This window comes from Streptomyces sp. NEAU-174, assembly GCF_052665095.1.
Window position 1 is genome coordinate 1 of record NZ_JBQTCE010000032.1, and the last position, 57,671, is coordinate 57,671.

43 protein-coding genes and 1 pseudogene (1 of these 44 running past the window's edge) are annotated in these 57,671 nt (G+C 69.6%); 31 read left to right on the forward strand and 13 right to left on the reverse strand.

The window, feature by feature from the left end:
- The 4 genes from ispG to ACT2CW_RS47905 form a co-directional block, all read left to right on the forward strand.
- Positions 1 to 1,091, forward strand: a 1,091-nt coding sequence (ispG, locus tag ACT2CW_RS47890) for a flavodoxin-dependent (E)-4-hydroxy-3-methylbut-2-enyl-diphosphate synthase (RefSeq protein WP_445521142.1), incomplete at its 5' end; no start/stop codon positions are given.
- A 257-nt stretch (positions 1,092 to 1,348) separates the two neighbouring features.
- On the forward strand, positions 1,349 to 2,194 hold the full coding sequence (locus ACT2CW_RS47895; protein WP_182467381.1) for a GNAT family N-acetyltransferase: 846 nt from the start codon (positions 1,349 to 1,351) through the stop codon (positions 2,192 to 2,194).
- Between the two features lie 25 nt (positions 2,195 to 2,219).
- Positions 2,220 to 2,789 carry a GNAT family N-acetyltransferase gene (locus ACT2CW_RS47900; protein ID WP_182467383.1) on the forward strand — a complete coding sequence of 190 codons (570 nt, stop codon included), beginning with the start codon at positions 2,220 to 2,222 and terminating at the stop codon, positions 2,787 to 2,789.
- 89 nt (positions 2,790 to 2,878) lie between these two features.
- On the forward strand, positions 2,879 to 4,603 hold the full coding sequence (locus tag ACT2CW_RS47905; RefSeq protein ID WP_182467385.1) for a proline--tRNA ligase: 1,725 nt from the start codon (positions 2,879 to 2,881) through the stop codon (positions 4,601 to 4,603).
- A 99-nt stretch (positions 4,604 to 4,702) separates the two neighbouring features.
- Here ACT2CW_RS47905 and ACT2CW_RS47910 read toward each other — a convergent pair whose 3' ends face one another.
- Genes ACT2CW_RS47910 through ACT2CW_RS47920 form a run of 3 tightly spaced genes read right to left on the reverse strand, consistent with a single transcriptional unit; the run spans position 4,703 to position 6,884 of the window.
- Positions 4,703 to 5,647: an aminoglycoside phosphotransferase family protein gene (locus tag ACT2CW_RS47910; protein ID WP_432048770.1), complete on the reverse strand. Its 945-nt coding sequence runs from the start codon at positions 5,645 to 5,647 to the stop codon at positions 4,703 to 4,705.
- A gap of 31 nt (positions 5,648 to 5,678) precedes the next feature.
- Positions 5,679 to 6,182 (reverse strand): ferritin-like domain-containing protein, encoded by a 504-nt coding sequence (locus ACT2CW_RS47915; protein WP_445521143.1) that lies wholly within the window; start codon positions 6,180 to 6,182, stop codon positions 5,679 to 5,681.
- Between the two features lie 33 nt (positions 6,183 to 6,215).
- Entirely contained in the window at positions 6,216 to 6,884 is a 669-nt protein-coding gene (locus tag ACT2CW_RS47920; protein WP_445521144.1) for a hypothetical protein, read from the reverse strand.
- Between the two features lie 137 nt (positions 6,885 to 7,021).
- Between ACT2CW_RS47920 and rimP the strand changes: the two genes are divergently transcribed.
- The 8 genes from rimP (at position 7,022) to ACT2CW_RS47960 (ending at position 15,290) form a co-directional block, all read left to right on the forward strand.
- Complete coding sequence (rimP, locus tag ACT2CW_RS47925; protein WP_445521145.1) at positions 7,022 to 7,546, forward strand: ribosome maturation factor RimP; 525 nt, start codon at positions 7,022 to 7,024, stop codon at positions 7,544 to 7,546.
- Positions 7,547 to 7,548: 2 nt separating this feature from the next.
- Positions 7,549 to 8,541: a transcription termination factor NusA gene (nusA, locus tag ACT2CW_RS47930; protein ID WP_182467388.1), complete on the forward strand. Its 993-nt coding sequence runs from the start codon at positions 7,549 to 7,551 to the stop codon at positions 8,539 to 8,541.
- 96 nt (positions 8,542 to 8,637) lie between these two features.
- Entirely contained in the window at positions 8,638 to 8,925 is a 288-nt protein-coding gene (locus ACT2CW_RS47935; RefSeq protein WP_078559543.1) for a YlxR family protein, read from the forward strand.
- 152 nt (positions 8,926 to 9,077) lie between these two features.
- The gene (gene infB / locus ACT2CW_RS47940) at positions 9,078 to 12,194 is read left to right on the forward strand and encodes a translation initiation factor IF-2 (RefSeq protein WP_445521146.1); all 3,117 of its coding nucleotides are present in this window, start codon (positions 9,078 to 9,080) and stop codon (positions 12,192 to 12,194) included.
- Between the two features lie 124 nt (positions 12,195 to 12,318).
- Positions 12,319 to 12,615: a DUF503 domain-containing protein gene (locus ACT2CW_RS47945; RefSeq protein ID WP_182467392.1), complete on the forward strand. Its 297-nt coding sequence runs from the start codon at positions 12,319 to 12,321 to the stop codon at positions 12,613 to 12,615.
- A gap of 72 nt (positions 12,616 to 12,687) precedes the next feature.
- Entirely contained in the window at positions 12,688 to 13,158 is a 471-nt protein-coding gene (gene rbfA, locus ACT2CW_RS47950; protein ID WP_138917260.1) for a 30S ribosome-binding factor RbfA, read from the forward strand.
- Positions 13,155 to 14,081: a tRNA pseudouridine(55) synthase TruB gene (gene truB, locus ACT2CW_RS47955; RefSeq protein ID WP_445521147.1), complete on the forward strand. Its 927-nt coding sequence runs from the start codon at positions 13,155 to 13,157 to the stop codon at positions 14,079 to 14,081. The genes rbfA and truB overlap by 4 nt, the downstream gene beginning before the upstream one ends.
- Before the next feature lie 255 nt (positions 14,082 to 14,336).
- Positions 14,337 to 15,290: a bifunctional riboflavin kinase/FAD synthetase gene (locus ACT2CW_RS47960; RefSeq protein ID WP_164433792.1), complete on the forward strand. Its 954-nt coding sequence runs from the start codon at positions 14,337 to 14,339 to the stop codon at positions 15,288 to 15,290.
- A 104-nt stretch (positions 15,291 to 15,394) separates the two neighbouring features.
- Here the strand turns inward: ACT2CW_RS47960 and ACT2CW_RS47965 are convergent, their stop codons facing one another.
- Positions 15,395 to 18,223, reverse strand: a complete 2,829-nt coding sequence (locus ACT2CW_RS47965) for a nucleotide-binding protein (protein ID WP_445521171.1) — start codon at positions 18,221 to 18,223, stop codon at positions 15,395 to 15,397.
- Between the two features lie 232 nt (positions 18,224 to 18,455).
- Here ACT2CW_RS47965 and ACT2CW_RS47970 point away from each other — a divergent pair, with 232 nt between their 5' ends.
- The gene (locus ACT2CW_RS47970) at positions 18,456 to 18,782 is read left to right on the forward strand and encodes a hypothetical protein (protein WP_445521172.1); all 327 of its coding nucleotides are present in this window, start codon (positions 18,456 to 18,458) and stop codon (positions 18,780 to 18,782) included.
- A gap of 20 nt (positions 18,783 to 18,802) precedes the next feature.
- Here ACT2CW_RS47970 and ACT2CW_RS47975 read toward each other — a convergent pair.
- From ACT2CW_RS47975 to eccE, 3 genes and pseudogenes are all read right to left on the reverse strand, one after another.
- Positions 18,803 to 18,880: pseudogene (locus tag ACT2CW_RS47975) on the reverse strand (SCO5717 family growth-regulating ATPase); the annotation flags it as partial.
- A 268-nt stretch (positions 18,881 to 19,148) separates the two neighbouring features.
- Complete coding sequence (locus ACT2CW_RS47980) at positions 19,149 to 19,997, reverse strand: hypothetical protein (RefSeq protein WP_445521148.1); 849 nt, start codon at positions 19,995 to 19,997, stop codon at positions 19,149 to 19,151.
- Positions 19,997 to 21,244, reverse strand: coding sequence for a type VII secretion protein EccE (gene eccE, locus ACT2CW_RS47985; RefSeq protein ID WP_445521149.1), 1,248 nt, complete (start codon positions 21,242 to 21,244; stop codon positions 19,997 to 19,999). Before eccE ends, ACT2CW_RS47980 begins: the two co-directional genes overlap by 1 nt.
- Positions 21,245 to 21,415: 171 nt before the next feature.
- Between eccE and eccB the strand changes: the two genes are divergently transcribed.
- From eccB to ACT2CW_RS48040, 11 genes are all read left to right on the forward strand, one after another.
- Positions 21,416 to 22,987 (forward strand): type VII secretion protein EccB, encoded by a 1,572-nt coding sequence (eccB, locus tag ACT2CW_RS47990; RefSeq protein WP_086885946.1) that lies wholly within the window; start codon positions 21,416 to 21,418, stop codon positions 22,985 to 22,987.
- Positions 22,988 to 23,004: 17 nt separating this feature from the next.
- Entirely contained in the window at positions 23,005 to 24,252 is a 1,248-nt protein-coding gene (mycP, locus tag ACT2CW_RS47995; protein ID WP_445521150.1) for a type VII secretion-associated serine protease mycosin, read from the forward strand.
- A 198-nt stretch (positions 24,253 to 24,450) separates the two neighbouring features.
- Positions 24,451 to 24,789 carry a WXG100 family type VII secretion target gene (locus tag ACT2CW_RS48000; protein WP_059147048.1) on the forward strand — a complete coding sequence of 113 codons (339 nt, stop codon included), beginning with the start codon at positions 24,451 to 24,453 and terminating at the stop codon, positions 24,787 to 24,789.
- A gap of 41 nt (positions 24,790 to 24,830) precedes the next feature.
- Positions 24,831 to 25,112 carry a WXG100 family type VII secretion target gene (locus tag ACT2CW_RS48005; protein ID WP_059147047.1) on the forward strand — a complete coding sequence of 94 codons (282 nt, stop codon included), beginning with the start codon at positions 24,831 to 24,833 and terminating at the stop codon, positions 25,110 to 25,112.
- Positions 25,113 to 25,228: 116 nt separating this feature from the next.
- Entirely contained in the window at positions 25,229 to 25,711 is a 483-nt protein-coding gene (locus ACT2CW_RS48010) for a hypothetical protein (RefSeq protein ID WP_330811329.1), read from the forward strand.
- 27 nt (positions 25,712 to 25,738) lie between these two features.
- Positions 25,739 to 27,289: a WXG100 family type VII secretion target gene (locus ACT2CW_RS48015; RefSeq protein WP_445521151.1), complete on the forward strand. Its 1,551-nt coding sequence runs from the start codon at positions 25,739 to 25,741 to the stop codon at positions 27,287 to 27,289.
- A 51-nt stretch (positions 27,290 to 27,340) separates the two neighbouring features.
- The gene (gene mycP / locus ACT2CW_RS48020) at positions 27,341 to 28,582 is read left to right on the forward strand and encodes a type VII secretion-associated serine protease mycosin (RefSeq protein WP_445521152.1); all 1,242 of its coding nucleotides are present in this window, start codon (positions 27,341 to 27,343) and stop codon (positions 28,580 to 28,582) included.
- A 257-nt stretch (positions 28,583 to 28,839) separates the two neighbouring features.
- Positions 28,840 to 29,595, forward strand: a complete 756-nt coding sequence (locus ACT2CW_RS48025) for a hypothetical protein (protein WP_445521153.1) — start codon at positions 28,840 to 28,842, stop codon at positions 29,593 to 29,595.
- 37 nt (positions 29,596 to 29,632) lie between these two features.
- On the forward strand, positions 29,633 to 29,932 hold the full coding sequence (locus ACT2CW_RS48030; RefSeq protein WP_164433776.1) for a hypothetical protein: 300 nt from the start codon (positions 29,633 to 29,635) through the stop codon (positions 29,930 to 29,932).
- Between the two features lie 34 nt (positions 29,933 to 29,966).
- The gene (locus tag ACT2CW_RS48035) at positions 29,967 to 30,704 is read left to right on the forward strand and encodes a hypothetical protein (protein WP_086880297.1); all 738 of its coding nucleotides are present in this window, start codon (positions 29,967 to 29,969) and stop codon (positions 30,702 to 30,704) included.
- Between the two features lie 31 nt (positions 30,705 to 30,735).
- On the forward strand, positions 30,736 to 31,092 hold the full coding sequence (locus tag ACT2CW_RS48040; protein ID WP_445521154.1) for a hypothetical protein: 357 nt from the start codon (positions 30,736 to 30,738) through the stop codon (positions 31,090 to 31,092).
- A 114-nt stretch (positions 31,093 to 31,206) separates the two neighbouring features.
- On the opposite strand, the gene eccCa (ACT2CW_RS48045) is transcribed toward ACT2CW_RS48040, so the two are convergent.
- Complete coding sequence (gene eccCa / locus ACT2CW_RS48045; RefSeq protein ID WP_445521155.1) at positions 31,207 to 35,172, reverse strand: type VII secretion protein EccCa; 3,966 nt, start codon at positions 35,170 to 35,172, stop codon at positions 31,207 to 31,209.
- Positions 35,173 to 35,391: 219 nt separating this feature from the next.
- Here eccCa (ACT2CW_RS48045) and eccD point away from each other — a divergent pair, with 219 nt between their 5' ends.
- The 3 genes from eccD to ACT2CW_RS48060 all read left to right on the forward strand — a co-directional run bounded on the left by eccD (position 35,392) and on the right by ACT2CW_RS48060 (position 40,486).
- Positions 35,392 to 36,882 (forward strand): type VII secretion integral membrane protein EccD, encoded by a 1,491-nt coding sequence (gene eccD / locus ACT2CW_RS48050; protein WP_164433768.1) that lies wholly within the window; start codon positions 35,392 to 35,394, stop codon positions 36,880 to 36,882.
- Between the two features lie 293 nt (positions 36,883 to 37,175).
- Positions 37,176 to 37,673 carry a hypothetical protein gene (locus ACT2CW_RS48055; protein ID WP_445521156.1) on the forward strand — a complete coding sequence of 166 codons (498 nt, stop codon included), beginning with the start codon at positions 37,176 to 37,178 and terminating at the stop codon, positions 37,671 to 37,673.
- 1,613 nt (positions 37,674 to 39,286) lie between these two features.
- On the forward strand, positions 39,287 to 40,486 hold the full coding sequence (locus tag ACT2CW_RS48060; RefSeq protein ID WP_445521157.1) for a S8 family serine peptidase: 1,200 nt from the start codon (positions 39,287 to 39,289) through the stop codon (positions 40,484 to 40,486).
- A gap of 85 nt (positions 40,487 to 40,571) precedes the next feature.
- Here ACT2CW_RS48060 and ACT2CW_RS48065 read toward each other — a convergent pair whose 3' ends face one another.
- The 4 genes from ACT2CW_RS48065 to eccCa (ACT2CW_RS48080) all read right to left on the reverse strand — a co-directional run bounded on the left by ACT2CW_RS48065 (position 40,572) and on the right by eccCa (ACT2CW_RS48080) (position 48,361).
- The gene (locus ACT2CW_RS48065; RefSeq protein WP_445521158.1) at positions 40,572 to 41,267 is read right to left on the reverse strand and encodes a hypothetical protein; all 696 of its coding nucleotides are present in this window, start codon (positions 41,265 to 41,267) and stop codon (positions 40,572 to 40,574) included.
- Between the two features lie 21 nt (positions 41,268 to 41,288).
- Positions 41,289 to 43,601: a hypothetical protein gene (locus tag ACT2CW_RS48070; protein ID WP_445521159.1), complete on the reverse strand. Its 2,313-nt coding sequence runs from the start codon at positions 43,599 to 43,601 to the stop codon at positions 41,289 to 41,291.
- A 59-nt stretch (positions 43,602 to 43,660) separates the two neighbouring features.
- Complete coding sequence (locus ACT2CW_RS48075) at positions 43,661 to 44,089, reverse strand: hypothetical protein (RefSeq protein WP_445521160.1); 429 nt, start codon at positions 44,087 to 44,089, stop codon at positions 43,661 to 43,663.
- A gap of 93 nt (positions 44,090 to 44,182) precedes the next feature.
- Positions 44,183 to 48,361: a type VII secretion protein EccCa gene (gene eccCa / locus ACT2CW_RS48080; protein WP_445521161.1), complete on the reverse strand. Its 4,179-nt coding sequence runs from the start codon at positions 48,359 to 48,361 to the stop codon at positions 44,183 to 44,185.
- Positions 48,362 to 48,945: 584 nt separating this feature from the next.
- Here eccCa (ACT2CW_RS48080) and ACT2CW_RS48085 point away from each other — a divergent pair.
- Complete coding sequence (locus ACT2CW_RS48085) at positions 48,946 to 50,523, forward strand: outer membrane protein assembly factor BamB family protein (RefSeq protein ID WP_445521162.1); 1,578 nt, start codon at positions 48,946 to 48,948, stop codon at positions 50,521 to 50,523.
- Between the two features lie 89 nt (positions 50,524 to 50,612).
- Here the strand turns inward: ACT2CW_RS48085 and ACT2CW_RS48090 are convergent, their stop codons facing one another.
- Entirely contained in the window at positions 50,613 to 50,843 is a 231-nt protein-coding gene (locus ACT2CW_RS48090; protein WP_069873995.1) for a DUF397 domain-containing protein, read from the reverse strand.
- Between the two features lie 409 nt (positions 50,844 to 51,252).
- Here ACT2CW_RS48090 and ACT2CW_RS48095 point away from each other — a divergent pair, with 409 nt between their 5' ends.
- The 3 genes in view from ACT2CW_RS48095 to ACT2CW_RS48105 are tightly spaced (at most 9 nt apart) and all read left to right on the forward strand, a layout consistent with a single transcriptional unit that may run on beyond the window.
- The gene (locus tag ACT2CW_RS48095) at positions 51,253 to 53,637 is read left to right on the forward strand and encodes an outer membrane protein assembly factor BamB family protein (protein WP_445521163.1); all 2,385 of its coding nucleotides are present in this window, start codon (positions 51,253 to 51,255) and stop codon (positions 53,635 to 53,637) included.
- Between the two features lie 9 nt (positions 53,638 to 53,646).
- Complete coding sequence (locus tag ACT2CW_RS48100; protein WP_445521164.1) at positions 53,647 to 55,839, forward strand: outer membrane protein assembly factor BamB family protein; 2,193 nt, start codon at positions 53,647 to 53,649, stop codon at positions 55,837 to 55,839.
- 5 nt (positions 55,840 to 55,844) lie between these two features.
- Positions 55,845 to 57,671, forward strand: partial view of a protein kinase domain-containing protein gene (locus tag ACT2CW_RS48105; RefSeq protein WP_445521165.1) — the 5' portion only. Its footprint extends 354 nt past the window's final position; the window shows 1,827 of its 2,181 coding nt (coding positions 1-1,827); it begins with the start codon at positions 55,845 to 55,847; its stop codon lies off the right edge, out of view.

A 57,671-nucleotide genomic window follows, 5' to 3' on the forward strand; every position in this document is an offset into this window, starting at 1 on the left:
TCCAGGTCGGGTCGGTGGCCGTGGGCGGGGACGCGCCGATCTCGGTGCAGTCGATGACGACGACGGTGACGGCGGACATCGGTGCGACGTTGCAGCAGATCGCGGAGTTGACGGCGTCGGGGTGCCAGATCGTGCGGGTGGCGTGTCCGTCGCAGGATGACGCGGACGCGTTGCCGGTGATCGCGAAGAAGTCGCAGATTCCGGTGATCGCCGATATTCACTTCCAGCCGAAGTATGTGTTCGCGGCGATTGATGCCGGGTGTGCGGCGGTGCGGGTGAATCCGGGGAACATCCGGCAGTTCGACGACAAGGTCAAGGAGATCGCGAAGGCGGCGTCGGACGCGGGTGTGCCGATTCGTATCGGGGTGAACGCGGGGTCGCTGGACAAGCGGTTGCTGGAGAAGTACGGCAAGGCCACGCCGGAGGCGTTGGTGGAGTCGGCGTTGTGGGAGTGCTCGCTGTTCGAGGAGCACGGGTTCCGGGACATCAAGATCTCGGTGAAGCACAACGATCCGGTGGTGATGGTCAATGCCTACCGTCAGCTGGCGGCTCAGTGTGACTATCCGCTGCACTTGGGTGTGACGGAGGCGGGTCCGGCGTTCCAGGGGACGATCAAGTCGGCGGTGGCGTTCGGTGCGCTGCTGAGCGAGGGGATCGGGGACACGATCCGGGTGTCGCTGTCGGCGCCTCCGGCGGAGGAGGTCAAGGTCGGCATCCAGATCCTGGAGTCGCTGAATCTGCGGCAGCGGCGGCTGGAGATCGTCTCGTGTCCGTCCTGCGGTCGGGCGCAGGTGGATGTCTACAAGCTCGCGGATGAGGTGACGGCCGGTCTGGACGGCATGGAGGTCCCGCTGCGGGTCGCGGTCATGGGCTGTGTCGTCAACGGCCCCGGCGAGGCGCGGGAAGCGGACCTGGGCGTCGCCTCCGGCAACGGCAAGGGGCAGATCTTCGTCAAGGGCGAGGTCATCAAGACCGTGCCGGAGTCGAAGATCGTGGAGACCCTGATCGACGAGGCCATGAAGATCGCCGAGCAGATGGAGAAGGACGGCATCGCCTCCGGCGAACCCTCGGTTTCGGTCAGCGGCGGCTGAAAGCTGCGGGTGCCGTAGGGCTCCCGGGCACTTGGGTCTTCCGGCGAGTGAGCCGAAGGGGCGCGTCGCTGTCGTAAGGGAGAGCGCGCGCAGGGAGCGAGGTACGAGCGACCGAGCACGGTCGACCGTCGACAGCGACTTTTGCGCCCCGGAGGCGAACCGAGCCCTCGAAAAAGGGCCCTCTTGGCCTGCGCGGTAGAGTCTGAGGATCGACGTCCCCGGCCCGCGGGCCCGCACCACGTGAGGCAGACCGATACGTGCTGACCACGTCCACCACCAGGGTCCTCGAGCCCCATGAGCTCGACGCGGCCCTTGCGGTGCTCGACCGCGACCCCGTCTCGAACGCCTTCGTGGCCGCCCGCGTCCAGGTCGCCGGCCTGGACCCGTGGCGGCTCGGCGGCGAGATGTGGGGCTGGTACTCCGGCGGGCGGCTGGAGTCGCTCTGCTACGCCGGGGCCAACCTCGTGCCCATCTGCGCCACCCCCGAGGCCGTACGCGGCTTCGCCGAGCGCGCCCGCCGGGCGGGCCGCCGTTGCTCCTCGATCGTCGGCCCCGCGGAGACCACCGCCGGGCTGTGGTCCCTGCTGGAGCCCAGCTGGGGGCCGGCCCGTGAGGTCCGCGCCTGGCAGCCGCTGATGGTCACCAGCTCGATGCCCGCCGACGTCCCGCCCGATCCGCTGGTGCGCCGCGTCCGCAAGGACGAGATGGACGTGATCATGCCGGCGTGCGTGGCGATGTTCACCGAGGAGGTCGGCGTCTCGCCGCTCGCGGGGGACGGCGGGCTGCTCTACCAGGCGCGGGTCGCCGAGCTCGTCACCGCCGGGCGCTCCTTCGCCCGGGTCGAGAACGGCCGGGTGGTGTTCAAGGCCGAGATCGGCGCGGCCACCCCGCACGCCTGCCAGATCCAGGGCGTATGGGTGGCCCCCGAGTACCGCGGCCGCGGCCTGTCCGAGACCGGGATGGCGGCCGTGCTGCGCCATGCGCTGAGCGAGGTCGCCCCGGTGGTGAGCCTGTACGTCAACGACTTCAACACCGCGGCCCGCGCCGCGTACCGCAGGGTCGGCTTCCGGGAAGTCGGCGCGTTCATGAGTGTGCTGTTCTGATCGACGGGCCAGTAGGGTGCCGCCCATGCTGCATCTCCCCGGGGGGCGTACCCCGGAACCCGAAGACGTCGTCGTCGGGTCGCTCGACCTCGCCGCGCGCGTGGACGAGGCGCTCGACGTCCAGGCCGTCGCCTTCGGGCTGACGGCCGAGGAGGTCGGCGTACGACGCCACATCGTGCTGCGCCACCTCAAGAGCCCCGGCGCCCGCGCGCTCGGCGCGACGACGCCCTCCGGACGGCTCGTCGGCTTCGTCTACGGCATGCCCAACAACCGCACCCACTGGTGGTCCACGGTCGTCCAGCCGTATCTGCGCGCGGCCGGGTACGAGGACTGGCTGGACGACTCGTTCGTCATCACCGAGCTGCACGTCCACCCCGAGTACCAGGGCCGCGGCATCGGCCGGCGGCTGATCACGACCATCACGGACGGCGCCGACGAGCCGCGCTCGATCCTGTCCGCGATCGACACCGAGAGCCCGGCCCGCGCGCTCTACCGCTCACTGGGCTACCGCGACCTCGCCCGCCCCGTGCTCTTCCCGAGCGCCCCGAGCCCGTACGCCGTGATGGGAGCCCCCCTACCGCTGCGCCGTCGCTAGGCGCCGCCGTCGCGGAGCTCGCGCATTTCCGGGAAACCAGCCCGTGCGGCTAACCTCCTGAGCATCCCATCGCACGCAGGAGAGACCCCATGGCCCACGCCGTCAACGTCCAGCGCATGTCCACGATGATGCTGAAGACGCTGCGCGAAGACCCGGCGGACGCCGAGACCGCCAGCCACAAGCTGCTCGTCCGCGCCGGGTACGTCCGCCGCGCCGCCGCGGGCGTCTGGACCTGGCTGCCGATCGGCAAGAAGGTCCTGGAGAACGTCTCGCGGATCGTCCGCGAGGAGATGGACGCCATCGGCGCCCAGGAGGTCCTTCTGCCCGCGCTGCTGCCGCGCGAGCCGTACGAGACGAGCGGCCGCTGGGACGAGTACGGCGATCTGCTCTTCCGGATCAAGGACCGTAAGGGCGCGGACTACCTCCTCGGCCCGACCCACGAGGAGATCTTCACCCTGACGGTCAAGGACCAGTGCACGTCCTACAAGGACCTGCCGGTCATGCTCTACCAGATCCAGACCAAGTACCGGGACGAGGCCCGCCCCCGCTCCGGTGTGCTGCGCGGGCGCGAGTTCCTGATGAAGGACTCGTACTCCTTCGACACCACCGACGAGGGGCTCGCCGAGTCCTACCGGCTGCACCGCCAGGCGTATCAGCGGATCTTCCAGCGCCTCGGCCTGGACTACCGCATCGTCTCCGCGGTCTCCGGCGCGATGGGCGGCTCGGCGTCCGAGGAGTTCCTGGCCCCGGCGGCGGCCGGCGAGGACACCTTCGTCGACTGCCCGAACTGCGACTACGCCGCGAACACCGAGGCGGTCACGGTGACTGTGCCGCCGGTCGAGGGCGCCGGGCACGGCCCCCTCGAGGAGCTGGACACCCCGGACACCCCGACCATCGAGTCCCTCGCCGAGTACCTCGGCGTCCCGGCCTCCGCCACCCTGAAGAACCTCCTGGTCAAGGTCGACGGCGAGATCACCGCGGTGGGCGTCCCCGGTGACCGCGAGGTGGACCTGGGCAAGCTGGGCGAGCACCTGGCCCCGGCCGTCGTCGAGCTCGTCACGGCCGAGGACTTCGAGGGCCGCCCCGAGCTGGTGCGCGGCTACGTCGGCCCGCAGGGCCTGGCGGGCAAGTCCTTCCGCTACATCGCCGACCCGCGTGTCGCCCCCGGCACCGCCTGGGTGACCGGCGCCAACAAGCCCGACACCCACGCGCGCAACGTGGTCTGCGGCCGTGACTTCGAGGTCGACGAGTACCTGGACGTCGTCGTGGTCGAGCCGGGCGACCCCTGCCCCCGCTGCGGCGCGGGCATCGAGCTGGACCGGGCGATCGAGATCGGCCACATCTTCCAGCTCGGCCGCAAGTACGCCGACGCCTTCCAGCTCGATGTGCTCGGCCAGAACGGCAAGCCGGCCCGGGTCACGATGGGCTCGTACGGCATCGGCGTCTCCCGCGCCGTCGCCGCCCTCGCCGAGCAGACCCACGACGAGTCCGGACTCTGCTGGCCCCGCGAGGTCGCCCCGGCCGACGTCCACATCGTCGCGGCGGGCAAGGCCCTCCAGACGGAGATGGCCCTGGACCTCGCGGAGAAGCTGGGCACGGCGGGCCTGCGCGTGATGGTCGACGACCGCGCCGGTGTCTCCCCGGGCGTGAAGTTCACCGACTCCGAGCTGATCGGGGTCCCGGCCATCCTGGTCGTGGGCCGCGGCGCCAAGGACGGCGTCGTCGAGCTGAAGGACCGCCGCACGGGCGAGCGCGAGGACCTCCCCGTCGACGAGGCCATCGCCCGCCTCACGGCCACCACCACCACCGACTGACGACCACGGCGGCGCCGGGCGGCGAAGCCCGCGCCCCCCGCCGCTCAAGCGCGCCGGAGGCGGGGGAGGGGGCACCCCCGGCCGGGCCGAGCGGCCCGGTCAGAGCCAGCCCGCGAACTCCAGCAGGAGCTCAGCGCGCCGGTGGTCGCCCGCCGCCGCGTGGCGCAGGCCCGTCTCGACGGCGCGGTAGAGGGACCAGCCGCGCAGCCGGTCGCGGTCGACGTCCAGGGAGTCCGCCAGCTTGGCGACCCGGCGGCGCGCGGCCGCGGCGGGGCCTGGCCCTGCGGCCAGGTCCTCGCAGCGGTCGAGCACCAGCCGTGCCAGGTCGTACGCGCGCTCGCCCACGACCGGCGCCGGACCCACCGCGAGCCAGGGCGCGCGCTCCCCGGCCAGCACCTTCCCCTGCCGGAAGGCGCCGTGCAGCAGCACCTCCTCGGGCGGCTCGGCGGGCAGCGCGGCCCGCAGCTCCAGCGCCTCGTCGGTGAGCGGACGGGCCTCCGCCGCCCAGCCCCCGGTGCCGAGCACCCGCAGGATCTCCCGCTCCTCCTCGGTACGTCCGGAGACCGACGCGAACGGATGCCCCTCGGGCGGCGGCACCCACAGCCGCCGCACCGTGCCCGCCGCCTCCAGCAGCGCCTTCGGCTCGGGCAGCGAACGCAGCGACACCGCGCCGTGCAGCCGCTCGAGCAGCAGCGCGCCGGTGTCCGGGTCGGCGCGCAGCAGCCGGGCCGCGCCCCAGCCGTTCCAGTGCGCGAGGGCGGCCCGCTCACGGTCCGCGTCCGGGCCGGGGACCGGGAACTTCAGCGCCGCCGGGGTGCCGTCCGCCTGCCGTACGAGCGCGACGAGCCCGTGCCGCCCCCCGGGTGTCGCGACCCGCTCCAGGGTCAGCTCCCAGGCCGCCAGCTGCCGCCCGGCCGTTCCGGGGAGGGCGTCCAGCCAGCTCCGCACGGCGCTCGCGGGGTCGTCGCTCAGCGCGTCCAGAAGCCGCTTCGGCACGGGGACGCGGTCCGTATCGCGGCCGTCGGGCCGTGGTGCCGATGCCATGCCTGACCTGTCCCCTCCACCATCAATGTCGTCACACCCCGTCCGACCCACCGCTCGGCGACGCCGACGGCGTGGCCGGTGTGGCGTGTTCGGTGAGCCCAGGGAAGGCTACGCCGCCGCCGCGCCAGCGCACCGCCCGGACCGCCGCCTCCCGCAGCGCGCCCGCCGCCTGGCGGCGCAGGGATCCGGTCGAGGCCCGTACGAGGTCGGCGTAGACGGCGGCGACCCGGTTCTCCAGCTCGGCCGCGAGCCGCCCCGCGGCGGGCGCGTCCGGCACCGCGAAGGGCAGGGCGTAGGCGGGCGCCGCGCTGGTGGGGCGGCCGCCGAGGTCGCGCACGGTGCGGGCGAGGTCGTCCCGGCGCGCGCGGTGCGCGGCGTAGCCCTCGCGCGCCTCCGCGAGCCGGTCGTCGCCGATCCGCCCACCGACGACGCCGTAGCCGTACACTGCGGCGTGCTCGGCGGCGAGCGCCGCCTGCGCGGCCCTGAGCGCCGCGGCGCGTTCGCCGACGGCCGAGCGGTCTGCTCGAGCGGCCATGTCAGTACCCCTTCCCGGTGGTCCCGAGCCTGATCACGAGTCCGTGTCGCGCTGCGTGAGGAGATACACGTGGGCGGCGCCGCAGGCCGCGACGGAGGCCAGCAGCCGGGCCAGCTCGGGCGGCGCGGTGGCGAGCGCGGCGGTGCGGGTGTCGGCGGTCCGGCGCTCGGCCTGGACCAGGGCGGAGAGGGCCTGCTTCGCGTCCTCGGGGACCTCCGGCATCCGCCGCCCGCCCGCCGAGGGCGAGCGCGACACGGTCGCGGAGGGGGACGGGGACCGGCCCTCGGCGGTGAAGACCGCGACATGCCGGGCCGTCTCCTCCCGCAGCGGGGCCAGCCGTTCCGCGAGGGCGGGGTGCGCGTCCACGGTCGCGTCGTAGCGCGCGAGGAGTGCCGTGGAGTCCCGCGCGCCCCGCGCCCGCAGCAGTGCGACGTCCGCCCCGCCGTCCGCCTCGCGCCGGGACTCGGAGCCGTCGGAGCAGCCGCTCAGCAGCGCGACGGCCCCCAGCGCCCCGCCGCCCAGCAGCAGACTCCGCCGCCGGGTCACCGGCGTGGAGGACGCTGACGACACGGCGGACGCGGCAGAGGCGGCGGAGACGGCGGACACCGCGTCGGGCGCGGCTGTGGCACGGGGTGGGGGAGTGGTGATCGACACGTTCCTCTTTCCGGGCTGCGGCCGCTCCTGGCCGCCGGTAGTGATCACAGCAGGCGAGCGTACCCGCGCCGAGGCCGTCTGCCCGGCAGCGGCCACCGAATCGTCAGCCCGCCGCCGGAACAGATAGGCTTTGACCTGACACGCGACCTTCCCACAACAGCACACGCGGCCGAGGAGTCACCCGGATGAGCACCACCCAGAGCGAGAGGCTGCGCGGACTGCTGGAACCGCTCGTCAGCGCGCGGGACCTGGATCTGGAAGAGGTCGAGGTGACACCGGCCGGGCGGCGGCGTGTGCTGAGAGTGGTCGTGGACTCCGACGACGGCGTCCAGCTGGACACGTGTGCGGAGCTGAGCCGGGACATCTCCAAGACCCTCGACGACACGGAGGCCATGGGCCAGACCGCGTACGTCCTCGAGGTCACCTCTCCCGGCGCCGAGCGCCCCCTGACCGAGCCGCGCCACTACCGCCGCGCCACCGGCCGCCTCATGAGAGCGCGCCTGGCCGGAGGCGACGAGCTGGTGGCCCGGATCGTCTCGGTGGACGACGAGGGCCTCGATCTGGAAGTTCCCGGTGTGAAGGGGCGCAAGCCCACCGCCAGGCGGCTGGCCTTCGAGGAGATCTCCAAGGCCCGGGTGGAGATCGAGTTCAACCGCAAGCCCGCGGACAAGACCGCGGGCGAGGACGACGAGAGCAAGGAGGAGGCGTAGCCGTGGACATCGACATGAGTGCCCTGCGGGGTCTGGTGCGAGAGAAGGAGATCTCCTTCGACCTGCTGGTCGAGGCGATCGAATCGGCCCTCCTCATCGCCTATCACCGCACCGAGGGAAGCCGCCGCCGGGCCCGCGTGGAGCTCAACCGCGACACCGGCCATGTGACCGTCTGGGCCCGCGAGGACGACGAGGACCTGACGGAGGGGCAGGAGCCCCAGGAGTTCGACGACACTCCCTCCGGCTTCGGCCGGATCGCCGCGATGACCGCGAAGCAGGTCATCCTCCAGCGGCTGCGGGACGCCGAGGAGGAGATCACCTTCGGCGAGTACGCGGGGCGGGAGGGCGATGTCGTCGCGGGCGTCGTCCAGCAGGGCAAGGACCCCAAGAACGTGCTGGTGGACATCGGCCGTCTCGAGGCGATCCTGCCGGTGCAGGAGCAGGTCCCGGGCGAGGACTACGCCCACGGCACCCGGCTGCGTACGTACGTCGTACGAGTCGTCAAGGGCGTGCGCGGACCGTCGGTGACCCTTTCGCGTACGCATCCCAATCTGGTCAAGAAGCTCTTCGCGCTCGAGGTGCCGGAGATCGCGGACGGCTCGGTGGAGATCGCGGCGATCGCCCGCGAGGCGGGCCACCGCACCAAGATCGCGGTCCGGTCCACCCGGGCGGGGCTGAACGCCAAGGGCGCGTGCATCGGCCCGATGGGCGGGCGGGTGCGCAGCGTGATGGCCGAGCTGCACGGCGAGAAGATCGACATCGTCGACTGGTCGGACGACCCCGCTGAGCTCGTGGCGAACGCGCTGTCACCCGCGCGGGTGAGCAAGGTCGAGGTGGTCGACCTGGCGGCCCGCTCGGCCCGGGTCACCGTGCCGGACTACCAGCTGTCGCTCGCCATCGGCAAGGAGGGGCAGAACGCCCGGCTGGCGGCGCGGCTGACCGGCTGGCGGATCGACATCAGGCCGGACACCGAGCAGTCGGGCGATCAAGGCTGATTCAGGCCGGATCCCCCGGGATCCGGGCCAAATCGAGTGACGGTTCGATCACTCCCCCCAGGGGGTGAGGTCGCTACGGGGAGGTAGACTTAAGCAGTGTCTGGCCGCACGCGAGCTGGTGCCTGCCCTGAGAGAACCTGTGTGGGATGCCGGGATCGGGCGGCCAAGAACGATCTGCTGCGCATCGTGTTGATCGAGGGTGTTTGTGTCCCCGACCGGCGCGGTACGCTCCCCGGTCGGGGTGCTTATGTTCACCCCACACGGGTCTGCCTTGACCTGGCGGTTCGCCGCCGGGCCTTTTCCCGGGCCTTCAGGGGGCCGGGAGCGCTCGACACCACGGCGCTCCGCCGGTTTGTCGAGCAGGGTGAACAGGCGACACCCTGAGTAGTTGAAAGAACGGCACGGGACACCGTGCGGTCAGGTACCTCGCGAGTCGGAAGTAGGTCGAGATTGCGATGAGCACTCGATGAGTACGCGATGAGTACGCCCATGAAGTAGCGACGGTCCGGCGACAACCCGGACCTAAAAGGAGCGAAGTGGCTAAGGTCCGGGTATACGAACTCGCCAAGGAGTTCGGAGTTGAGAGCAAGGTCGTCATGGCCAAGCTCCAGGAACTCGGTGAATTTGTACGTTCGGCGTCCTCGACGATCGAGGCGCCGGTTGTGCGCAAGTTGACTGACGCTTTCCAGGGTGGCAACGGCTCCGGCCGCGCCGCCGGTAAGCCCTCGGCGCCGCGCAAGGCGACGCCCAAGCCGCCGACGCCGGGTCCGGCGGCGGCCCGTCCGGCCGCCCCCAAGCCCCCGGCGCCCGGCCCCAAGCCGGCCGGTGCCCCCGAGGGCCAGCGCGGCACCCCCTCCGCGGCGCCCGCTCCGGGCCCGCGTCCCACGCCGGCTGCCCGTCCGACCCCCGGCCCCAAGCCGGGTCCCGCGCCGGCGGCTCCGGCGCAGCCCGAGTTCACCGCGCCGCCCACCCCCGCGCCCAAGCCCGCCGCGGCCAAGCCGGGCGCGCCCGCCAAGCCGGGTGCCACTCCCGGTCCGCGCCCCGGCGCCCGTCCGGGTGCACCGGGCCAGGGCCAGGGCCAGGGCGGCCAGCGCGAGGGTGGTCAGCGCGACGGCGGCCAGGGCGGCCGTGGCGGCCCGCGTCCGGGCCAGGAGCGTCCGCGTCCGGGTGGTCCCCGTCCGGCCGGTCCCCGTCCCGGTAACAACCCCTTCACCTCCGGCGGCTCCACCGGTATGGCGCGCCCGCAGGCGCCCCGTCCCGGCGGCGCCCCGCGTCCCGGCGGCCAGCCCGGCGGCGGTCCCCGTCCGCAGGGCGGCGGCCAGGGCGGTCCGGGCCGTGGCCAGGGCGGTCCCGGCGGTCCCCGGCCCACTCCGGGCCAGATGCCCCGTCCGCAGGGCGCCCAGGGCGGCGGCCCGCGTCCGGGTCCCGGCGGCGCACGTCCGAACCCGGGCATGATGCCCCAGCGTCCGGCCGCGGGCCCGCGTCCGGGTCCCGGTGGCGGCGGTGGCGGTCGCGGTCCCGGCGGCGGCGGTCGTCCGGGCGGCGGCGGTCGTCCCGGTGGCGGCGGCGGCTTCGCCGGCCGTCCCGGCGGTGGCGGCGGCGGTCGTCCCGGTGGCGGCGGTTTCGCCGGTCGTCCGGGGGGTCCCGGCGGCGGTGGCGGCTTCGGCGGCGGCGGTGGCCGTCCCGGCTTCGGCGGCCGTCCCGGCGGTCCCGGTGGCCGCGGTGGCACGCAGGGCGCCTTCGGCCGTCCCGGCGGTCCGGCGCGTCGTGGCCGTAAGTCGAAGCGGCAGAGGCGCCAGGAGTACGAGGCCATGCAGGCCCCGTCGGTCGGCGGTGTGATGCTGCCGCGCGGCAACGGCCAGACGGTCCGGCTGTCGCGGGGTGCCTCGCTCACCGACTTCGCGGAGAAGATCAACGCCAACCCGGCGTCGCTGGTCGCCGTCATGCTCAACCTCGGCGAGATGGTCACCGCGACGCAGTCCGTCTCCGACGAGACGCTTCAGCTTCTCGCCGACGAGATGAACTACAACGTCGAGATCGTCAGCCCGGAGGAGGAGGACCGCGAGCTTCTCGAGTCCTTCGACATCGAGTTCGGCGAGGACGAGGGCGGCGAGGAGATGCTCTCCGCGCGTCCGCCGGTGGTGACCGTCATGGGTCACGTCGACCACGGTAAGACCCGACTGCTGGACGCGATCCGCAAGACCAACGTGGTCGCGGGCGAGGCCGGCGGCATCACCCAGCACATCGGTGCCTACCAGGTCTCGACCGAGGTCAACGACGAAGAGCGCAGGATCACCTTCATCGACACCCCGGGTCACGAGGCGTTCACCGCCATGCGTGCCCGTGGTGCCAAGTCGACCGACATCGCGATCCTCGTGGTGGCGGCCAACGACGGTGTGATGCCCCAGACGATCGAGGCGCTGAACCACGCCAAGGCGGCCGATGTGCCGATCGTGGTCGCGGTCAACAAGATCGACGTCGAGGGCGCGGACCCGACCAAGGTGCGCGGTCAGCTGACCGAGTACGGCCTGGTGGCCGAGGAGTACGGCGGCGACACCATGTTCGTCGACATCTCCGCCAAGCAGGGTCTGCACATCGACAGCCTGCTGGAGGCCGTCGTCCTCACCGCCGACGCCTCGCTCGACCTGCGGGCCAACTCGGAGCAGGACGCACAGGGCATCGCGATCGAGGCCCACCTCGACCGCGGCCGCGGCGCCGTGGCCACCGTGCTGGTCCAGCGCGGCACCCTGCGGGTCGGCGACACGATGGTCGTCGGCGACGCGTACGGCCGCGTCCGGGCGATGCTCGACGACAACGGGAACAACGTGGCGGAGGCCGGCCCGGCGACCCCGGTCCTGGTGCTCGGTCTGACCAACGTGCCCGGCGCGGGTGACAACTTCCTCGTCGTGGACGAGGACCGCACCGCCCGCCAGATCGCCGAGAAGCGCGCCGCCCGCGAGCGGAACGCGGCGTTCGCCAAGCGCACCCGCCGGGTCTCCCTGGAGGACCTGGACAAGGTGCTCAAGGCCGGTCAGGTCCAGCAGCTCAACCTCATCATCAAGGGCGACGCGTCCGGTTCGGTGGAGGCTCTCGAGTCCTCGCTGCTCCAGCTCGACGTCGGCGAAGAGGTGGACCTGCGGGTGCTGCACCGCGGTGTGGGTGCGGTCACCGAGACCGACATCGACCTGGCGACGGGCTCGGACGCCATCGTCATCGGCTTCAACGTGCGCGCCGACGGGCGTGCCACGCAGATGGCCGAGCGCGAGGGCGTGGACGTCCGCTACTACTCGGTCATCTACCAGGTGATCGAGGAGATCGAGGCGGCCCTGAAGGGCATGCTCAAGCCGGAGTACGAAGAGGTCGAGCTGGGTACGGCGGAGATCCGCGAGGTCTTCCGCTCGTCCAAGCTGGGCAACATCGCGGGTGTGCTCATCCGCTCCGGCGAGGTCAAGCGGAACACCAAGGCCCGCCTCGTCCGCGACGGCAAGGTCATCGCGGAGAACCTCAACATCGAGGGTCTGCGCCGGTTCAAGGACGACGTCACCGAGATTCGGGAAGGCTTCGAGGGCGGTATCAACCTCGGCAGCTACAACGACATCAAGGTCGACGACGTCATCGCGACGTACGAGATGCGCGAGAAGCCGCGCGGCTGACGCACGGCTGTCCAGCCGGGGCCGATCGGCGGAGGAATTTCCGTCGATCGGCCCCGGCCCTTGCGTGTACGGTGCCAGAAGCCCGCAATCACAAAGGCCCCACGGGTGGCTTGACCCGGACCGCATGTATGTAGGGACGTTGTCCTTTGACCTGCTTCTCGGCGACGTACGGTCGTTGAAGGAGAAGCGCTCCGTCGTCCGCCCGATCGTCGCCGAGCTGCACCGCAAATTCGCGGTGAGCGTGGCGGAGGTCGGCGACCAGGACCTCTACCGCAGGGTCCAGATCGGCCTGGCGATGGTCTCCGGGGACGCGGGCCACCTCACCGAGGTACTCGACCGCTGCGAGCGGCTGGTGGCGGCGCGGCCGGAGGTGGAGCTGCTGGCCGTGCGACGGCGGTTCCACGGTGGCGATGATGAATGAGGGCCGGACCGGTGGTCGCAGACCGCGCCCCCGGCCATCGATGACTGACGCGAAGAAGAGAGAAGAAGACGCATGAGCGACACCGCGCGGGCACGCAAGCTGGCGGACCGCATCCGGGTCGTGGTCGCGGAGACCCTTCAGCGGCGGATCAAGGACCCGCGGCTCGGCTATGTGACCATCACCGACACCCGGATCACCGGTGATCTGCGGGAGGCGACCGTCTTCTACACGGTCTTCGGCGACGACGAGGAGCGGGCGGCCTCCGCCGCGGCCCTGGAGAGCGCCAAGGGCGTGCTGCGGTCGGAGGTCGGGCGTCAGACGGGGGTGCGCTTCACCCCGACCCTGACGTTCGTCCCGGACGCGCTGCCGGAGAACGCCCGCACCATCGACGATCTCCTCGCCAAGGCCAGGGAGGCGGACGCCCAGGTGCGCGAGGCGTCCTCGGGCGCCGCCTATGCGGGCGAGGCCGACCCGTACCGCAAGCCCGGCCAGGAGGACGACGAGGAGCCCGGCACCGAGGGCAAGGGTTCAGCGGACGCATGACGCGTAGGAGCAGGGCCGGTTCCGGGGCACCGGACGGCCTGGTGATCGTCGACAAACCGGCCGGTTTCACCTCGCACGATGTCGTCGCCAAGTTGCGCCGCTTCGCCGGCACCAGGCGGGTCGGCCACGCCGGGACGCTGGACCCGATGGCCACGGGCGTGCTCGTGGTCGGCGTGGAGAAGGCCACCCGGCTGCTGGGCCATCTGGCGCTGACCGAGAAGGAGTACCGGGCCACCATCCGGCTCGGGCAGACCACGGTCACCGATGACGCGGAGGGCGAGATCACCGCCTCGGAGGGCGCCGCCGGGGTCGACCCGGGCGCCGTCCAGGCCGGGATCGAGGAGCTGACCGGGGACATCCAGCAGGTCCCCTCGAAGGTCAGCGCCATCAAGATCGACGGCAAGCGCTCCTACGCACGGGCGCGGGAGGGCGAGGAGTTCGCGATTCCGGCACGTCCGGTGACCGTCTCCTCCTTCGTCCTCCACGACCGCCGCGAGGCCAAGGCGGAGGACGGCACCACCGTCCTCGACCTGGACGTCACGGTGGTGTGCTCCTCCGGCACCTACATCCGGGCCCTGGCGCGCGACCTGGGCGCGGGACTCGGCGTCGGCGGCCATCTCACGGCCCTGCGCCGGACCCGGGTCGGTCCGTACGGACTGGAGGCCGCCAGGACGCTGGAGCGGCTGGAGGAGTCGCTGGAGATCCTGCCCATCGCGGAGGCGGCGGCCGCCGCGTTCCCGCGCTGGGACGTGGACGAGCGCCAGGCCCGGCTGCTGGGCAACGGGGTACGGATCGACATGCCGTCGGGGGAGCCGGGGGCGCCCGGTCCGGGGCCGGTCGCGGTCTTCGGGCCGGAGGGGCGCTTCCTGGCCCTGGTGGAGGAGTCGAAGGGCAAGGCGAAGAGCCTGGCCGTCTTCGTATGACGCGATTGACGGCGTTGACGCCGTCGGAGCCCCCTGTACCGGGACGGTCGATCTGTATCGGGACGGCCCGAGCGGTGCCGATGTGTCATTGCCGACTTCGGGCCGCGTTGCACGCGCCGGGACCGGCCGCCTACCGTGGCTTTCCTGCCGGTCCGGGCGCTCGAGGCGGCCACCGATGCGAGGCGGGCGCCCGGGACATGGCAGTCTTAGACCTGCGAAGTCGACAGACAAAGGTTCGGGCGAGGAGCGGGCAAAGTGCAGCGCTGGCGTGGCTTGGAGGACATCCCCGAGGACTGGGGGCGCAGCGTCGTCACCATCGGTTCCTACGACGGGGTGCACCGAGGGCACCAGCTGATCATCGGCCGTGCCGTGGCACGGGCGCGTGAGCTGGGCGTACCGGCGGTCGTGGTCACCTTCGACCCGCATCCGAGCGAGGTCGTGCGGCCCGGAAGCCATCCACCGCTGCTCGCGACCCACCAGCGGCGCGCGGAGCTGATGGCCGGGCTGGGCGTGGACGCGGTGCTGATCCTGCCGTTCACGGCGGAGTTCTCGCGGCTCACCCCCGCCGACTTCGTGGTGAAGGTGCTGGTGGACAAGTTGCACGCCCGGGCCGTGGTGGAGGGCCCCAACTTCCGCTTCGGCCACAAGGCCGCCGGGAACGTGGCCTTCCTGCGCGAGCTCGGCACCACTTACGACTACGAAGTCGAGGTCATCGACTTGTACGAGCGCGGCGAGGCGGGCGGCGGCGAGCCGTTCTCCTCCACGCTGGTGCGCCGCCTGGTCGCGGAGGGCGATGTCACGGGCGCGATGGAGGTCCTGGGGCGTCCGCACCGGGTCGAGGGCGTGGTGGTGCGCGGTGCGCAGCGCGGCCGTGAGCTGGGCTTCCCGACGGCCAACCTGGAGACCCCGCCGCACACCGCGATCCCGGCCGACGGCGTCTACGCCGGCTGGCTGACGGCGCAGGGCGAGGCGATGCCCGCCGCGATCTCGGTCGGCACCAATCCGCAGTTCGACGGGACCGAGCGGACGGTCGAGGCGTATGCGATCGACCGGGTCGGACTGGATCTGTACGGACTCCACGTCGAGGTCGACTTCCTCGCCTATCTGCGGGGCCAGGAGAAGTTCGACTCGATCGAGGCGCTGCTGGAGCGCATGGCGGCCGATGTGAAGCGGGCGCGGGAGCTTGTGGAGGAGCACGGGAGCCACTGAGGGCGCGCGCTGGGTGCGGTGCGCCGCGTGGTGAACGGGAAAACGCGAATGCGCCCCGTGGGCCGGTGATCCGGCCCACGGGGCGCATTCGCGTTCTTCGCTCGCTACTGCTGCGGGGGCTGCTGCTGCCAGGGCTGCCCCGGTTGCCCGGGCTGGCCGGGCTGCCCCGGCTGGGCCTGCTGCCACGGCTGCCCGGGCTGCGGCTGCTGCCCCTGCCCGTAGGACTGCTGCCAGCCCTGCTGACCGCCTTGCTGCGGGTACCCGGGGTACTGCGGCTGCTGGCCCTGCTGAGGCGCGTAGGCGCCCGGGTAGGGCTGCTGCTGGGCCTGTCCGGGCATCGGCGGGGCCACCTGCGGCGGCTGGGCCGCTCCGTCGCCCGTCCACAGACCCTGCTCCTGCTGGGCGCGGGTGAAGTCCTCCGCGACCATGGCCGAGAGGTTGAAGTACGCCTCACGGGTCTTGGGCCGCATCATGTCCAGGTCCACCTCGGCGCCCGCCGACAGATGCTCGTCGAACGGCACGACGATCACCCCGCGGCAGCGGGTCTCGAAGTGGGACACGATGTCCTCGACCTTGATCATCTTGCCGGTCTCCCGGACCCCGGAGATCACCGTGATGCTCCGCGAGACCAGATCCGCGTAGCCGTGCGCGGACAGCCAGTCCAGGGTGGTGCTGGCGCTGCTCGCGCCGTCCACCGAGGGTGTGGAGATGATGATCAGCTGGTCGGCGAGGTCGAGGACGCCGCGCATGGCGCTGTAGAGCAGGCCCGTGCCCGAGTCGGTGAGGATGATCGGGTACTGCTTGCCCAGGACGTCGATGACGCGGCGGTAGTCGTCGTCGTTGAACGTCGTCGAGACCGCCGGGTCCACGTCGTTGGCGAGGATCTCCAGCCCCGAAGGGGCCTGTGAGGTGAACCGCCGGATGTCCATGTAGCTGTTGAGGTACGGGATCGCGGTGACCAGGTCGCGAATGGTCGCACCGGTCTCCCGGCGGACCCGTCGGCCGAGGGTGCCCGCGTCCGGGTTGGCGTCGATCGCGATGACCTTGTCCTGGCGCTCGATGGCCAGGGTCGAGCCGAGTGCGGTGGTCGTCGTGGTCTTGCCGACACCGCCCTTGAGGCTGATCACCGCGATGCGGTAGCAGGAGAGCACCGGCGTACGGATCAGCTCCAGCTTTCGCTGCCGCTCGGCCTCCTCCTTCTTGCCGCCGAGCTTGAAGCGGGACGGGCCGGGGGTGTTCTTCTTCGGCTTCTGCTTGCCCTTGATCAGCCGGTCCGAGGAGAGCTCGACCGCGGCGGTGTACCCGAGCGGCGCCCCCGCGCCCCCGGCCTGGCGCCGCTGGTCGGGCGTCACGGTCGGCCAGCCGCCGGTACGGGGGTCGGCCGGGGCCGCAGGGCTCGCCGGGGCGGCCTGGGCATCCGGACGCGGATAGCCGTAGCCGTCATGCGGCTGTGGCTGGGGCTGTGCATGCGGTCCGGGTCCGGGGCCGGGAACGCCCCCGGGTCCGGGGCCGGGAACGCCGTCGCCGGGCCGAGGGAAGCCGTAGCCACCCTGCGCGCCCGGACCCTGCTGCCCCTGCTGCCCGGGGAACTGCGGCCCCTGGGGGTCATGCGGCGGCTGGCCCTGGACGGGACCGTTCGGCGCGTACGGTCCGGGCTGACCGGGCTGGGCAGGCTGTCCGGGCTGGCCCGGGTACATCGGCTGGCCGGGCTGTCCGGGCTGGCCGGGGTGTTCGGCCTGCCCCGGCCCCGGCTGGGGCGTGGGGTAGGGCTGCTGTGCGGGGGGCTGCTGATACGGGCCCTGGCCCTGGCCTTGCTGGTCCGGAGCGGGCGGCTGCGGGAAGCCGTAGCCGCCCGGGACGGGCGTAGGCCCCTGGCCCTGTCCTGCACCCGGAGCGCCTGGACCGCCCGGACCGGGCGCGGGCTGGGCCCCAGGGGGCGGATAGCCGTAGTGGGGCCCCTGCGGAGCGGGGGCACCCTGCGGTCCGGGACCCGGCACGCCCGGTCCGGGCTGCTGGTAACCGCCCTGGGGGCCGGGCACGTTGCCTGTCTGGGGCTGCGCCCCCTGGGCCTGATCCGGCAGCGGGGCCGGACCGGGCTGGCCGGGGATCGCACCGGGAGCGCCCTCACCGGGACGCGGATAGCCGTACCCGCCCTGCGGCCCCGGTCCGGCGGCGGGCTGCCCGGGCTGCCCCTGCGTCTGGGGCGGGGGAGGCGCCCAGGAGGTGTCCTGCGGCGGGAGCGGCACCCCGGCACCCGGGGTGGCGGGCCCATCCGTCCGCTGTTCCGGAACCGGAGCGGGACCCGGAGCGGGCGGAGCGTCCTCGGGCGCCGCGGGCTGGAAGTCCGGCGGCAGGGGCGGCAGCCCCGACTGCGGAACGGGCGGCGGGGCCCAGGTGGTGGCGGGCTGCTCGGGCGACGGCGCGCTCGGCGGCACGGCGTCCTCGGGCACCGCGTCCTCGGGGACCGCGTCCTGAGGCTCGGCGCTCGCCTGCCTCAACTCCTCCATCTCCCGCCGCAGCGCGGCCGTGGAGAAGCGCAGCGTGCCCTCGCTGCGCACGTTGTCGTCGGTACGGTCGTCCGAGCCCGAACCCGAGGAGCCGGAGTCGCCGTCCGGACCGGAACCGGAGGCAAACCCAGACCCAGACCCGGAATCGGAACCGGAATCGGAAGGAGCGCCGGAGTCGGGACCGCGGTCGGAACCGGAGTCGGAGCCCGAACCAGAACCGGAACCGGGACCGGAATCAGCAACCTCGGTGGCGGAGTCCTCACTCCGCCTCTCGGCGATCTCGCGCCGCAGCGCGGAGGTGGAGAACCGCACGGTGGAGGGGCTGCCCACATCGCCGTTCTCGCCCTCGTCGGAGCCCGCAGCGGAGGCGTGCTCCGGGTCCGGACGGAAGGCGTCGTCGTCCCGCGGAGCAGTGGCGGGCGCCAACGTGAAGTCGTCATCGACGGAAGCGGAAGCGGAAGAGGAAGCCGCGGCCGAACCCTCCGTCTCGACGTCGGAAGCCGGGGCGGAAGCGTCGTAGGAGGGCTCGGACTCGGCGCTGTCCGAAACCCCGCCACCCATAACCCCGCCACCCGTAACACCGTCACCCGTGACGCCGTCATCCGGGCGCACGGCACCAATCGAACCCGACCCGGAGTCAGACAAAGACGACATACGAATGCCCGAGTCGGACTCTCTGCTCTCCGGTTCCGACCGCGCCTCGTCCTCCCGCCGCCCCGGGACCTCCTCCACCTCGGAGGCGTCCGCCGCGACATCGGAGGAGGGCGCCGGTGCAGGTGGCGGCCAGGCACCCGGAAAACCGCTCGGCTCCGGCACCCCCGGCACGGGCACCGGATTGCCGGTGGGCGGCGGAGGCGGCGGACCCGGCATCCCCGCACCGGCGCCCGCCCCGGTACCCCCGGAACCGCCGGTCGACGAGGGGGCCGTGGAGGACGGCGAGGCCGACGACGAAGCGTTCTGCGTGTACCAGGCGGGTGGGGTGTAGTCGATGGTGAACTCGCCCGTGTGCTCGGTCTCCGCGTCGGACCGATCATCGCCGGGTGTGTTTCCGCCCGTGCGGATCTCGTCCCGATCGCTGCTCACAATGCCTCCTGGTGTGGTCGAACACCCTTGAAATTCTTGGCGAGGCCGATCTTTTGCCGATCGCTACTGTCGTCCGACCGTTCGGCTTTCCCCTTTTGTGACGCCGGCGACCCCTGAACGGGCGCTCCACCGGGTACCCCAAGACTAATCACCATGAGCGCCGCGGGGGCAGGCCCATCCGCCACTCGAAGCCGTCCACGGCATGATGTGGACTTCTCTCGAGCGGTGTCGATCGACGACGGACCAACCTTGAAGGGTTTGACCTGGATCAGTCCACCCGACGGGGAGATCCCAGCAGCCCCGTCTCGGCATCCGTCGCCTGCACGGTTACGAACTGCCGTCCGGTACGTGTACACCAGAGGGTGACCCAGTCGGGAAGGGTGGACAGCGCCGCGACGTCGGCCTGTGGAAGGCTCATGACGCGGCCTATCTCCTCGGCCTCGTCCGGCGAGACGCGCTGAATGCCGACCAGTCCGGCGTGCTCGAGCAGCCGCGGCGCGACCGGGCTCAGATACGGCAGCAGCGTCAGCACCGACTGCCAGGGCAGCGCGGAGACCCGGCCCCGTGGCGGGCGCATGCCGCAGTCCCGGACCACCAGCACCGGACTGCCGACCGAAGGCCCTTGCGGCGGCACCCGGCCCACGTCGAAGACGGTCATGCACTGCTGTCCGCCGCCCGCGACCTGCACCAAGTTGGTCCACAGATGCGGCCGACCGGTCTCGACGGCGATACGGGCGCCGGTGGCCGCCGCCCGGAAGGCCAGCACCTGCGCGGTCCACAGACCGCCGACGAGGACCACGTCGAACGGCTCGGGGCGGTTGAAGCCGAGGACGGCGGGCTGGTTCTGCTCGTCCACGCCGATGATGACACCGTCGTCGCCGATGGGCAGCGCCAGCGCCGCCATCTCCTCCAGAGGCAGTGTTTGCCGTCCGCGCCGGGGCCCGATGAGCCCGAAACCCGGGCGCGTTCTGCGTGCCGAGCTCGGGTCACCGGACATCCCGGGAGCGCCGGCACCGGAAATCATGGGACCGGATCCCAGACCCGCTCCGGGGGCGGAACCCGGATCGGCCCCACGACCGGAAGGAGAAGCGGCGGGGGAGAAGGAGGATGCGGCCATCAGCGGGTGCCTCCCAGCGGGAGCGTCGCGAGTACACCGGGCAACTGCTCGCGGTCGAGACGTACCAGCCCGACCCGCACCCCCCGCGCGGCGCGCTCCAAGGCCTTGCGGGCGGTGATCAGATCGGTGTCGCTGCGCCCGGTGACCCTGATGTGCCCGGTGACCGAGGAGGCGTTACGGCTGCCGTCATCATGCGTCAGGGTCAGGCTGAAGGTGGACGCGAGGGCGGGCATGGAAGTCAGCAGCGCCACCAGTTGCGGCAGTGGCACCGATTCCGGGCCCATCTGCGGCCAGCGCCCCACCCAGTAGGTGGTGTGCCACCGGTCGTCGCAGCGCCAGGCGCGCGAGGTCTCCACCGTCCGGCGCGTAGGTGTGCTCGCACGCCCCGCCTGGGTCGTGGCGTGCGGGTTGACACACGCCGAGGTGGCGAGGGCCGTGGTGAGCTCACCCTCGGCCAGCGGTCGCGCCGAGAATCCGGCGCCGGTCAGCCGGCTGGCCAGCTGGTCAACCGCGCGCAGCAGGGACCGCTGAGCGCCCTCCAGGCCACCGCCGCGCGCCCGTATGGCCTCCGGGCACAGCTCGGGATTCAGCTTGAGCGCCACCCAGGTCAGCCGGACGGCGGGTGCTCCGGCCTGTTCCTGTAGCGGGGCGTAACTGCGCGCCGCCGCGGCCTGTTCGGGCAGATGCGGTGCGGGCGCGGTCTGTGAGTGCTGCACCACCTGCACCGACTCCAGCTGAATGCCGTCCACGTCCAGCGCGTCCTGTAGCAACGAGAGCGGAAGCGGTCGCTTGGTGCGCATCGGCCGCAGTGGAGCATCGGTCGACTGGACCTGGAGCACCGCCGTGAGGAACGTACCGTCGCCGATCATTCCGATCTCGCGGCGGTCCCGAGCCACATACGCGTAGGTGCGCAGCGCCGGATCGCATTCCACGGCGGGCGCGAGCGACGGGTCGATCCCGGCCGGGGCCGGCTCCTTGGCCCGCTTCTGACGGGTGCGCAACGCGCTGATGGTGACGAGCCAGTCGACGAACGGCTGCTGCCTGCGCCGCAACACCGCGAGCAGCACGAGCGCGAGGGCGATGACCCCTGCGGGCACCATCAGCAGTGAGTTGACGGTCCAGGCGACGACGACGATCGCGGCGGCCACCTCGATGAGCACGAGCTGATACAGCCGCAGGGGGCCCAGGCTCGCCGTGCGTGAGGGCTGCCGCGGCATGGCGGCGCGCACATGGGTGGCAGAGCTCATCCCGGAGACCCCCGCTTGTCCTGATGTTGTCCTGGCCGATTGTGTGTTTACGGTATCGGAAAGGCGAGTGAAGGGTGGCTCGGGTGTCGGGTGACCCGAGCGGATGAGTAATCTCCCTACGGCGACCGAGCGTACGTACTGCACCATCACACGGGGAGAAGCGGACGAGACATGGCATCGCGGCGGGACGAGCTCAATGCCTACACCTTTGCGAAAAAACGGATGGTTGCCTCGTTCGTGCAGCCCTCGCCCACCGTCATGGACGACGGTGCGCCACGCCCGCTGCGCGCGTTTCTCCCGGGTGTCATCGTCGGGGCGCTGATCCTCGCCGGATTCGGCGCATGGGGCATGATCCGGCCGACCGCGCCGAAGGGATGGGACAACACCGCGTCCCACATCATCGTCGGCAGCGACTCGACGACCCGATATGTGATTCTCAAGACCGGTGGAAAGAAACAGCTGCACCCGGTCCTCAACCTCGCCTCGGCGAAGCTCCTGCTGGACCAGGACAAGTCCGACATCATCCGGGTCAAGGAGTCGCAGCTCGACAACGGCGATATTCCGCGCGGACCCACGATCGGAATTCCGTACGCCCCGGACCGTATGCCCTCGGCAGACGATGCCGTCGAGCAGAAGCGCTGGGTGGTCTGTGAGCAGCCGGGCGGTGGAGAGGACAAGACCGCGCAGAAGGCGGTCTTCATCCTCGCCGACCGTGAGGCGTCCAAGGTCGAGGGCTCGCAGCGACTGCGCGGCAGCCAGGCGCTGTACGTCCAGGGGAAGACGGGTCGCTATCTCGTCGACCCGTCCGGTACCAAGTACCTGCTCGGCGGCCCCAAGGGCGAGAAGAGCATGTCCGACCGCCAGTACAACCTGTTGTTGCGGACGCTCTTCTCGGAGGGCGCCAAGCCCCAGCAGGTGACCGACGACTGGCTGGACACCCTGAAGGACGGCGCGCCTGTGGAGTTTCCGCGGGTGCCGGGGCAGCCGAACACCTCAGCCGGGGTCGACTCCCTGCCGGACAAGGCCAACAAGGTGGGCATGGTGCTCCAGGCGCAGACGGGTGGCGGCGTCCAGCACTATGTCGTGGTGCCGGGAAAGGTGCAGCCGGTCTCCGACTTCACCGCCGAGCTGCTGCTGAGCAGTGAGCAGCTGGCCGGACTCGATCAGCTCGGCAAGCCGATGCAGGTCAACCCACAGGACTTCGTCTCCGACTCCACGGTGTTCGCCGGTGACACCACCTGGCCCTCCGAGCCCCCGCGCCAGGTGAACTCCGCCGAGGGCGGGAGTGGTGCCAGGGACACCGTGTGCAACATCCTCACGAACGTGGCCGACAGCGGCACGCCCACCCTCGAGACCTGGGCGGGCCGGGACTACCCCGCGACCATCGTGGACGGTGCCACCAGTGCGTATGTCACGCCGGGGACCGGCCTGTTCTACCGGCAGTTCCAGGGGAGGGCGACCAGCACCGGCCAGGTCTTCCTCGTCACCGACACCGGTCTGCGCTACCAGGTGCAGGCCAACAACGACGGCAGTTCGGGCAAGTCGAAGATCGGCGCCGACGGTTCCGGCTCCTCCGCGCAGCAGGACGCACAGTCCGGCGGGCAGGCGGCTGCGAACAAGGCTCAGGTCAGGCTGGGGTACGGAGACGTGAAGCCGGTGCCGGTGCCCCTCAACTGGTCCCAGTTCCTGCCGGTCGGGCCGCGGCTGGACACCAACAGCGCACGACAGCCACAGGGTTCGTGAGCATGGAGCACCCACGCATGAGACGCATGGCCGCCCTGTCGTCGGCGGTGACACTGGCGTGTCTCACCGCCGCCACGGGCGTCGGCGCCGGACCGTCCGCCGCCGTGCTCTCGCTGGACGGCAACGGTGAGTGCACGTTCCCGATGAAGAAGCAGATCAAGGGCACGCCCTGGTCGCTGCAACGGTTGGTGTTCGACCGCCTCTGGGAGGACACCAAGGGCAAGGACGAGAACGGCAAGCCGGTACGGGTCGCCGTCATCGACACCGGTGTCGATGACACCAACATCCAGCTGAAGACCGCCGTCGACAAGGCGAGCGGGGGGAACTTCCTGCCCCCGGCCAAGGGCGCCTCAAAGGACGAGCGGAAGCTCGCCGAGGACCCGACTGCCGACGAGGTCGGGCACGGCACCAAGGTCGCCGGCATCATCGCGGCCCGGCCGCGCCAGGGCACCGGCTTCGTGGGTCTGGCCCCCGAGGCGACGATCATTCCCCTCAAGCAGAACAACGCCGAGGGCAAGGGCACACCGCAGAAGATGGCACAGGCCATCAGGAAGGCGGTGCAGGAGGGTGCCCAGGTGATCAACATCTCCCAGGACACCAAGGGTGCCCTCTCGCAGAGCGATCTGGAGCAGGCGACCGCCTATGCGGTCCAGCACGACGTGGTCGTGGTCGCGGCCGCCGGCAACGACGGCGCGAACGGTGCGTCCAAGCGCACCTATCCCGCGTCCTACCCCGGCGTCCTCGCCGTCGCCGCCTCCGACCGCAACAACGAGCGCGCGTACTTCTCGCAGAGCGGCGATTTCGTCGGCGTCGCGGCGCCCGGCGTCGACATGGTCTCCACCGTGCCCAAGGGCGGGCAGTGCGTGGACAACGGCACCAGCTTCGCCGCCCCGTACGTGGCCGGAGTGGCGGCCCTGATCCGGGCCAAGCACTCCGACTGGTCCCGGCAGGAGGTCATCGCACAGATCGAGCAGACCGCGGAGCGGGGCGTCAACGGCCGTGACCGGTTCATCGGTTGGGGTGTGGTCGATCCGGTGAAGGCCCTCACCGACGATGACAAGAAGATCGAGCACCCCACGGCGGACACCGGCTCGGCGGCGAACGTCCCGAAGCCCGAGCCCGGACGCCTCACCCTGGGCGAGACCCCGCAGGAGCGTCGTACGCGGCTGGCCACGTACGCCCTGGGCATGGGCGTGGTGGTCGTGGGCATCACCGCGGGTGGTGCGGTCGTGCTGCGTGACTGGCGCCGCCGGCGTGACGCATGAGGGGCGGCGGCGGTGCTTGACGCCTGTCGTTGCCCGGCCGTCCCTGGCGTCCCATCCGTGTAACAACCGGATACTTGTTGGTCATGCACACGGGGATGCTGACTAGAGTGATCCTTGACAGCTTTGGTCCGATGCGCACGGGACGGCCACAGAGCACCGGCCGTTCCACCGCATCCGATTCATGGGGGAAGGTGTGCCATGGCGGAGAAGCTCCGCGTAGAAGGTCATGATTTCAAGACCCTCGAGAGCGCCATCGACTGGATGGAAGGTCAGCTGACCGAGCGGATCGGGAAGCTCAACAGCGTGATCGACCACGTTGAGGGCCACTGGAAGGGCATCGCGGCGGGCGCGTACAACAACCTCCAGACGGAGGTCAACAACGACGTCCGCCGGGTCAACCAGTTGCTGAGCTTCACCCGCGAACTGGTGAAGGCGAGCCGGGACGGTTTCGACCAGGAGGAGCTCGACCAGCTCAAGAACATCAACAGCGTGGGAGGCGGGGAGAGCGGCATCCTCGGCTCCTTCCACGCCTCTTGATCCTCGTGACCTGTCCGCCTCGCATCAGGAGTTAGAGCTCAATGGAGATTACGTACGAAGGCGTTGTCGAAGCCTCCAACATGGTCAGGAACGAGGCCAACACGCTCAAGACCGACCTCGACACCATCATGAGGCAGGTCAAGGGTGTGTCCGAGTCGTGGACCGGTGAGGCCCAGCGCGCGTTCAACGAGCGTCAGCACGAGTGGAACCAGCGCGTCGACCACCTGCACAGCACCCTTCTCACCATCTCGAAGAAGCTGCTGGAGGCTACGGAGGGCTACAGGGCCAATGACCATCGTCAGGGCCAGCGGTTCGCGTCGTAGAGAGAGACGTAGCGCGCACAGCCTGCGGTCGTTTCGTGGGTGCGGGGACACTCGGCCCGGGCCGAGTGTCCCCACCCCCCCGAGCGCTGCCATCCAGGTACTGAAGGAGGTGCTTCATGGCTGAGTTGGCGCCGGACGGGGGTGGCTCCGCTAAGTCCCCTTCTTCGCCGGACCTCGACGCTCCCACCGAGTCTCTACAGGAATTCAAGAAGCGTGTTGACAGGCTTCTGACCGATCTCGACAAGTCGGACGCGGCACACGGCAAGATCTCCCAACAGACGGTGACCACCGCCGCCTACGGGCAGAACTTTCCTGAGGCGATGTCGCTGGCGAGCGCGTACGAGCTGGTGCACGGACGGCTCCAGCTGCTCTCCCGGACTCTGGGCGAGCAACTTGAGGCGATGGGCATCACGGTGGGCGCGGCCGACGGCGACTACCAGACGGTGGACCACGAGCACGCGCAACGCCTGAAGGCCATTCAGGAGCGCACCCAGAACTACTACGAGCAGTATCAGAAACAGCACGAACCGAAGGGCCACGACAAGCCGGACGCCCCCAAGACGGGCGACGGCAAGAGCAGTGGCCACGACGGCATGTGATGGGTGAACGGGGGAGGGGATTGGATCATGGGCGATTCCAGCAAGCTGCCGCCGCTCAAGATGTGCTACAACGTCACCAGTTTCGAGCATGCCTCATTTGAGGACATGCTCGCCATGGTCGAAGGTACGGACGAGCAGGAGATCATTCGTCGCGGCAATGCCCTGACGAAGGCGCAGTCCGAGATCGAGAAGATTGGCGACGAGCTCAAGAAGCGGGTCGGCAGGGTCACCTGGAAGGGTGAGGGCGGCGACGCGTTCCGGAACTGGGGCGACGACTTCGCCAACCAGGCCCTGAAGCTCGCGAGTTTCGCCGGCTCCGTCGGCACCGCGATGGAAACCGCGGGGCAGGCGCTGAGCGAGGTCAAGAAGTCGATGCCGGAGCGTCCGGCGGGTTCGCAGGTGTGCTATGCGGACGAGGAGAAGGAAAAGAAGCGCCTGGAAGGTCTGGACAAGGCCCGCGACGAGGCGCTTCCGCAGATGTACAAGCTGGCCTCGTACTACAGGATGTCGCAGGAGACCATCGCGGCGTCCCAGGAGAATGAGCCGGTCTTCAAACCGCTGCCGAGTCAGATGATCCCTGACACCTCGGTGGGCGGTGGGCAGGAGAGCTATGGCTCGCCCAGTGTTTCCGGGGGCGCGGTTCACACGGCGCCCGCCTCTGTCGCGACGACGCACCCGACGGTCGATCCGTCCACGGTGAGTCCGGGTTCGCCCGCGCATGTCTCGCCTGCGCATGTTTCACCGGGGCATGTCACGCCTCCGTCGATCCCGGAGAACCCGGGGCATGTCACCGTTCCGGACGCGACGCACACCAACATCGACACGGTGAAGCCGTCGCCGCCCACCACCACACCGCAGCTTCCGACCGGCGGTGGGCCTCCGGTGTCTCCGGTCACTGACGGGCCCGGGCCGGTGGGCCTGCCCGCGACACCCCCGCCGACGGTCGGGCCCACACCCGGATTGGGCAAGACCGGCCCCACTGTGGGGAAGGTCAACCCGACTGTGGGCAAGGTCAACCCCACCGTGGGGACGGGCGGCACCAAGGGCCCCATCACCGCTTCCAGGCTGCCCAACGGACCGACCGAGCAGATCAACGGCCGGTCCACCAACCCGGTGCGCGCCGACAGGAGCATCGTCGGGGGTATGCAAAACCACCAGGCGGGCACGAACCAGGGCTCCCGACAGAGCCGGGGGACCGTCATCGGCAGGGAGCCGGCTGGGCCTGTGGGCCGCGCGGGTCCGGGCGTGGGCCCTGGCCTCCCCACGGCCGGGCGGCCCGGAGGTGTCATCGGCGCCGGTCCGAACCGGGGAGCTTCGGCGTCGACCCGGGCCGAGGGTACGGCGCGTCGCGCAAGCGAACTGCGGACCGGCGGCGAGTTCACTCCCGGGGGGAGCGGACTGGTCCGGGGACAGGCCGAAGGACGGGCCCCCGGCGCGCCGGGGACGGCGGCATCGGGGGGCGGTGAGGGCCGGAAGAGGCAGCACGAGGAGGGCCGGGAAGCGCCCGACCAGCGGACCGAGGACGAAGAGACCTGGAACGAGGGTCGGCGCGGCACCGTGCCTCCCGTGATTGGGTAAACCCTTCCGCAGAGGCCGCGGATGATGGCGAGCACAGGACGAACAGGCGATATGGAAACGACGCTCAACCAGGTCCGGAGCCGGACGACAGTGATCATCTCGCTGCTCGCGTCCTTGCTCGCCATCATGGGGCTGACCGCCCCTGCCGCCTCGGCGGACACCATGCGGGAACGCCAGTGGTATCTGGACCGCATGCAGGCGGAGAGCATGTGGAAGGTCAGCACCGGTAAGGGCATCACGGTCGCGGTCCTCGACTCCGGAGTCGACACATCGGCCCCGGAGCTGAAGGGGAAGGTGCTCAAGGGCAAGAACCTCGTGGAACCGAGCAAGGGCGCCCGTACGGACCCGGACGGGCACGGCACGGCCATTTCCATGCTCATCGCCGGAAACGGAGCTGACGGCCAGGGCATCAAGGGCCTCGCTCCGGATGCGCGTATTCTGCCGCTCACGGTATTCGGCTCGACGAAGGAGTCGGGAACCAATAGCGTCCCGGGCCTCATCAACGCCATTCGCTACGCGGCGGACAGCGATGCGCAGATCATCAACATGTCGCTGGCCCTTCCGTACTACCAGGTCAACAAGACCGAGCAGGGCAAGCTACAGAAGGCGGTCGACTACGCGGTCAGCCGCGGCAAGCTGCTCCTCGCCGGTTCGGGTAACGACGGTGAGACGTCGAACGACATCACCTACCCCGCGGCCAACAAGGGTGTGGCTGGGGTGAGCGCCGTCGACTCGTCATTGACGGTGACCAAGTTTTCCAACCACGGGTCGTTCGTCGCTCTTGCCGCTCCGGGCAAGGACATCCCGATCCGCTGCATCGGCAAGGCCGGCTACTGCCGCAGTTGGGGCACCAGCCAGGCCACGGCCATCGCCTCCGGCGCCGCCGCGCTCATCTGGGCCAAGCACCCCACATGGAACGGCAATCAGGTGCTCCGCGTCATGATGGACACCGCCGGAAAGCCCACTGAGGGCAAGATTCCCAGCCGCTACATCGGCTACGGCACGATCCGTCCCCGCTACAACGTCCTGGAGAATCGGGGCAAGCCGGGCTCGGCCGACGTCAACCCCCTGGTGCCGACGCAGGCGGGCGGCTCCCCGTCCGACTCCTCGTCGCAGAGCCAATCCCCGTCCCCTTCCAAGGGCGACTCCCCGGCCGGTGACACCGCCGCCGAGAGCGGCAGTGGCGATGGCGGCAGCGGCGCCCTCCCGTGGATCCTGGGCTCGGCCGGTGTCCTGGCCGTGGTCTGTCTCGCGCTGTTTGTGTTCCGCCGCCGGGCGGCTTCGCCCCGATGACGAGCGGCTCCAAGAACCGCGCTTCCCCATGCACCCTGACCGTGGAATCCGCAAAGAAAGCGCCCGTTTCGGATGTGCTGATGGTGTTTCGAATTCGCCACAGGAGCGGTTCACCATCGGTAATTGCTGTGACGGGAGGTACGCCAACTGCACGGCCGTGCTAGCGTGCGAAGCAAAGGATAGGCAACACACCTGCGCTCCTGGTCATTTGTTCACAAAAGCGCGATGGCTCCGCGATTGGCCAGTTAGGGGGAAGCGTGAGCGAGGACTTCATCCGCGAACTGCAACAGTTCCAGCAGTATGCGGAGAATCTGCAACACCTGATGTCGGACATGCACGACCAAGTGCCCCGGAGTTCCGAAGGAACGGACGCACAGGGGGCCGTCTCCGTGACCCTGGGTGCGGATGGGCTTCCGGAGTCGATCAAGCTGGCGTCCGACTGGCAGCGCCGACGGGCCGCCGGGGACCTCGGCGGCGCCGTCGTCGAGGCGTTCGAGTCCGCCATGAGCGACCGTATGGAGCGCTGGTCACGCTCGCTTGAGCAGTCCGGCTGGGAAGAGCGGGCCGGTCAACTCGACGAGGGCCGCGCCTCGTCCGCGTCGGCGACGCCGTCCCGTCCGGTCCCCGAAATCTCCGACCACGACGTGCGCCACGTCCTCTACAGGCCCGTGGACGAAACGATCGAGGACGTCCTCACCGCATCCGACGCCGTCGACCAACTGGACGCAGATTCGTTTCTCCCGCCGCAGGTCAAGGGAGAATCCGCCGCGCGCCGAGTCACCATCACCCTCACCGCGCACGCTCTGGTCTCCTGCGAAGTGGACCCTCAGTGGGCCGGCGGGCAGTCAGTCGTCCGACTGAATCAGGCGCTGAACGAGGCTCTGAACAATGCTCGCGAAAAGGTCGGCAGTGCCGAGAGCCCCGGGGCGGCCGGTGTCGCGAACCTGCATATGGGCGGCCTGATGAACGAGTTTCTGGCCATCATCAAGAACCCCCAGCGCTTCGTGGACTGATAGGGAAAAGAACTGATACGGATAGGAAAGGAGGCCCATGAGCAAGCTCAAGGTCATCACAGACGCCATACGCGCTGACGCCAGAACGTGGGATGAGCAGGCGAAAGCGATCGGCGGTGTCGGGACCAATATCAGCGGGCTGCGCCGCGAGCGGCTTGAGCTGGGCATGTACCAGATGTTTTTCGGTGCCTACGCGGATGCCATCGACCATCTTTCGAGCCGGTGTTCCGAGGGGCAGAAGCGGATGTCGGAAATCGCTGACGCGTTGGTCAAGAACGCGAAGGCGTACGACGATCACGAAGTGGAAACCACGAAGTCCGTGGAAGACGCCTACTAGCAATCGGTGGTGCACCGGGGAGACGGGGAAGGCGATGGCATTCAGTCAGACGCAGTTCGAAACACTCATCGAAAAGATCAATGACAAGATCGAGAAGCTCACGAAAGATCTCGTCACCTTTGGCAACAAGATCAACGGAGCGGTGGACCACTGGTACGTTCCCGGTCCCGTGGCGAAAGCGGTGGTCGCCGCGGCGAACAAGCTCATCGAGTTCGTGAACTGGGTCCTCACCAAGATCGGCCATTTGCTCGAGGGTGTCGTTGCCCCGGTGATCTTGTTCATCGACGCCAACAGCTGGAAGGCGAAGGGCATCCACGGCGACGCGACCACCGCCTCGTCCAGCACCCAGAAGTTCAACCTCCAGGCCCCCAAGGAGTGGAAGGGCGAGGGCGCTGACGCGTACACCAACGCCGTCTTCCCTCAGTCGGGTGCGGCCGCCCAGGTCGCGACCAACGCGAATTCGATCGCGGATATCCTGCTCACCGCGGCCGTTGCGGGAGTGGCATTCTACGGAGCGATCGCTGCTTTCTTGATCCAGTTCATTCCCGCCATGGCCGCCGCGATCGCCGCGGGGGCGACCGTCGTCGGTGCCGTTCCGGCCGCGATCGCCGCCTTGGGTGAAGGAGTGGCCGGTTGGCTCGTCATAGCGGGCGCCGTGACCACTCTGCTGGGCGTACTGGGCGACCAGGCGAAGGCCATGGCCGACCTGAAGAGCAATGCCAACGACAACAGCGCGTTTCCGAAGGGCCATTGGCCGGTGGGCACGGCCTGACGCGCCCGACATGACGATATGAGGAGAGCCTGTGTACGGACCGCGCGTCGCCCTCTGGGCCGTCGGGGTGGCGTCATTCGTGTGGCTGATGCTCCCAGCGGTTACCGACTGGGCCATCGGCCTCCCCCCGCCCCCGCTGATCGCCGTCCTTTGCGCGCTCGCGATCCTCTGCCCGGGAACCGCTGAGTTCCTGGCGAGGCGGCATAAGGAGCAGACCTGGTACGCCGGGAACTTCGCGTCGTTCGAGGAGTTTCGCGGCTCCGTGGACCGCGCGGCCCTGCTGCGGGTCCGGGAGACGAAGGGTCCGGCGCAAGCTCTCCGTGAGGTCAGGCGCCAGTACCCTTCGGTCCCGCTCAAAGTGGCCGCTCGGCTGGTCAGGGAGTTGTGAGCGGCTCGAGCAGCGCTCGCTGAATGGCAGGGCTCGTACGGCGGGGTAGCCGGTCCGTACGAGCCCTGCCCTGCTCTCCAGGCCTGGCTGTTGGCCGTAGCCCGCCCTCCCGCCTCAGTCCACTGACGGCACCCACGCCGTCTGGACCAGTGACGCTCCGCCGCGCCGGGAGACGAAGACGCCCCGCCCCGGCGGCAACGGACGCGCCTTGACCTGGCCCAGCAGCTCGCCCTCACCCGGCGAACCCGACAGCACGACGCCCTGCGCGCCCAGCTCCTTGAACCGCTGCATGAACGGCTCGTACGACGAGCGCCCCGCGCCTGCCGTCGTCCGGGCCACGATGATGTTGACGCCGGCGTCCCGCGCGTACGGCAGGTTGTCCACCAGCTCGGACATCGGGTTGCCGGACGAGGTGGCGACCAGGTCGTAGTCGTCCACCACGATGAAGGCCCGCGGCCCCGACCACCAACTCCGGTTCCGCAGCTGCTGCGGGGTGACGTCCGTCCCCGGGATGCGCTGGCTGATGAGGGTGTTCATGTCGGCGATGTACTTCTCGAAGGCGTTCTGCGTCGTGCCGTAGCCGACCAGATGAGGCTGTGGCACGACCTCCAGCAGACTGCGCCGGTAGTCGCCGACCACGAAGAGCCCCTCCTCGGGGGCGTAGCGCTCGGTGATCTGCTTGATGAGCAGACGCAGCAGAGCCGTCTTCCCGGACTCCGACTCGCCGTAGACGGCGAAGAAGGGGTCGGTGTCGAAGTCGATGAAGACCGGCTCGAGGTTCATCTCGTCGATGCCGATCGCGATGCCCCGCTCCGGCTGCTCATGACCGGAGGGGATCTCCCGCACCGACAGCGTCCGCGGCAACATCCTCACCTGCGGTGCGTGCGGACCGGGCCAGTTGTCCACCGATGCCCTGACGAACGCGGCGGTCGCCTCAGCCAGGTCGTCGGCGTTGCCCGACGTACCGTCGATACGCGGCAGACCGCCCAGGAAGTGCAGCTTCTCCGGGGTGAGGCCGCGGCCGGGGGTACCCACGGGCACATTCGCGGCGACCTTACGGTCGAGCTCGGAGTCCATCGGGTCACCGAGCCGCAGCTCCAGCCGGGCGAGGAACTGGTCCTTGAGCGCCGCTCGCATTTCCATATAGCGCGTGACCGTGACGATGAGGTGCACCCCGAGTCCCAGACCGCGCGTGGCGATGTCGGCGACGATCGGCTCGAGCATCTCGTAGTCGGTCTTGAAGGACTGCCAGCCGTCGATCACCAAGAAGATGTCGCCCCATGGCTCACCCGGCAGCTGCCCGGAGGCACGGAGCTGACGGTAGGTACCGATGGAGTCGATGTTGTTGTCCCGGAAGAACTCCTCGCGCCGGTTCAGCACGCCGGTCACCTCGGCGATCGTGCGGCGGATCTTCTCCGGGTCCAGACGTGAGGCGACTCCGCCGACATGCGGCAGCCCCTCGACCGCGATCATGCCGCCACCGCCGAAGTCCAGGCCGTAGAACTGGACCTCGTGCGGGCTGTGAGTGAGCGCGAAGGATCCGAGCAGGGTGCGTACGGCGGTCGACTTACCGGACCGCGGACCGCCGACGATCAGCATATGGCCCTGTGCGCCGGAGAAGTCCCGGTAGAAGATCTCCCGCCGCTGTTCGAACGGCTTGTCCACCATGCCGATCGGCACGCACAGACCACCGCTGCGGGCATAGCCGCTCGCATGCAGACCGCGCTCCGGTGAGACGGCGAGCTGGGGCATCAGCTGGTCCAGGGACGACGCCTCGGTGAGCGGCGGCAGCCACACCTGGTGTGCCGCCGGACCGCGTCCCTCCAGATTGCGCACAACGACGTCCAGCACCGTGTCCGCGAGCGCGTCGTCCACCCGGTCGCGGTCCGCCGTGTACGTGAAAGCAGGGTCGGGCTCGGCGAAGCGGACCGGCACCGGGGCGGCACTGAACAGCACCGGACGGCGGTCGGTCGGGATGGGACCGCTGCCCACCGCGGTTGACGTGGACGAACGATAGGGCCCGGAAACATACGCCGCCTTGAAGCGGACCATCTCCTCCGTGCCGAACTTCAGGTATCCCGAACCGGGCACCGACGGCAGGTGATAGGCGTCCGGCACCCCGAGCGCCGTACGCGACTCGGCGGCGGAGAACGTCCGCAGACCGATGCGGTACGAGAGGTAGGTGTCCAGGCCCCGCAGCCGGCCCTCTTCGAGGCGCTGAGAGGCCAGCAGCAGATGCACCCCGAGCGACCGGCCGATGCGGCCGATCTGGATGAACATCTCGATGAAGTCGGGCTTGGCCGTCAGCAGCTCGCTGAACTCGTCGATGACCAGGACCAGGGAGGCCAGCGGTTCCAGCGGGGTGCCCGCGGCGCGCGCCTTCTCGTAGTCGTGGATGTTGGCGTAGTTGCCCGCGGAGCGCAGCAGCTCCTGACGGCGCTGAAGCTCACCGGTGATCGAGTCGCGCATGCGGTCGACCAGCGTCAGATCGTCCGCGAGGTTGGTGATCACCGCGGCGACATGCGGCAGCTCCGCCATGCCCGAGAAGGTCGCGCCGCCCTTGAAGTCCGCGAGGACGAAGTTGAGCGTCTCGGACGAGTGCGTCACCGCCAGGCCCAGCACCAGCGTCCGCAGCAGCTCCGACTTTCCTGAACCGGTCGCGCCCACGCACAGGCCGTGCGGGCCCATGCCCTCCTGGGCCGCCTCCTTCAGGTCGAGCATGACCGGGGCGCCGCTCTCCCCGACCCCGATCGGAACGCGCAGCCGTTCCGCCGTCGAGCGGGGCCGCCAGGTGACCACAGGGTCGATGGACGCCGCGTCGCCGAGGTTGAGCAGATCGGTGAACTCCAGGTTGGTCAGCAGCGGTTCATCATCCCCGCCGCCCGCCGAGACCCGCAGCGGGGCGAGCTGCCGTGCCAGCGCCTCGGCGCCGGCCAGCGACAGGGTGTCCGGAACGCCCTCGTACACGGCCGAGGCCGACTCCACCCGCAGCAGACCAGGCCGCACGATCAGCGACAGGCCGCCGCGCAGCTCGTCCAGGCCGCCACGGATGACCTCCAGCACCGTCACGCCCTGCAACCCCTCCTGGGCGGCCAGAAGCGAGTCGGGCGGCACCAGACCGCCGTCCAGGATCACCACCACATGCGGCGCGTCCAACAGTGGCTGTCCGTCCCGGTTGAACCGCGAGCGGCCCTCCAAGCGGTTCTTCAGCAGGTCCTCGACCTCGGCCAGATTGTCGCTGAACAGCCGCTTCGTTCCGGCTCCGTCCACCGACCCCGGCACCTGGGTGTGCGGCAGCCACTTGACCCAGTCCCACTCCTCCGTGGCACCCGCCGCGGCCACCACCGCGATCACCAGGTCCTCGGGCGAGTGCAGCGCGGCCAGGCTCGCCACCAGCGCCCGGCTCGTCTCCAGGGTCGTCTCCGGCTCGCCGGAGACCGTCATGTGGTAGAAGGCCCTCAGGCTGACGGCCATCGGCATGCCGTCCAGCGACCGGTGGACCGCCAGGAACTGCTGCATGGCGCCCGCCGACAGCGGCTCCAACTCCTCCACCGGGGCGGTCTCCGGCGCCACCAGCGGCGTCCACAGCTCCTGCGGCCCGAGCCCGATCCGCACCTGCACGAAGTCGTCGTCGGTGATCCGCCGCTCCCACAGCCGGCTGCCCTCCGCCACCAGCGACCACAGCTGCTCGGGGGAGGGGTGGAGAAAGAACTGCGCATCGCGCTGTGCGCGCGCCGTGCGCTGCACCCTCCGCCGGGTCTTCGCGAGGTACTTGAGATAGTCGCGGCGACCCTCGACCGCCTCGCCCTGCGCGCCTTTGCGATACCGGATCGCCTGTGCGATGACCATCGATACGGTCGACAGCAACATCATCACGCCCATGATCTTCATGAACGGTGCCGAATTCGGCATGAAGAAGAAGACCACCGACGAGCCCATGCCGAGCATGGGCAGCAATTGCATCGCCATGCCTTCCCGATCGCCGCGAGGCAACTCGGGAGGGGATTCGAGTCGGAGTTCATCCGCGGGCATCTCGGGAGGAGTCTCCCGAGGTGGACGTTTCACGATGATCTGGCTCATCGGCCTGTCTATCCCCCGATGCGGACTGAACAATTGAGGACCTGCTGAGGGCCCGCACGCACGCTTGCCGCGCGTCATTGCGGCACCTACCCGGCAACGAACCGATCCTACGTGTCGGGAAGGCAATTGGCGCCCGGTAGGGTGACCTCCCGCACACTGTCAGACATGAACGCGTCCGGACGGAAGACGCGGCGAGACGCTAATGAGAGGGCCCCGCAGGTGAGTTCGACCACATCGACCGGTTTCTGCCGAGTGACGGTCGTCGCACCCGACAGCCGCATTGACGTCGCACTCCCCGACGACATAGCCCTTGCGGACCTGTATCCGGAGATGCTCAGGCTGACCGGCCAGACCCAGCCCACGGGCACGCCGGTCGGCTACCACTTCGTGCGTCGCGACGGCACCGTCCTGGACGGCTCCCGCTCCCTCGCGGCGCAGCGCGTGTTGGACGGGGACGTGCTGTCCATGCGTCCCTTCGCAGCGTCCCTCCCGCCCGTCGTACGCGATGACGTCTCCGACGCGATCGCCTCGACGGTGGCCGGTGACCACGCCCTGTGGAACGCCCGCTACCTGCGGGCCTGCGGGCTCTTCGGTGGCGCGCTGCTCTTGATCTTCATGGGATTCGTCCTGTGGTTCGCCGACCCGGTCAAGCACGACATGCACGGACTGCCCGGCGTCATCGCCGGTGGCGTCGGTCTGCTGCTCGCGGTCTTCGCCGGCGTACGGGCCCGGGTCTACGACGACCGGGCCTCCGCCATCGCCCTCGGCCTCGCGGCACTCCCGCACGTGATGATCGGTGGATCCGGGGTCCTGGCACTGGAGGCGGGCGAGGGCATCGGACGGCTCCAGTTCCTGCTCGGCTGTGTCGCCGTTCTGATCGTGTCGGTCGCCCTGGTCGCCGCCATGCCGTCCGGCGACGCTCCGTTCGTCGCCGCCGTCGTCCTCTCGGCCTTCGGCACGCTGGCCACCTTCTGCCAGATCGTGACGGACACCAGCGCGGCGGGCACCGCGGCCGTCTGCGTGGCGGTCGCCATCGCCGCCATCGCGTTCCTCCCCGGCCTCTCCGCGCGTGCCGCCCGTCTGCCCATCGGATACGTCGCGCCCCGTGACGCCTCCCGCAACGACTACGGCGCTTCCGGCGGCATCGACCTGGACAACCCTTCGTCCGCGGCCGCCGCCCGGCCGGTCGACAGCGAGCGGATCGCGGCCCAGGTCAAGCGCGGCCACGAACTTCTCCTCGGCCTGGTCGGCGGCTGTGCGGCGGTCGTCGTGGGTTCGTCGGCGGTGCTCGGCTTCTCCGACGGCACCTGGGCCCAACTGCTCGCCCTGGCCGCGGGGCTGGCGATGCTGTTGCGCGCCCGGCTGTTCCGGTACACCTGGCAGGTCGCCTGCGTCCTGGCGTCCGGCGTCATCTCCCTCGCCCTCCTCATCCTGGGGCTCGCCCTCAACCCGCCGACGAGCGCCGTCATCGACCTGCTCAGCGGCGACAGCGGTCCGCTGAACATCCGTACCGTCTGGCTCACCGCCTCCGTCGCCTTCGGCGCGCTGATCCTCATCGCGATCGCTCTGATCGTCCCGAAGAAGAGCGTGACGCCTTTCTGGGGCCGCTTCGGCGACCTGGTCGAGGGCGCGATGCTGCTGTCGATCACGCCGCTCGTGCTCGCAGTCCTTGACGTCTACGCGACGGCGCGTGGTCTGGTCAGCAAGTGACGCTCGCCGAGCGGTGAGGTAGTGGCGGACTGCCACCTGCCACCTGCCACGGCCAAAGGCGCCCCGGTCACGTACTCCGTGACCGGGGCGCCTTCGCTTCGGCCTTCACCCGTCGGAAGTACATTGAGCCGCCCGGATCCGAACGACGCGTGGAACGCCTCTCCGATACGTCCCATGCCCGAGCTATGCCCCGGAATCGCCAAGGTCGCCTTCCCCGCAATGAAGTTGGGCCGTACACCCTGCGCCACTAGGCTGGTGCCGACCGTCATCATGTACGCCGTAGGGGGAATCCGATGAGCGAGGGGAGCCGGGTCTCGGCGAACGACGCCAGCGCGAGCAGGGCGCGCGGAGGCGGGTCGGATCTCAAGGTGGAGGCCGAGACGCTGGCGAGCTTCAAGAGCAGGATCGACAAGATCCTCATCGATCTCGAAGAGTCTCCGGCAGCCAGGAGCAAGATCAGCGACCAGACCGTCGCACACGCCGCCTTCGGCGCGGAATTCTCTGCCGCCGCCGACCTCGCGGGCGCCTACGAGAAGCTGCACGACCGCCTGGAGAAATTCTCCAGGACGCTGGGCGACCAGCTCGAAGCCTTGGGCATGGCCGTCCAGATCTCGGACCGCGGCTACGAGAGCATCGACGCCGAGCAGGCCGACCGGCTCCGTGCCATCCAGGACCGCGCGAGCAAGTACTACGGCCAGAACGCCGACTACCGGGGCGACGGGCAGGACAAGAACCAGGCACGGAAGACCGACACGGGCAAGTCCGGCACCGCCGATTCGAACTTCAAGTAGGGGGAGACATGGGGAACGGGGAGTTCGACGGTCTGTCGGTGGAGAACCTGCGGGCCATGCTGGCCAACGCGGACCCCGACAAACTGACCGCCGCCGGCACCGCCTTAGGCGACGCCGGCCCGAAGATCCTCGACATCGGCTCCGACTTGCGCCGTCATGTGTCCCGCGTGGACTGGACCGGCGAAGGCGGGTCCGCCTTCCGCGAATGGGCCCATGACTTCGCCCTGGAAGTCATGCGCTTCGGTCAGTTCACCTCCACGGTCGGCCAACATGTGGCCCAGGCCGGCCAGGCCCTCTCCGAGACCAAGTCGGCCATGCCCGAGTCCAGGGCCCCGGGCCCCAGGGCGGCCCACGAGGACCCGGCAGCACAGGAAGCGGAGCAGCGCGAGGCCGAAGAGGCCAGGCACCAGATGGAGCGCCTCTCCTCGGCCTACCGGGCGGCGCAGGAGACGATGGCGGCGGAGCGGGAGCCGCAGTTCAAAATGCTGCCTCCTATGGGCGTTGATGTTGGAAATCGTGAAGATAGATACGATTCCGGCTCGGTGGGGGAGCCGACATCTGGTGCAGGAGTAGGCGTAGACCAGACGCCGCAGGAGCAAGCGGGCGTGCCAGCGGTTCCGCTGCATGGGGAGACGGAGTCAAGCCATCGCGAGGCGACGAGCACCCACATCGACTCGACCGCCACCCTCCCCGATCCAGCGGCCAAGGCGCCATCTCGTACCTCGATGCCGCCTGCGGACCAGCCCAGGCAGCCAGGCCCCGTTGTGATGCCGTCACCCCCGGTTGGGCCGTCCACAGCGCCCCCTCGACGCACCACACCCGTGACGGGGAAGAGCATGTCCCGCCTCCCCGTGACCGAACGTGTAACAGGACCTGGAGGCGCGCCTCCGCGTCGCATGCTCACGCCTCGAGGGCCGGTAGAGAACGACGTTGTGGGAGGACAGCAGCGGCGCATAGGCCCCTCCCCTCGCCTTCCTCGCGCAATGGTGGTGGGGGAGGAGAGCGGTCAGATGTCCCGCGGCCCCGGGGGAGGGGGCGGCCACCCTATGGCGCGGACAAGCGGTGTGCCAGGGACCGAAGGCATGGCCCCAGGGCGTCGGTTGGCCTCGGAGCCGGGAGGACCGGTGAGTGGCCCGCGCACACCAAGCCCCGGTGTCACCGGCGCGCGTCAGCGTGGTGTCGCCATCGGTGAGGAGAACGGATCCCACACACGTGGGCCCGTGTCAGGGGCGGCGCCTTCTGGCGGCTCAAATGCGGCAAGTGATCCTTCCGGGGATTCGGGCAGGGGACGCAGGGTCGCCTCCGAGTCAGGAGGGTCGATCGCGGATCCTCGTTCGTCCTCCAGAAGAGGGGCCGCATTCACCCGTGGGGGTACCGGGCTCGTTCGGCCAGGTCAGGCCGAAGGGCAAGAGCCTGCCGCCCCTGGGGCCTCTGGCACCGGCCGTCGCGGTCCCGGGCCGGAGAGTCGGCAAGGACATGCGGTCGTTGATCAGGGAGCCTGGGAGCTAGGGCGCCAGGACGCATTGCCTCCCGTCATTGAATAGTCGGCACTTGAAGTCTCAGGAGATTTCGCAGGGATGTCAGTCTTGTCCAGTGGAAACAAGAGGCGCTCAGTGCGTGGTTTGACGCTGCTCGCGGCGCTCATCACATGCATGGGAAGTTTCACATCCCCAGCGATCGGTCAAGATATACGTTCGCGTCAGTGGTACCTCGATGCAATGGGGGCCGACCAGATGTGGCGGACCAGCACAGGCAAAGGTGTCACTGTTGCCGTGCTGGACACTGGGGTCGACAGCTCGCTCCCTGAGTTGCGTGGTCAAGTCCTGGAGGGGAAGGACTTTTCATATAAGCCGAAAGGGGCCACTGTCGATACCAACGGACATGGCACGGACATGGCCGCTGTTATTGCGGGCACAGGGCGTTCCGGTGGTATTCAAGGCGTAGCACCTGGTGCGAAGGTGCTTTCCGTCAAGACTGGTTCTGGACCTAGATTCGGCGATCTAGCGTCAATTTATCTCAGGGCGATGCGCTATGCCCTAAAGCGCGGGGCCCGCGTAATAAATCTTTCGGAGACCATCCTTAGTCCCTTGAATGAAGGCGACAAAAAGAAGCTCCAGGATGGTCTGGATGAGATTAACAAAAGCGATGCATTGATATTTGCCGGAGTCGGAAACGATGCTGAGTCCGATAACTTTGCGGGCTATCCATCGAGTCTCCCCGGGGCTGTCGGGGTAGCTTCTGTCGATCAGAGCGGCACTGTTTCTACCTTTTCGACTCATGGCCCGCAAGTGGCCCTCGCAGCCCCAGGTGAAGGTATTCCTGGGCACTGCAAGGATGGGGGAGGTTGGTGCGAGGAGTCGGGTACCAGTCATGCCACCGCCATTGCTTCGGCGTCAGCCGCCCTCATCTGGTCCGCTCACCCCAAATGGACCGCGAACCAGGTCCTGCGCGTGATGATGCAAACGGCGAGCAAGCCCAAGGGCGGGGTCCCCAGCGAGTACATCGGCTACGGCATCATCCGCCCCGGCCAGGTCCTGCTCGACGGCAAGGGAGACCCGGGCGCAGCGGACGTCAATCCGCTGTTCCCGAACTATCACCCAGGGCAGAGCTCCTCCACATCTCCGTCCCCCTCATCGAAGACCGACGCCCCCTCGGGCGCTGCACACGCCAAGGACAAGGCCCCTGCCGCCTCCGCAACAGGTGGCGATGGCGGTAGTGGCAACACGCTCGTCTACGTTGGAGTCGGTGTGGCCGTAGCTCTGGTCCTCGGCGGTGGGGGCTATGCACTCGCCCGCAATCGCAGGCGGGTATAGCTGCGGCGCCGGCTGGAGTCTGTGGTGTGGCATTCGAAACCTGGAGCAGCCCCGAAAGCGGGCACGGCGCATGCCACGTGCGATCTCAGTGAGTATCGAGAGTGACCTTATCCGGAGCCGGGTAGGTGACCTTGTTCTTGCATGACAGGCGGTCCTCCAGGTCAGTGAACCTCTGTGCGGATTTAGTCAGGATACTGATGTCGGCACGATCGGAGAGGCCCACATTATCCAAGAGCGTGACCTGGAATGCGAGCATCTTCTTGTCCTTTGACTTCTCGGCCAGGTCGGGACGTTGGCAGTCCACCAATAGTTCGGCACGCTTTTTATCGCCGGTTTTGCGCACACTATAGGAGGTTGCCTTGCCGTCCTTTCTTTCGGCTGCAGGGAAGGTGCTGGGGCCCCAGTTCACGGTGACACGGAACAAGGTTCTCTTAGCTGATTCATCACGGATCGCGCAGGGACCGCCAGCGGACGGCTTGGATGTGGTCATCCGCTTGTTCATGTTCAAGCTGACCATGTACGTCACATCATCCCCAGCGCGGGGCTCGGTAACACTACGCACGGCGTGATCGCGTTCGGCCTCGGCCACAGCTTTCTTGTCGAAGATACCCAGGCAGCTCTTCTCGCTGAGAAGAGTCAGGTCCGGGTTCTTGGTATGGTCTTCATGTTCGCTTTTGGAATCGCCATCAGTTCCACTGCAAGCAGTGATTGCGAAGGCGAGTAGGCAAGTGAGCGATGTGAGAGGCCGAGAGGATTTCACGGCCAGATGTGATCGTTGCATGAATGCCCCTTTGGTATTCTACTAACGTCCGCTGTCGGTGAGCTGACTGTTGCCCACGCCGCGGTCGTAACCGTTCTTTATGGCCTCGTCAGCTCTGGCGTACCATGGCGAGTTGTCGGTTTCTGGATTGACTGCGACATATGAATCAAACGCCACCGCTGATCGGCGTTTACTCTTCTCGATGAACTCCTTCTTGAGGTCGCTCGCATCTCTGTCGATCTTGGTGTCAATTTCTTCTTGGCGGCGCTCCATTTCTCTATCGATTTGGATGCCCGTATGCGTTTCCATCGCTCCGGCCGCGCCATCGATGAATGGTGTGACGAATGGTGCGTACCTTGCAGTTTCAAGGGGCATGGTGATGAGACTTGTGGCGCTGCCGATTCCTTGGCTTACGCCGTACTTCTTCCATTCGGCTGCCTCGGACAGCTTTCTGGCCTGCTCGGCCTTGGTGTCTTCGGCGTTTGACGTGATGGCGTCGGCTCGCGCTTCATCGAGGATTCCCTGAGTCTCGGCGCCGGTTCCAAAGATGGCGATAAGAGAATCATCTGCCTGAGGATGGGCCTTAACGGCGCTGGTTGTGAACTCTTGTTGCGCGACTGAGAGGATCTTATAGCTGTCATCGTCTCGGCCAACTGCTGAAAGGAAATCGTTGGCTCGCTGATGTGTAACGAAGATGTCGCCTTCACCGATTGTGCCGAAGGCGGCGTCCCGAATCCCGTCACCGGAACTCTTGTCACCGTAGTTCGCGGTTGCCCAGTCCAGGTTGTCGATATAGCCCGCGCCCATTCTGGCCAGACTGTCGCTGAGTCCTGGTTTGTCTTCGGCCAGCCCCGAATTTTCGGCGATCATGGCGACTGCCTGGGTCATCACGTTGGCGCTTTCCTGGGTTCTGTGCAGTCCTAGCTCAGGCTGGTCGTACGGGTGGCCCAGGGCAGCCGCCTCCAGAGCATGACCTAGTTCGTCGTAGCCGTAACCCCGGTCGTTGGCGACTAGAGGGTTTCCATTAGGCCAATTCCGGTCCTGCAGGAGATACTTGAGATCTGGATCAGGACCAATTTCAAGATGGCTGTCGAAGCCTTCCCTATAGAAGAGCGCCTGTGCCGCCTCCGGATTGCGTCCGAGTGCCTCCATGTACCCCGCCATGGGGTCCATACCCTGGTCGCTTCCCTTGCCGAAACTGAGGTACGGCGTATATCCGTTGGGGCTCCACAGACCCTTGAGGTCGTCCTTGTGCTTGCGGTCGAACTCGATCAAGCCTCCGGTGCGGCCGTCCTTGTCGTGGCTGTTCGGATCCTTGTAGCCCTTGCCGTAGTCGTACAGGAAATCCTTGTCATACTCCCCGTACCGCAGCAGGCTGCTCATGGCCTGGAAGCCGTAAGGGCCCTTACTAATCGGGCCGCCGGAATGGGTGTCGTCCAACCGTTGGGGGCCGAGATTGATGACGTCCCGCTTCCATTGCTCGATGGCCTTGCTGTCAGAGTGGGAAGCTGTGGCCAGGGTGAACCCCAGGGACTTCTGTAGCTTTTCTAGTGTCTTCGTCCGCTCGCCGCCCGTCTGGGTCGTGTCGGCGGCGTGTTCCCAGAACTGCAGTGTGCCCTTCGCGCCGAGTTGGACGGCAAACTTCTCCGAGAAGAGCGGGTCTCCCTCGTGTTTCGAGAGGATCGAGTTGACCTTCTGGAGGTCGGCCGTGGAGAGTTCGCCCTTCAACTTTGCCAGTTCGGTGACCGTCTTGAGGTCCTTGTAAGCCTGTTCGCGTCCCTTTTCTGCACCCTTGATGCTGTTAAAGCCGTCGCCCGTGAACCCTTTGCCTCGGCCGTTGAAGTCTTGAGTGAGGGCCCAATGCAGGATCTCGTCTGCCGCGGTGGCGTCCGAGAGCACTTGCAGGATTCGGTCGTTGTAGCTGGACACCGTTTCGGAGTATCGCTTGGCTTGCAAGGTTTCGGCCTGCTCTGAAATGTCGTCAAGATTCGTTGGTTTGTACGACACATGGCCCTGCTCGTCGATGACCAGGTTCTTGTCCGCTTCGATATCGTCCTTGTAGCCCTTGAGCTTCTTCTTGGCATCCTTGAACTTGGTGTGGGCGTCGCTGAGAAGGCCGTGCATGTCCTTGGCCTCGAGGGCAGCCTGCTCCATCTGCTTCGCGACTGCCTTGATCTTGTCGGCGGCCGCCTCAGCTGCCTTGCCCTCCCAGTCCGAGTTGGTGATGGGGGACGTGACCCGCTTGGTGAAATTTGTGCTGACCTGCGTGAAGTGGTCTGGCAGGTTGCGCCACTTGTCGACGGCGTCGGAGAGCGGTTGCAGGTTCACCTTGAGGAGATCGTGGTAGGAGACCATCGTCCTTATCGCACTCCATGGCTATTCTGGTGGATGGGATGTGTCGCCTCAGATTCCTGCTACCTGGCCACGCGTTTGTTCCCATCGACGTCCCTGAACTTATCGGCGGTGCCCTTGTTGCCGATCTGGAATTCCGCGGCGGCGTTCCGCAGGGCGCCCGCGACGCCGTGTTCGAGTAGCCCATGTACGTAGCGCATCTGGTCCCGCCACCGCTCCTCGAACGTGTCGAAAGCAACGGCGCAGTCGAACCCTTTGAGGCTGTCCTTGACCTGGCCGGTCTCTTTCATGGCCTGGTTGTCAGCTTCCGTGAAGTTCCGGCGCGTGTCGTCGGTCTTGTCGGCCATTTCGCGGAGAATCTTCGGCGTGACCTTGAGCTTCTCCTTCGGCGCCGCGGCGCCGCCGTCATGGAATGCGTTGATCTGCATGCGGGTCGCCTGGCGCTCCGCCGCTTGTGTGCGGAAACTTGCCCATTGCTCGTCGAACGACACGATCCCCCCTGACACCACGTCAACCTCGTTTATGAAAGGTCAATACTTGTGAAACATATCGCGTCGTGGAGCGGGGCGCACGGCCGCGACGGGTTATTCGCTGCATAACTCACCTGGCAGCCAGCCCAGTTGCACCAGCCGGGCACCGCCCTTGCGGGTGATCAGGGTGCCGCGCCCCTGAGGGAGGCGGCGAGGGCGGGTTTTGCCGAGGAGGTCTCCTTCGGCTGGGTCGCCGGAGAGGATGACGCCCTGGGCGCCGAGTTCCTTGACGCGCTGCATGAAGGGCTCGTACGAGGAGCGTGAGGCGCCGGCCGTGTTGCGAGCGATGATCAGGCGGACACCGACGTCGCGGGCGTACGGCAGCCCCTTTGTCAGGAAGTCGAGAGGGTTGCCGGCGCTCGTGGCGACCAGCTCGTAGTCGTCGATGATGACGAAGAACTGCGGGCCGCTCCACCAACTGCGCTCGCGAAGTTGCCGCGGGGTGACCTCCGGGCCGGGGGCTCGGTGTTCCATGAGGGTGCTCAGGGCGTCCATGTGCATTTCGAGCGCTGGGGCGGCAGGGGCGTACTCCAGGAGATGGGAGTCCGGTACCGCTTCCAGAAGCGTACGGCGGTAGTCGCCGACGATGATCCGCGCCTCGTCGGGGGTGTAACGCTGGCTGATCTGCTCGGCAAGCAGGCGTAGCAGAGAGGTTTTGCCCGATTCGCTCTCGCCGAAGACCACGAAGAACGGATCGGAATCGAAGTCGATGAAGACCGGCTCCATGCGGTCCTCGTCGATGCCGATCGGCAGACCGAGGTGCGGGTTCTCGAAGCTCTTGGGGAGGCGGTCGGAGGGGAGTTCGCGGGGGAGGACGCGGACCTCGGGGGCCCGGGGGCCGGTCCAGTGGGCGGTGACGGCGCGAACCAGGGCCGCTGTCGATTCAGCGGGTCCGGGCGGCGTCGGTCCAGCCGCCGTTGGTCCGGCCGCCGTTGGTCCGGCCGACGTCGGTCCCGTCGGCGTCGGTCCGGTCGACGCCGGCCCTCCCGGCGTCCGTACCGACGGCGACGGCGACGACGACGCGGTCGTGCCGGTCGTGGCCGGCTCTGTCACTGACGAGTCGGCTGTCCGTCCGTCCGCCTCCGCCCGCAGGGCGCTTCCGATCCGCGGTTGCGCGGCCAGGAAGTGCAGCCGCTCGGGGATCTGGCCGCGACCCGGCGCGCCGACCGGGACGTTGGCCGCCACCTTACGGTCGAAGTCCGAGTCCAGCGGATCGCCGAGACGCAGCTCCAGACGGTTCATGAACTGATCCTTCAGCGCGGCCCGCACCTCCATGTACCGAGTGGCCGACAAGACCACATGGACGCCGTAACCCAGTCCTCGCGTCGCGAGGTCCATGACGACGCCCTCGAACTGCTCGTACTCCTGCTTGAAGGTGCCCCAGCCGTCAATGACCAAGAAGACGTCCCCCCAGACCTCGTCAGGGAGCTCACCGGCTGCCCGCCGCTTGCGGTAGCCGGCGATGGAGTCGATGCCGTGCGTGCGGAAGAACTCTTCGCGGTGGCTCAGCACTCCGGTGGCCTCGGCGACCGTACGGCGCACCCGGTCCGGATCGAGACGTGACGCCACTCCGCCGACATGCGGCAGCTCCGAGATCCCGCTCAGGCCTCCGCCGCCGAAGTCCAGGCAGTAGAACTGCACCTCGTGCGGGGTGTGGGTCAGCGCGAAGGACGCGATGAGCGTACGCAGCAGGGTGGATTTCCCGGACTGCGGGCCGCCCACCACCAGCAGATGGCCCGCGGCGTCCGAGAAGTCGCGGTAGAGGATTTCGCGCCGCTGTTCGAAGGGCTTGTCGACCAGCCCGACCGGGACCACCAGCCCGCCCGACCCCGCGTAGTCCGGCGAATGCAGACCACGCGCCGGCGAGACGGCCAGCGAGGGCAGCAGTTCGTCGAGAGCGGGGGAGGTGTCCAGGGGCGGGGGCCATACCTCGTGCGCGGCCGGCCCCTGATCCTCCAGACGCCGGACGACGACGTCCAGGACCGTGTCCGGCAGCGCGTCGCTCGGGTGAGCCGTCGTGGCTGCGGGTGCGGGCGCGGCATAGGAGACCGGCACCGGGGCGGCCGTGAAGAGGGTCGGCCGGCGGTCCATTCGCCGCGAGCCGCCCGCCCCGTCGTTCGCCGGCGCCTCGGCGGTGCGGTACGGGCCCGAGACGTAGGCGGCCTTGAAACGCACCATCTCGTCCGTACCGAACTTCAGATAGCCGGAACCGGGCAGCGACGGCAAATGGTGAGCGTCCGGCACGCCCAGCACGGCACGTGACTCCGCGGCGGAGAAGGTACGCAGGCCGAGCCGGTACGACAGGTAGGTGTCCAGACCGCGCAGCCGCCCCTCCTCCAGCCGCTGGGTGGCCAGCAGCAGATGGACGCCCAGCGACCGGCCGATGCGGCCGATCTGAATGAACATTTCGATGAAGTCCGGTTTGGCGCTGAGCAGTTCACTGAACTCATCGATGATCAGCACGAGCGATGGGACCGGCTCCAGGGGCGCACCCGCGACCCGCGCCTGTTCGTAGTCGTGGACATTGGCGTAGTTGCCCGCGGCACGCAGCAGCTCCTGACGGCGCTGCAATTCGCCCCGGATCGAGGCCTCCATACGGTCCACGAGCGTCAGGTCGTCCGCGAGGTTGGTGATGACCGCCGAGACATGCGGCAGGTCGGCCATGCCGGTGAAAGTCGCACCGCCCTTGAAGTCCGCCAGGACGAAGTTGAGATGCGCGGAGGAGTGGGTGACGGCGAGCGCCAGGACCAGTGTGCGCAGCAGCTCGGACTTTCCGGAGCCGGTCGCGCCCACGCACAGACCGTGTGGGCCCATACCGCCCTGCGCCGCCTCCTTCAGGTCCAGCATCACCGGTTCACCGTCCTCGCCGACCCCGATGGGCACCCGCAGGCGTTCGCTCGCCGTCCGGGGCCGCCAGGTCCGGGCCACGTCCACGGAGGACGCGTCGCCGAGGTCCAGTAGATCGGTGAAGTCGAGCTCGTCCAGGAGCGGCTCGTCGTTGCCCCCGGCGCCGACGCGCAGTGGTGCGAGCTGGCGGGCCAGGGCCTCGGCCGCCTCCAGGGGGAGTACGTCCGGCTCGCCTTCGTAGACCAGTCCCGCGGCGGACTCCAGGAACAGCTTTCCGGGGCGTACGTCGAGCGACAGGCTGCCGCGCGGCTCGTCCAGTTCCCCCGACACCACTTCGGCGACGGTGACGCCCTGGACGCCATCCGCGCTCGCCAGCAGGGAGTCCGGCGGGACGGTGCCGCCGTCCAGCACGATGAGCAGGTGAGGCGCGTCCAGGACGGGCGATCCGTCCGGGGCGAATCGGGGGCGCTCGGAGAGCGGGCTGCCCTGGCCGTCCGAACCGTGCGCCGCCAGAAGCTCCTCCAGTTCGAGCGCGTCCCGGCAGAACAGCCGCCGGGTGCCCGCCCCGTCCAGCGTCCCCGGGATCTGGGAGTGCGGCAGCCACTTGGTCCATTCCCAGCGTGCGACCGCTTCCCGCCCGTCGGCCAGGACCGCCACCGCCAGGTCCTCCGGCGAGTGAAGGGTGACCAGCTGGCACACCAGCGCGCGTGCGGTGCCCTGTGCCGTGGCCGGGTCGCCGGACACCGTGAAGTGGTAGAAGCGGCGCAACGACACCGCGACCGGTAGCCCGTCCACCGCGCCGTACAGCATCAGGAACCGCTGCATCGCGCCCGCTGTGAGCGGCTCCAGCTCCTCGATCAGCGCCGTGGTCGGGGCCACCAGAGGTGTCGACAGCTGCTGGGGACCGACCCCGATACGGACCTGTCCGAAGTCCTCGTCGCCCACCCTGCGTTCCCACACCCGGCTGCCCTCCGCGGCCACCGCCCAGAGCTGGTCGGGCGCGGGGTGCAGATAGAGCAGCACCTCGAGTTGTGCGCGGGCCGTACGGCGGACACCGCGGCGCATCTGCGCGAGGTACCTCAGGTAGTCGCGGCGTACGCCCGCCGCCCGGCCCTCCGTCCCGCGCCGGAAACGCACGATCTGGGCGGCGACGGTCGCGAGGGTGGATGCCAGCATCAGCCAGCCCATGACGCGCATGAACGGACCGGCGCCCGAGTTGAAGAAGTAGACCATCGATCCGCTCATGCCGAGCAGGGGCACCAACTGCGTCAGCAGTCCTTGCTGCTCGCCGCGCGGCAGTTCGGGGGGAGAGCTGAGCTCGACTTCGTCCGTGGGCACGGTCGGCGGCAGCGCCCGTGGCGGACGCTTGACGAGAATCTGGCTCACCGGGTGGTCAATCCCCCTTCTGTGGTCTCCCGTGCAAGGAGCGAGATCCGTGATGGCGTCGCACCGGCGCTCCGGCGACGCGATTCCCCGAGCCCGGTGAGCCTATCGACACGGGGTGTCACCATGTGGTGGCACCCCGGCGTGTCGTGCGTATGAACAGGAAATCTCCACGGCTTGGAGAGGGAGAAGACCGTCGTGCGCCGTGCACGGTGGCTCCTGCGCCGTCCATCCATGAAACTTGGAGGGCCGAGAACTGAGCGTCCGGTGATACAAAGATTTCCCGTTCCCGGAATGTCATCGCAGAGCGGGATCTTCCAGTGGACTCGCCGAAGAGGTAAGCGCTGATGTCGCAGCCGCCCCAGCCCCCCGACCAGCCACCGTCCGGCGGCTTCGGCGCGCCACAGGATCCCCGTCAGGGCGGCGAGCCGTCCGAGGACGGCTCCGGTACATCACCGCGGCGCCCGGTCCCGCCTCGTCCGCCCGCGCCGCCGGCCGTCCCTCCGGCGCCTCCGGCGGGTCCACCGACGGGCCGTACTCCGCCGCAGATATGGGACACGGGCGCGTTGCCATCGGGCCCTCCGGCAGTGCCCGGAGTCCCGGCCCCTCCCCGGGCCGACTCCGCCAACCCGTACGCACAGAACCCGTACACCTCCGCGCAGGGTGGGCCCGGGTACGGCGGTATGTACACCCCACCGCCCGGTCAGCCCTACGGAACGCTTCCCTCCGGGGGCGGAGGCAGCGGCCGGAACACCAGACGCAAGGCCGTCGTCATCGGCGCGGCCGTGGCGGTGCTGCTCGCGGCGGGCGGCGGGGTGTACGCGGCGGTGAGCGGTGGTGACGACGACAAGAAGCCCACCGCTGCCTCGACGACCACCCCCGCTGGTCAGGACCGGCACGACCCCACCCCCGCGCCGACCGGAAAGGGTGAGAGCACCGGCGGCCGTGACCGTGGCGAAAGCGAGAGCGACCCCAACGACGTGCGCCGGGCGGGCGAGGCGAAGGTCCTCTACCAAACGCCCGCGCCCGAGGTATCCAAGAAGGGCCTCGATGTGCCCGGTTTCTGGGCGATGAAGGGATATGTGGTCAAGGCGGTCGAAGACAAGATCGTCGCGTACAAGGACGACGGCACGAAGAAGTGGACGCTCTCCCTGCCCAAGGCCGTCTGTGCCGCGCCCAACTCCACGACCGACGGCGAGGTCGTGGTCGCCTACGAGGGGCACGGAAAGGACTCGTGCAGCCAACTCGCCCTGATCGACCTGGACAAGGGGGTCAAGGTCTGGGACCACGACGCGCCCGAGGAAGGATCCTTCGGCGGCGGCCACACCAACATGGGCATGGCCCAGAGCGGCGATCTCGTCGGCATGTCCTGGTTCGGCGGTTCGGCCGTCATCAAGGTCCGCGACGGTAAGGAGGTCGCTCTCGAAAAGCCGAGCCCGGGTTGCTCCGTCGACGGTTACGCGGGAGGGAAAGCGCTGCTGCGCGCCTACTCCTGCACCAATGGCACCGCCAAGCTGCAAAAGGTGGCGTCGAACGGCACGATCACATGGACCTATGTCGTCCGTAAGGGCTACAAGGTCGACAAGATCTTCTCCACCAGCCCCGTTGTGATCGCTCTGAGCGACCAGGACCGCAAGGCCGGCGGCATCCTGGCCATATCGGACAGGGGCAAGGAGCGGTCGACCCTGGCCGTGGGGAAGCAGTCCTATCAGCCGCTGTGCGGAACGGATCTCTTCGGCACCAATTTGGGCAGCTGTCAGGGCGTCGCCGCCTCCATGGACACCTTCTACCTGCCGACGGAGATGACCCAGGACAGCGCCGGGGGCTCGACGAGCGAGATCCACGCCTTCGACCTGGACAGCGGGAAGAGGAAGTGGGCGGCCAAGGTGGCCGGTCGGATGCTGCTTCCCTTGAGGATGGACGGCAAGAATCTGGTCGCCTATGAGGAGCCCTCATACGACGAGGCCGGTCTGGTCGTCAGGATCGGCCCGGACGGCGACAAGCCGAAAACCGTGCTGAAGTTGCCCCAGGCCACCCGCGAGGCGGAGAACGGCTTCTACTCCGCCACTCACGACTACCGGAACGGCATTTTCTACATCGCCTCGAACCGCATAACGGGGACCGAGGGCACCAGCGAGAAGCTCATCATGGCCTTCGGCTCCTGAGGGTGAGCCGAGCGCCGACCACCGCCGGAAAGGGCGGCCGCCGACCGGCGACCACCCTCTCGTTCAGGCACATCGGCCCCTCATGCTCCTCAGCTCAAGTCGAATTCGCCGTCCCGCGCGCCCAGCACAAAGGCGCGCCACTCGGCCTCCGTGTAGCGCAGCACGGTCTCGGGGTCAGTGGAATTCCGCATGGCCACTGCCCCGTTCGGCAGGTAGGCGATCTCCACCCGGTCTTCGGAGGTGCTGCCAGGTGCGCTGAGCCACTCGACACCGGAAATGTCGAGGGCGTACAGCTCTTCCTTCTCTTTGGCGTCGGCCACTGGTGGAGAACCCCTTCGGATACCGCGGATGACATCCCGCCCGGCCTCTGGGCGGAAGGCGAGGAGCGGGCCACTGCGCCCGGCCTCCCGCCACGTCTCACAGTGTTGTCCACAGCGCGTGACGCGGCAATCGAACATGGCGACAAGGGCCCCGGTAGGGTGGCGCCGCGCGCGTAACGCGGACGGGGCGAGGGATGGATCGAAGGCGGGGGGCCTTCCACATGAGTGCGGACTACAGCACGCGGAGAAGCGGAGCCATGACCGAGTCGGTACGCCGTCCCGGCCGCCCGGATCGTCCCCGCGGTCGCAGGGGGCGTTTGTGGAGCCGCTGAGTCAGGGCGATCCGCGGCGGCTCGGGCCGTATCACGTCATTGCGCGACTGGGGCCAGACGCGGATGAAGTCCCCGCTGTGGAGCGCCACTTCATCGCGCGCAGCGCGGCGGGGGACCGTACGGTCGTCGTCACCGCACCGTCGCACGAGCTCGTGGACGACGTCGCGTACCGGGAGCGCTTCCGGGCGGAGGCGGAGAACGCGCGGCTTCTGGGCGGCGGGCGGCCTCCGCTGTGGCTCGCTCCCGTTGTCGAGGTTTCAGGCGGGGGCACCGGGCAGCCCTGGAGCGCCACGCCGTTCCTGCCGATGCTGTCGCTGCCCGCCGTGCTGGAGGCGAACGGGGGTCCGCTTCCCGTGCGCACCGTAAGGGCGTTGGGAGCGGCGCTGGCCGAGACGCTCGCGGAGGTGCACACCGCGGGCTTCGCCCACGCGGGTGTCGCACCGGGCACGGTCTTCCTGGCGGGGGACGGGCCGCGGCTGGTGGGCTACGGCGCGGTGCGGGCCGCCGCTGCGGACGGTGAGGCGCGGGCGGGGCTCCCGGGGCTGGCGGACGACGCCCTGCCGCCGGAGCAGGCCGCGGGCGGGCGGCCGCGGCCGCTGGGTGATGTCTTCGCGCTGGGCGCGGTGCTGGCGTACGCGGCGGCCGGGCGACGGCGGCCGGACGCCGAGGATCTGCCGGAGGAGTTGCGGGGCGCCGTGGCCCGGTGCCTGGCCCGGGATCCGGCCGACCGGCCGACGGCGCGGGCGCTGCTGGACGAGCTGATGCGCGGCGTACGCGTCCCCCTTCCGCCAAATGCGGTGAGGGCGCCCGCGGGTGCCCCGCCGACGGTTGTCGACGCGGGATCCGCGGGCCCGAACGGTGGCGCGGCGTGGGGAGCGGGACCGGGGCCGGGATCGACCGCCCTGGACGGCTCCGGTGGCATCAGCCGGGCCGCGGGAGCGTTGGGGCCGGGATGGCTGCCGGGGCGGGTGATCGCCGCGCTGTCCGAGCTGTCCTCGGCGGTGCTGGCGGCGGAGATCGAGCCGGCCGAGGTGCCGTCCCCGGCGCCGGCGGATGTGCCGGTGGGGACGGGCGCCGCCGCGCACCGGGCGTGGCCGGAGCGCGGCGCCGCGCCTTCGGCTGCCCCCGGGCCAGGGCCGGTGCATGAGGCCGGGGCCGCGGCCAGGACCGGAGGCGCCTCGTCCGGGAAGGCCTTCGCCCCTTCCCTCAGCCCTTCCCGGCGCCGCCTCCTGCTGGGCGTCGCCGGCGGTACGGCCGGAGTCGCCGTAGGCGGCGGGGCCACGTGGCTGGCGACGGCCCCGGACGCGCCCGCACCGCTCACGCAAGCCCAGCGCCTCGCCGCCCACCGCCCCAGCCGCCGGCTTCCGGGCGCGCCGCCCACCCCCCTGTGGCGCTACGACGTCAAAGGGGTGGCGTCGATGTACGCCCCGCTCATCTGGCGCGACGCGGTCGCCGTCCTCACGGGGAAGCGGGCGGTCGTCGGGATCGACCTCCGTACGGGCAAGCGGCTGTGGACGCGCGATGGACTGCGCCCGGCGGGGCAGCCCTGGGTGGCCGATGGGGACGCGCTGGTCGTCCCCGGGGACGGGCTGGTGGCGCTGGAGCCGCGGACCGGTCGGGTCCGCTGGCGTTCGAGCGACTTCCGGCAGGGTGCGCGGAGCTCCTTCACGGGGCTGCTCGCGGTGGACGGGGGCACGGTCTGGTTCACGGCGACCGTAAGGGGCGAGCGCGGAACCGGAGACCGTGTCGTGGTCGCCTATGACGTCCATGAACGCGCGGAGTTGTGGCGCGGACCCCTCGCGGCGGGTTTGAACGAGGGACATCTGCTGAAGGACGCGCTCGTGGTGATGGCCGGCGGTGACCGGGAGGGGGCGGGCACCAAGAAGGCCGTCGCGCTCAGCCGCGACCGCGGGAAGGAGCTGTGGCAGCGGGTCTATCCGGGCCTGACCACGAAGGGGCTCGTCACCACCGACGCCCGTCGCACCCTCATCGCGGCCCTCGGAACCACCCTGCGGGGCTTCGACGCGGACAGGGACAAGGCCGCCCTGTGGTCGGTCGGTTCCAAGGGGAAGGGGCCCAAGGGCCGTCCCGCCGACTTCGGGCTTCCCCTCGTCCATGGGAAGACCGCGTATGTCGCCGACGGTGGTTTCGCTCTCCACGCGATCGAGGCGGCCACCGGTGAGATCCGGTGGCAGCGCGTCTATGGCTTTGTGTTGAAGGCGCTCGTGGCGCCGCGCACGCCCGACGCCCTGGTCAGCCCGGCTGGGCGCAGGGTGCTGATGGCCGGTGACGCCGAGGTGGACGCGTTCGACGCCGAGGACGGCTCCCTGCTGTGGCGGTTCACCGACGCCGGTGCCGATCCGGGCCCGCGCTCCCCATCGTCCCGCCGTAAGGTCGCGCTGACGGATAGCAGGGTCGTCGTCGCCGGGAGCGGAAGCGTCTACGCGCTGCCGCTCGATTAGGAAGGACGCATGGAACCGCCGATTCTGGACCGTCGGACGGGACGGACCGATCACGACACTCCACGGCGCACCGACCACGACGGGGGACAGCGGATCGGCCCGTATCGAATCCTCGCCACCCTGGATGTGCCCGGGCACGCCGATGACGCACGCCGCTGCCTGGCCCGCGACGGGCGAACGGGCCGTACCGTCGTCCTGACGCTGCCGCCGGCGGAGTCGGCCGATGACGCCGGATACCGGGTGCGGTTCCGGGCCGAGGCCGAGAACTCCCGTCGGCTGCGTGGCGCTTGGGCGGCTCCGGTCGTCGACGTCGCCCCGCCCGACGCGCAGCTTCCCTGGGTCGCCCACGACTGCTTCCCCGCCGTGACGCTGCCCGCGGCGCTGGCCGCGCACGGCGGGCCGCTCCCCGAGGACACCGTGCGCGCACTGGGCGCGGCCCTCGCGGAAACCCTCGCGGTCGCGCACGCCAACGGCCTCGTCCACGCCGGGATTTCGCCACAGGCCGTGCTCCTGACGCGGGACGGCCCCCGGCTGACCGGTTACGGGCTCGTCCGGGCCGCCACCGGCACCCGCCCTGCCGCACCCCACGGAGGCCGCTCCGCGACCTCACACCCCAGCCACCCGGCCACAGCCCACGGCAGCCCGGCCGCGCTGCCCCCCGAACAGCGGGCCGGTGAACCGCCGCGCCCTTACGGTGACGTCTACGCACTGGGTGCCGTGCTGGCCTACGCCGCGACCGGCCGTAGGGACGCCGGGTCCGCCGCCCTGCCTCCGGCGCTGCGCGGGCCCGTCGCCGCCTGCCTCTCCCCGGACCCGGCACACCGCCCCCAACCCGCCACGCTCGCACGGGAGTTCCGCTCCACTCCGGCACCCGTCTCCCCGGGACGCGTGCCCGACGCCGTCGAGGCGGCCCTCGCCGAGCAGGCCGCACACCACCCCGCCGACGTCCCGCCACCGGACCTCCCAGGGCCCGCCGGCCACCCGCCTGCCGCGGGCCGACGGCCGTCCCGGCGCTCCGTGGCCGTCACCGCCCTCACCGGCGCCGCGGGACTGGCCCTGGGGATCGGTGGAACGGCCCTGTGGCGGGCCGCGACGGACGATCCGCCCGCTCCGCCCGAGCCCCTCGCCCTGCGCGGGGTCGCCCCCGCTCCGCTGTGGCGCCGTCGCATCGAGACCGAGATCGACGGCCCGCCACTGCTCTGGAGAGACAGCCACCTGCTTCTGCCGGGTGCGGGCGAGGTGACGGCGGTGAGGGTCCGCGACGGAAAGAAGATGTGGACCCGTGACAACGTCTGGGGTGTCGGCGACCTCAGCTCGCTCGGCGGTGACCTTGTGCTGAAGCCGGGAATCAGGGAGCTCATCGCCCTGTCGGCGCGCACCGGGCGGGTCAGATGGGTGGAGCGGGCCTACGACGGCGAGAAGCGCCAGCGCTTCCGCTATCCGCTGGCGGCCGACGGAAGGACCCTCTGGTTCCTGGCCCAGGACGAGGAGAAGACCGCCACCGTCGTCGCCTATGACCTCAAGACCCGCAAGGAGCGGTGGCGCACCCCGGTCCCCGGCGGATTCGGTGGCTCCGAGGAACACTCCGCGGTGCTCCGCGAGGACTCCCTCCTGCTGTCGAACCGCAGCGAGTCCGCGCCCAACACCCCTTGGACCTATCTGGCCCTCGGCCGGCGCGACGGTGCCAAGCTGTGGACGCGGACCTACAAAGGCGTCCTCACCGTCGCGGACGATCCGACGGAGATCGTCTCCGGGGACCTCCTGATCACCTTCGCCTCGGACGTCATTTCCGCCCACGAGATATCCACGGGCCGCAGGCGATGGCGCTTCAGCTGCGAGGACTTCATGTACACCGATGGCGCGCTGCACGGCCGGACGCTCTACGTGACCGACGGCGGCGCCGTCACCTACGCCATCGACGTGACCCACGGCAGGCTTCTCTGGCGCCGCCGGGCGGCCGTCGACGCGGCCTCCCCCATGTCGGAGAGCGAAACAGCGCTGAGCCACTCCGGCCGGACCGTCTTCCAGGTCAACGCCTCGGAGGTGGAGGCGCTGGACGCGGCGGACGGCTCACTGCGCTGGCGCTTCGCCCCCGCGGCCGAGGGGGCGTCGGCCGGGGCCCTCAGCGGTTCCGTCCTCACCGCGCCCGGTGTGGCCCTCGTCAGGAACGACCAAGCTTTCTACGCACTGCCGGTGGACTGATGACGATGGCCCATCCCCTCACCCATGACGACCCCCAGCGCCTCGGCCCGTACACCCTCGTCGCCCGGCTGGGCAGCGGCGGCATGGGCACGGTGTACCTGGGACGCTCATCCGGCGGCCGTACGGTCGCGCTGAAGACCATGCACGCGCGGTTGGCGGCAGAGGCGGAGTTCCGCACCCGCTTCCGGCTGGAGACCGATGCCGCGCGGGTCATCGGTGGACGGCACGGAGCGCAGGTCATCGACGCGGACCCGCTCGCCCCGACCCCCTGGCTCGCCACCGAATACGTCCTCGGCCCGCCACTGGACGACGCGGTCGCGCTCTGTGGCGCCCTGTCCGAGCGAGCCGTACGGGCGCTGGGAGCCGCCCTGTGCGACGCGCTCGCCCAGCTGCACCGGTCCGATGTGGTCCACCGCGACCTCAAGCCCTCCAACATCCTGCTGACCGCACTCGGCCCCAAGGTCATCGACTTCGGCATCGCCCGCGCGGTGGGCGACGACCGGCTGACCCGTACGGGCGCTGCGGCCGGAACGCCCGCCTATATGTCGCCGGAACAGGTCTCCGGTGGTGAACACACCGCCGCGGGCGATGTGTTCGCCCTCGCCGGAGTGCTCGTCTTCGCGGCCACCGGCCGCCCGCCCTTCGGCGGCGGACAGCCCGCCGATCTGCTCTACCGGGTGCGGTACACCGACCCCGACCTGTCCGGGCTGCCCGGGGGATTGCGCACCGTACTGGAACCGTGCTTCGCCAAGGATCCCCGGCGGCGGCCCGGCACGGCCGAGCTCGGGTCGCTGCTGCACGTCGGGGGAGGCCACTTCGCCGATCATCTGCCGGACCCCGTCCTGGCGGAGATAGCCCGGCTGGGGACGGCCGTATGGGAGATCCAACCGTCCAGGACGCCCGCGCCGGTGGACGAGGAGACCACGGCCGGTGCGGACAGGCCGCGCGGGACTTCCGGGATCTCCCGCCGTAAGGCCGTCACGATCGGAGGTGGCGGAGCCGTCGCGGCCGTCGCGGCTGCCGCCACGTGGGCCTGGCTCCGCCCCGACGACGATGCGAGCGGTACCGCGGCCCCGGCGCCCGCGTCCCCTGCACGTCCGCCCGGCACCCCGCCGCGCATGTCCTGGAAGTTCACCCCGCCCTCCACCACCTCCATGGCCGAATGCGCGGTCCTCGTCGCCGGGGACCACACCGCGATCATCGCCGACACCGGGCTGTACTGGATCGACCCCGGGACCGGAGCCAGGCGCGGCGCCAACGACCTCGTGACGAAGGCACAGCACGCCGTCTCCGACGGCCGGCGGCTGCTCGCCTGTGACTCCAGCGCGGATCATGTACGGATCGCCCCGGTCGATCCTGGGACCGGCAACTTCCGGACCCCGCTCGCCACGGTCAAGGACCTGGAGGTCGACGACGTACGGCTGCTCGCCGCCACATCGGACGCGGTCTTCCTGGAAGGGACGAGCCGTAAGGGCCTCGTGCGTGTGGCGATCGACGCACGCACGGGGGAGGAGCGGTGGCGCCGGGCCAGCGACACCCCCGAGTTCCAGGACCCCCTCGCGACCCCCGCGGGCTCCTCGCTCGTGCTCTCCTTCCGCGAGCGGGTCACCGTGATCGGCGCCGCCGACGGCAGGCGCCGCTGGTCGAAGATGCTGGCCAAGGAGAGCTACCGCATCCTCCCGGGAACGCAGCGCCACACCTTCTCGGGCGGACTCCTCTTCACCGGCGGGAAGGATCTCTTCGCCGTGCGGCTCTCCGACGGCGAGGTCGTCTGGCGGTTCGGAGAGGGCCGTAAGGCCGGCGACAAGGACGAGCCGGACTCCGCGCGATAC

Coding starts and splice junctions, on each gene's coding strand:
- ACT2CW_RS47915 (WP_445521143.1), bottom strand. CDS start 6,182: ATGGCCGCTCGAGCAGACCGCTCGGCCGTCGGCGAACGCGCCGCGGCG.
- rbfA (WP_138917260.1), top strand. CDS start 12,688: ATGAGCGACACCGCGCGGGCACGCAAGCTGGCGGACCGCATCCGGGTC.
- ACT2CW_RS47900 (WP_182467383.1), top strand. CDS start 2,220: ATGCTGCATCTCCCCGGGGGGCGTACCCCGGAACCCGAAGACGTCGTC.
- ACT2CW_RS48065 (WP_445521158.1), bottom strand. CDS start 41,267: ATGCAACGATCACATCTGGCCGTGAAATCCTCTCGGCCTCTCACATCG.
- ACT2CW_RS48005 (WP_059147047.1), top strand. CDS start 24,831: ATGGAGATTACGTACGAAGGCGTTGTCGAAGCCTCCAACATGGTCAGG.
- ACT2CW_RS47970 (WP_445521172.1), top strand. CDS start 18,456: ATGCCCGAGTCGGACTCTCTGCTCTCCGGTTCCGACCGCGCCTCGTCC.
- truB (WP_445521147.1), top strand. CDS start 13,155: ATGACGCGTAGGAGCAGGGCCGGTTCCGGGGCACCGGACGGCCTGGTG.
- ACT2CW_RS48000 (WP_059147048.1), top strand. CDS start 24,451: ATGGCGGAGAAGCTCCGCGTAGAAGGTCATGATTTCAAGACCCTCGAG.
- ACT2CW_RS48055 (WP_445521156.1), top strand. CDS start 37,176: ATGAGCGAGGGGAGCCGGGTCTCGGCGAACGACGCCAGCGCGAGCAGG.
- ACT2CW_RS47980 (WP_445521148.1), bottom strand. CDS start 19,997: ATGGCCGCATCCTCCTTCTCCCCCGCCGCTTCTCCTTCCGGTCGTGGG.
- rimP (WP_445521145.1), top strand. CDS start 7,022: ATGAGCACCACCCAGAGCGAGAGGCTGCGCGGACTGCTGGAACCGCTC.
- eccB (WP_086885946.1), top strand. CDS start 21,416: ATGGCATCGCGGCGGGACGAGCTCAATGCCTACACCTTTGCGAAAAAA.
- eccE (WP_445521149.1), bottom strand. CDS start 21,244: ATGAGCTCTGCCACCCATGTGCGCGCCGCCATGCCGCGGCAGCCCTCA.
- mycP (WP_445521150.1), top strand. CDS start 23,005: ATGAGACGCATGGCCGCCCTGTCGTCGGCGGTGACACTGGCGTGTCTC.
- ACT2CW_RS48030 (WP_164433776.1), top strand. CDS start 29,633: ATGAGCAAGCTCAAGGTCATCACAGACGCCATACGCGCTGACGCCAGA.
- ACT2CW_RS47945 (WP_182467392.1), top strand. CDS start 12,319: ATGTATGTAGGGACGTTGTCCTTTGACCTGCTTCTCGGCGACGTACGG.
- ACT2CW_RS47910 (WP_432048770.1), bottom strand. CDS start 5,647: ATGGCATCGGCACCACGGCCCGACGGCCGCGATACGGACCGCGTCCCC.
- ACT2CW_RS48100 (WP_445521164.1), top strand. CDS start 53,647: ATGGAACCGCCGATTCTGGACCGTCGGACGGGACGGACCGATCACGAC.
- ACT2CW_RS47905 (WP_182467385.1), top strand. CDS start 2,879: ATGGCCCACGCCGTCAACGTCCAGCGCATGTCCACGATGATGCTGAAG.
- ACT2CW_RS48035 (WP_086880297.1), top strand. CDS start 29,967: ATGGCATTCAGTCAGACGCAGTTCGAAACACTCATCGAAAAGATCAAT.
- ACT2CW_RS48010 (WP_330811329.1), top strand. CDS start 25,229: ATGGCTGAGTTGGCGCCGGACGGGGGTGGCTCCGCTAAGTCCCCTTCT.
- eccCa (WP_445521155.1), bottom strand. CDS start 35,172: ATGAGCCAGATCATCGTGAAACGTCCACCTCGGGAGACTCCTCCCGAG.
- ACT2CW_RS48015 (WP_445521151.1), top strand. CDS start 25,739: ATGGGCGATTCCAGCAAGCTGCCGCCGCTCAAGATGTGCTACAACGTC.
- mycP (WP_445521152.1), top strand. CDS start 27,341: ATGGAAACGACGCTCAACCAGGTCCGGAGCCGGACGACAGTGATCATC.
- ACT2CW_RS48070 (WP_445521159.1), bottom strand. CDS start 43,601: ATGGTCTCCTACCACGATCTCCTCAAGGTGAACCTGCAACCGCTCTCC.